Origin of the sequence: Desulfitobacterium sp. (assembly GCF_034927245.1) — a bacterium.
GTDB lineage: Bacteria > Bacillota > Desulfitobacteriia > Desulfitobacteriales > Desulfitobacteriaceae > Desulfitobacterium_A.
In genome coordinates, this window is sequence record NZ_JAYFQK010000022.1 from 1 (window position 1) to 57,671 (window position 57,671).

The 57,671-nt window shown below is 42.2% G+C and carries 62 protein-coding genes, 1 tRNA gene and 1 riboswitch (1 of these 64 running past the window's edge); of the genes, 12 read left to right on the plus strand and 51 right to left on the minus strand.

Annotated features, from left to right (window positions below; all coding sequences use genetic code 11):
* The 9 genes from VB077_RS06035 to VB077_RS06075 all read right to left on the minus strand — a co-directional run bounded on the left by VB077_RS06035 (position 1) and on the right by VB077_RS06075 (position 8,710).
* Positions 1-76: transfer RNA gene (locus VB077_RS06035), tRNA-Arg, on the minus strand.
* A 96-nt stretch (positions 77-172) separates the two neighbouring features.
* A complete protein-coding gene (locus VB077_RS06040) occupies positions 173-847 on the minus strand; it encodes a dTMP kinase (RefSeq protein WP_323414326.1) in 675 nt (224 codons plus the stop codon).
* Between the two features lie 131 nt (positions 848-978).
* Positions 979-2,616, minus strand: coding sequence for a peptide ABC transporter substrate-binding protein (locus VB077_RS06045; RefSeq protein ID WP_323414327.1), 1,638 nt, complete (start codon positions 2,614-2,616; stop codon positions 979-981).
* A 153-nt stretch (positions 2,617-2,769) separates the two neighbouring features.
* Positions 2,770-3,747, minus strand: coding sequence for an ABC transporter ATP-binding protein (locus tag VB077_RS06050; protein ID WP_323414421.1), 978 nt, complete (start codon positions 3,745-3,747; stop codon positions 2,770-2,772).
* On the minus strand, positions 3,747-4,751 hold the full coding sequence (locus VB077_RS06055; protein ID WP_323414328.1) for an ABC transporter ATP-binding protein: 1,005 nt from the start codon (positions 4,749-4,751) through the stop codon (positions 3,747-3,749). Before VB077_RS06055 ends, VB077_RS06050 begins: the two co-directional genes overlap by 1 nt.
* A 29-nt stretch (positions 4,752-4,780) precedes the next feature.
* On the minus strand, positions 4,781-5,824 hold the full coding sequence (locus tag VB077_RS06060; protein WP_323414329.1) for an ABC transporter permease: 1,044 nt from the start codon (positions 5,822-5,824) through the stop codon (positions 4,781-4,783).
* 13 nt (positions 5,825-5,837) lie between these two features.
* Positions 5,838-6,755: an ABC transporter permease gene (locus VB077_RS06065; protein ID WP_323414330.1), complete on the minus strand. Its 918-nt coding sequence runs from the start codon at positions 6,753-6,755 to the stop codon at positions 5,838-5,840.
* Between the two features lie 360 nt (positions 6,756-7,115).
* A complete protein-coding gene (spo0A, locus tag VB077_RS06070) occupies positions 7,116-7,910 on the minus strand; it encodes a sporulation transcription factor Spo0A (RefSeq protein ID WP_323414331.1) in 795 nt (264 codons plus the stop codon).
* Positions 7,911-8,206: 296 nt separating this feature from the next.
* Positions 8,207-8,710 (minus strand): GNAT family N-acetyltransferase, encoded by a 504-nt coding sequence (locus VB077_RS06075; RefSeq protein WP_323414332.1) that lies wholly within the window; start codon positions 8,708-8,710, stop codon positions 8,207-8,209.
* Positions 8,711-8,845: 135 nt separating this feature from the next.
* On the opposite strand from VB077_RS06075, the gene VB077_RS06080 reads away from it, so the two are divergent.
* Entirely contained in the window at positions 8,846-9,034 is a 189-nt protein-coding gene (locus VB077_RS06080; protein ID WP_323414333.1) for a ferredoxin, read from the plus strand.
* Between the two features lie 78 nt (positions 9,035-9,112).
* On the opposite strand, the gene VB077_RS06085 is transcribed toward VB077_RS06080, so the two are convergent.
* From VB077_RS06085 to VB077_RS06110, 6 genes are all read right to left on the minus strand, one after another.
* Complete coding sequence (locus tag VB077_RS06085) at positions 9,113-9,997, minus strand: DUF1858 domain-containing protein (RefSeq protein WP_323414334.1); 885 nt, start codon at positions 9,995-9,997, stop codon at positions 9,113-9,115.
* Positions 9,998-10,009: 12 nt separating this feature from the next.
* The gene (locus tag VB077_RS06090) at positions 10,010-10,156 is read right to left on the minus strand and encodes a hypothetical protein (protein WP_323414335.1); all 147 of its coding nucleotides are present in this window, start codon (positions 10,154-10,156) and stop codon (positions 10,010-10,012) included.
* Between the two features lie 206 nt (positions 10,157-10,362).
* Positions 10,363-10,827, minus strand: coding sequence for a hypothetical protein (locus VB077_RS06095; RefSeq protein ID WP_323414336.1), 465 nt, complete (start codon positions 10,825-10,827; stop codon positions 10,363-10,365).
* Between the two features lie 234 nt (positions 10,828-11,061).
* On the minus strand, positions 11,062-11,415 hold the full coding sequence (locus VB077_RS06100; RefSeq protein WP_323414337.1) for a recombinase: 354 nt from the start codon (positions 11,413-11,415) through the stop codon (positions 11,062-11,064).
* 144 nt (positions 11,416-11,559) lie between these two features.
* Positions 11,560-12,081 (minus strand): CDP-diacylglycerol--serine O-phosphatidyltransferase, encoded by a 522-nt coding sequence (pssA, locus tag VB077_RS06105; protein WP_323414338.1) that lies wholly within the window; start codon positions 12,079-12,081, stop codon positions 11,560-11,562.
* Between the two features lie 176 nt (positions 12,082-12,257).
* Positions 12,258-15,047 (minus strand): helicase C-terminal domain-containing protein, encoded by a 2,790-nt coding sequence (locus VB077_RS06110; RefSeq protein ID WP_323414339.1) that lies wholly within the window; start codon positions 15,045-15,047, stop codon positions 12,258-12,260.
* A 146-nt stretch (positions 15,048-15,193) separates the two neighbouring features.
* Here VB077_RS06110 and VB077_RS06115 point away from each other — a divergent pair, with 146 nt between their 5' ends.
* Positions 15,194-15,739, plus strand: coding sequence for a hypothetical protein (locus VB077_RS06115; protein WP_323414340.1), 546 nt, complete (start codon positions 15,194-15,196; stop codon positions 15,737-15,739).
* A gap of 42 nt (positions 15,740-15,781) precedes the next feature.
* Here VB077_RS06115 and VB077_RS06120 read toward each other — a convergent pair whose 3' ends face one another.
* Together VB077_RS06120 and VB077_RS06125 are read right to left on the minus strand one after the other, a co-directional pair.
* Positions 15,782-16,420: a hypothetical protein gene (locus VB077_RS06120; protein ID WP_323414341.1), complete on the minus strand. Its 639-nt coding sequence runs from the start codon at positions 16,418-16,420 to the stop codon at positions 15,782-15,784.
* A gap of 184 nt (positions 16,421-16,604) precedes the next feature.
* Positions 16,605-16,868 (minus strand): antibiotic biosynthesis monooxygenase, encoded by a 264-nt coding sequence (locus VB077_RS06125; protein ID WP_323414342.1) that lies wholly within the window; start codon positions 16,866-16,868, stop codon positions 16,605-16,607.
* Between the two features lie 208 nt (positions 16,869-17,076).
* Between VB077_RS06125 and VB077_RS06130 the strand changes: the two genes are divergently transcribed.
* Positions 17,077-17,394 carry a hypothetical protein gene (locus tag VB077_RS06130; RefSeq protein ID WP_323414343.1) on the plus strand — a complete coding sequence of 106 codons (318 nt, stop codon included), beginning with the start codon at positions 17,077-17,079 and terminating at the stop codon, positions 17,392-17,394.
* A gap of 194 nt (positions 17,395-17,588) precedes the next feature.
* Here the strand turns inward: VB077_RS06130 and VB077_RS06135 are convergent, their stop codons facing one another.
* The 3 genes from VB077_RS06135 to VB077_RS06145 form a co-directional block, all read right to left on the minus strand.
* Entirely contained in the window at positions 17,589-18,074 is a 486-nt protein-coding gene (locus tag VB077_RS06135) for a metallophosphoesterase (RefSeq protein WP_323414344.1), read from the minus strand.
* Positions 18,071-19,318 carry an MFS transporter gene (locus VB077_RS06140; protein WP_323414345.1) on the minus strand — a complete coding sequence of 416 codons (1,248 nt, stop codon included), beginning with the start codon at positions 19,316-19,318 and terminating at the stop codon, positions 18,071-18,073. The genes VB077_RS06135 and VB077_RS06140 overlap by 4 nt, the downstream gene beginning before the upstream one ends.
* Positions 19,319-19,541: 223 nt before the next feature.
* Positions 19,542-19,916: a hypothetical protein gene (locus VB077_RS06145; RefSeq protein ID WP_323414346.1), complete on the minus strand. Its 375-nt coding sequence runs from the start codon at positions 19,914-19,916 to the stop codon at positions 19,542-19,544.
* A 130-nt stretch (positions 19,917-20,046) separates the two neighbouring features.
* Between VB077_RS06145 and VB077_RS06150 the strand changes: the two genes are divergently transcribed.
* Entirely contained in the window at positions 20,047-20,490 is a 444-nt protein-coding gene (locus tag VB077_RS06150) for a DMT family transporter (protein ID WP_323414347.1), read from the plus strand.
* Here the strand turns inward: VB077_RS06150 and VB077_RS06155 are convergent, their stop codons facing one another.
* Positions 20,491-21,033: a hypothetical protein gene (locus VB077_RS06155; RefSeq protein ID WP_323414348.1), complete on the minus strand. Its 543-nt coding sequence runs from the start codon at positions 21,031-21,033 to the stop codon at positions 20,491-20,493. It abuts the gene before it with no gap.
* 85 nt (positions 21,034-21,118) lie between these two features.
* Here VB077_RS06155 and uvrC point away from each other — a divergent pair, with 85 nt between their 5' ends.
* Together uvrC and VB077_RS06165 are read left to right on the plus strand one after the other, a co-directional pair.
* Entirely contained in the window at positions 21,119-22,930 is a 1,812-nt protein-coding gene (gene uvrC, locus VB077_RS06160) for an excinuclease ABC subunit UvrC (protein WP_323414349.1), read from the plus strand.
* Positions 22,927-23,082 (plus strand): hypothetical protein, encoded by a 156-nt coding sequence (locus tag VB077_RS06165; protein WP_323414350.1) that lies wholly within the window; start codon positions 22,927-22,929, stop codon positions 23,080-23,082. The genes uvrC and VB077_RS06165 overlap by 4 nt, the downstream gene beginning before the upstream one ends.
* Positions 23,083-23,155: 73 nt before the next feature.
* Here VB077_RS06165 and VB077_RS06170 read toward each other — a convergent pair whose 3' ends face one another.
* The 7 genes from VB077_RS06170 to VB077_RS06200 form a co-directional block, all read right to left on the minus strand.
* Positions 23,156-23,893, minus strand: a complete 738-nt coding sequence (locus VB077_RS06170; protein ID WP_323414351.1) for a C40 family peptidase — start codon at positions 23,891-23,893, stop codon at positions 23,156-23,158.
* A 5-nt stretch (positions 23,894-23,898) separates the two neighbouring features.
* Positions 23,899-24,026: riboswitch (cyclic di-AMP (ydaO/yuaA leader) on the minus strand.
* A 934-nt stretch (positions 24,027-24,960) separates the two neighbouring features.
* On the minus strand, positions 24,961-25,287 hold the full coding sequence (locus VB077_RS06175) for an iron-sulfur cluster assembly accessory protein (RefSeq protein WP_323414422.1): 327 nt from the start codon (positions 25,285-25,287) through the stop codon (positions 24,961-24,963).
* A 120-nt stretch (positions 25,288-25,407) separates the two neighbouring features.
* Entirely contained in the window at positions 25,408-25,650 is a 243-nt protein-coding gene (locus VB077_RS06180; RefSeq protein WP_323414352.1) for a hypothetical protein, read from the minus strand.
* Positions 25,651-25,730: 80 nt separating this feature from the next.
* Complete coding sequence (locus VB077_RS06185; protein ID WP_323414353.1) at positions 25,731-26,993, minus strand: adenosylhomocysteinase; 1,263 nt, start codon at positions 26,991-26,993, stop codon at positions 25,731-25,733.
* 85 nt (positions 26,994-27,078) lie between these two features.
* Positions 27,079-27,957: an Mrp/NBP35 family ATP-binding protein gene (locus VB077_RS06190; protein ID WP_323414354.1), complete on the minus strand. Its 879-nt coding sequence runs from the start codon at positions 27,955-27,957 to the stop codon at positions 27,079-27,081.
* Positions 27,958-28,072: 115 nt separating this feature from the next.
* Positions 28,073-29,878 carry an oligoendopeptidase F gene (gene pepF / locus VB077_RS06195; protein ID WP_323414355.1) on the minus strand — a complete coding sequence of 602 codons (1,806 nt, stop codon included), beginning with the start codon at positions 29,876-29,878 and terminating at the stop codon, positions 28,073-28,075.
* Between the two features lie 63 nt (positions 29,879-29,941).
* Positions 29,942-30,427, minus strand: coding sequence for an adenylate cyclase (locus VB077_RS06200; RefSeq protein WP_323414356.1), 486 nt, complete (start codon positions 30,425-30,427; stop codon positions 29,942-29,944).
* Between the two features lie 407 nt (positions 30,428-30,834).
* On the opposite strand from VB077_RS06200, the gene pheA reads away from it, so the two are divergent.
* Entirely contained in the window at positions 30,835-31,707 is an 873-nt protein-coding gene (gene pheA, locus VB077_RS06205) for a prephenate dehydratase (RefSeq protein ID WP_323414357.1), read from the plus strand.
* A 63-nt stretch (positions 31,708-31,770) separates the two neighbouring features.
* Here pheA and thrC read toward each other — a convergent pair whose 3' ends face one another.
* On the minus strand, positions 31,771-33,243 hold the full coding sequence (thrC, locus tag VB077_RS06210) for a threonine synthase (protein ID WP_323414358.1): 1,473 nt from the start codon (positions 33,241-33,243) through the stop codon (positions 31,771-31,773).
* A 130-nt stretch (positions 33,244-33,373) separates the two neighbouring features.
* Here thrC and VB077_RS06215 point away from each other — a divergent pair, with 130 nt between their 5' ends.
* Positions 33,374-34,771, plus strand: coding sequence for a nucleoside kinase (locus VB077_RS06215; protein ID WP_323414359.1), 1,398 nt, complete (start codon positions 33,374-33,376; stop codon positions 34,769-34,771).
* Positions 34,772-34,782: 11 nt separating this feature from the next.
* On the opposite strand, the gene VB077_RS06220 is transcribed toward VB077_RS06215, so the two are convergent.
* Together VB077_RS06220 and VB077_RS06225 are read right to left on the minus strand one after the other, a co-directional pair.
* Positions 34,783-35,085 (minus strand): GIY-YIG nuclease family protein, encoded by a 303-nt coding sequence (locus tag VB077_RS06220; protein ID WP_323414360.1) that lies wholly within the window; start codon positions 35,083-35,085, stop codon positions 34,783-34,785.
* A gap of 28 nt (positions 35,086-35,113) precedes the next feature.
* Positions 35,114-35,869, minus strand: coding sequence for a fumarylacetoacetate hydrolase family protein (locus tag VB077_RS06225; RefSeq protein WP_323414361.1), 756 nt, complete (start codon positions 35,867-35,869; stop codon positions 35,114-35,116).
* Positions 35,870-35,966: 97 nt separating this feature from the next.
* On the opposite strand from VB077_RS06225, the gene nth reads away from it, so the two are divergent.
* Positions 35,967-36,620, plus strand: a complete 654-nt coding sequence (nth, locus tag VB077_RS06230) for an endonuclease III (RefSeq protein ID WP_323414362.1) — start codon at positions 35,967-35,969, stop codon at positions 36,618-36,620.
* Here nth and VB077_RS06235 read toward each other — a convergent pair.
* From VB077_RS06235 to VB077_RS06285, 11 genes are all read right to left on the minus strand, one after another.
* Complete coding sequence (locus tag VB077_RS06235) at positions 36,601-37,659, minus strand: HD-GYP domain-containing protein (protein ID WP_323414363.1); 1,059 nt, start codon at positions 37,657-37,659, stop codon at positions 36,601-36,603. The genes nth and VB077_RS06235 overlap by 20 nt on opposite strands.
* A gap of 131 nt (positions 37,660-37,790) precedes the next feature.
* Complete coding sequence (locus VB077_RS06240; protein WP_323414364.1) at positions 37,791-38,909, minus strand: VanW family protein; 1,119 nt, start codon at positions 38,907-38,909, stop codon at positions 37,791-37,793.
* Between the two features lie 5 nt (positions 38,910-38,914).
* Positions 38,915-39,685 (minus strand): PRC-barrel domain-containing protein, encoded by a 771-nt coding sequence (locus VB077_RS06245; protein WP_323414423.1) that lies wholly within the window; start codon positions 39,683-39,685, stop codon positions 38,915-38,917.
* 28 nt (positions 39,686-39,713) lie between these two features.
* Complete coding sequence (locus tag VB077_RS06250; protein WP_323414365.1) at positions 39,714-40,436, minus strand: hypothetical protein; 723 nt, start codon at positions 40,434-40,436, stop codon at positions 39,714-39,716.
* A gap of 686 nt (positions 40,437-41,122) precedes the next feature.
* Complete coding sequence (locus tag VB077_RS06255) at positions 41,123-41,761, minus strand: YigZ family protein (RefSeq protein ID WP_323414424.1); 639 nt, start codon at positions 41,759-41,761, stop codon at positions 41,123-41,125.
* The gene (locus VB077_RS06260; protein WP_323414366.1) at positions 41,761-42,147 is read right to left on the minus strand and encodes a thioesterase family protein; all 387 of its coding nucleotides are present in this window, start codon (positions 42,145-42,147) and stop codon (positions 41,761-41,763) included. The genes VB077_RS06255 and VB077_RS06260 overlap by 1 nt, the downstream gene beginning before the upstream one ends.
* Positions 42,148-42,205: 58 nt before the next feature.
* Positions 42,206-42,925: a demethylmenaquinone methyltransferase gene (locus VB077_RS06265; RefSeq protein WP_323414367.1), complete on the minus strand. Its 720-nt coding sequence runs from the start codon at positions 42,923-42,925 to the stop codon at positions 42,206-42,208.
* Between the two features lie 82 nt (positions 42,926-43,007).
* Entirely contained in the window at positions 43,008-43,301 is a 294-nt protein-coding gene (locus VB077_RS06270) for a FeoC-like transcriptional regulator (protein WP_323414368.1), read from the minus strand.
* Between the two features lie 30 nt (positions 43,302-43,331).
* Entirely contained in the window at positions 43,332-45,320 is a 1,989-nt protein-coding gene (gene feoB / locus VB077_RS06275) for a ferrous iron transport protein B (RefSeq protein WP_323414369.1), read from the minus strand.
* A gap of 95 nt (positions 45,321-45,415) precedes the next feature.
* Positions 45,416-45,646, minus strand: coding sequence for a FeoA family protein (locus tag VB077_RS06280; protein ID WP_323414370.1), 231 nt, complete (start codon positions 45,644-45,646; stop codon positions 45,416-45,418).
* A 269-nt stretch (positions 45,647-45,915) separates the two neighbouring features.
* Positions 45,916-46,221 (minus strand): zinc-ribbon domain containing protein, encoded by a 306-nt coding sequence (locus VB077_RS06285; protein ID WP_323414371.1) that lies wholly within the window; start codon positions 46,219-46,221, stop codon positions 45,916-45,918.
* Positions 46,222-46,496: 275 nt separating this feature from the next.
* On the opposite strand from VB077_RS06285, the gene VB077_RS06290 reads away from it, so the two are divergent.
* Both VB077_RS06290 and VB077_RS06295 read left to right on the plus strand, forming a co-directional pair.
* Entirely contained in the window at positions 46,497-46,766 is a 270-nt protein-coding gene (locus VB077_RS06290) for a late competence development ComFB family protein (protein ID WP_323414372.1), read from the plus strand.
* A 222-nt stretch (positions 46,767-46,988) separates the two neighbouring features.
* Positions 46,989-47,663: a Crp/Fnr family transcriptional regulator gene (locus VB077_RS06295; protein ID WP_323414373.1), complete on the plus strand. Its 675-nt coding sequence runs from the start codon at positions 46,989-46,991 to the stop codon at positions 47,661-47,663.
* A gap of 4 nt (positions 47,664-47,667) precedes the next feature.
* On the opposite strand, the gene VB077_RS06300 is transcribed toward VB077_RS06295, so the two are convergent.
* The gene (locus tag VB077_RS06300; protein WP_323414374.1) at positions 47,668-48,552 is read right to left on the minus strand and encodes a hypothetical protein; all 885 of its coding nucleotides are present in this window, start codon (positions 48,550-48,552) and stop codon (positions 47,668-47,670) included.
* Between the two features lie 130 nt (positions 48,553-48,682).
* On the opposite strand from VB077_RS06300, the gene VB077_RS06305 reads away from it, so the two are divergent.
* Complete coding sequence (locus VB077_RS06305) at positions 48,683-50,935, plus strand: DEAD/DEAH box helicase (protein ID WP_323414375.1); 2,253 nt, start codon at positions 48,683-48,685, stop codon at positions 50,933-50,935.
* Between the two features lie 89 nt (positions 50,936-51,024).
* On the opposite strand, the gene rd is transcribed toward VB077_RS06305, so the two are convergent.
* The 8 genes from rd to VB077_RS06345 all read right to left on the minus strand — a co-directional run.
* On the minus strand, positions 51,025-51,189 hold the full coding sequence (rd, locus tag VB077_RS06310; protein WP_323414376.1) for a rubredoxin: 165 nt from the start codon (positions 51,187-51,189) through the stop codon (positions 51,025-51,027).
* Positions 51,190-51,249: 60 nt separating this feature from the next.
* Positions 51,250-51,630 (minus strand): RidA family protein, encoded by a 381-nt coding sequence (locus VB077_RS06315; RefSeq protein WP_323414377.1) that lies wholly within the window; start codon positions 51,628-51,630, stop codon positions 51,250-51,252.
* A 28-nt stretch (positions 51,631-51,658) separates the two neighbouring features.
* Positions 51,659-52,102 (minus strand): hypothetical protein, encoded by a 444-nt coding sequence (locus VB077_RS06320; RefSeq protein WP_323414378.1) that lies wholly within the window; start codon positions 52,100-52,102, stop codon positions 51,659-51,661.
* A gap of 17 nt (positions 52,103-52,119) precedes the next feature.
* Entirely contained in the window at positions 52,120-52,815 is a 696-nt protein-coding gene (locus VB077_RS06325; protein ID WP_323414379.1) for an HAD family hydrolase, read from the minus strand.
* Between the two features lie 249 nt (positions 52,816-53,064).
* Positions 53,065-55,212 carry an L-lactate dehydrogenase (quinone) large subunit LdhH gene (gene ldhH, locus VB077_RS06330; protein ID WP_323414380.1) on the minus strand — a complete coding sequence of 716 codons (2,148 nt, stop codon included), beginning with the start codon at positions 55,210-55,212 and terminating at the stop codon, positions 53,065-53,067.
* A 1-nt stretch (position 55,213) separates the two neighbouring features.
* Positions 55,214-55,780 carry a lactate utilization protein gene (locus VB077_RS06335; protein WP_323414381.1) on the minus strand — a complete coding sequence of 189 codons (567 nt, stop codon included), beginning with the start codon at positions 55,778-55,780 and terminating at the stop codon, positions 55,214-55,216.
* 229 nt (positions 55,781-56,009) lie between these two features.
* The gene (locus tag VB077_RS06340; RefSeq protein WP_323414382.1) at positions 56,010-57,266 is read right to left on the minus strand and encodes an NAD(P)-dependent malic enzyme; all 1,257 of its coding nucleotides are present in this window, start codon (positions 57,264-57,266) and stop codon (positions 56,010-56,012) included.
* A 111-nt stretch (positions 57,267-57,377) separates the two neighbouring features.
* On the minus strand, positions 57,378-57,671 hold the 3' end of the coding sequence (locus VB077_RS06345) for a CoA ester lyase (RefSeq protein WP_323414383.1). 600 nt of this gene lie beyond the right edge of the window; only the last 294 of its 894 coding nucleotides appear in the window; the start codon falls outside the window, past its right edge; the stop codon is at positions 57,378-57,380.

Genomic DNA, 57,671 nt, shown 5'->3' on the forward strand with positions numbered 1-57,671 from the left:
TGGTGCGCCCGGCAGGATTTGAACCTGCGACCTCCGGCCTCGGAAACCGTCACTCTATCCACTGAGCTACGAGCGCTTAAATTTAAGCCGCTCTATTATCTTACTGAAATCATATAAGTTTGTCAAGTAGAAGCTAACAAGCTTTTGGGGTTAGCTAAAACTAAAAATGTGATTAAGAAATATGTCTTATAACCACCTGATAGATCTCCTCGTGGATCTCTTCAATGGTCTTCAGCTTCCCTTGATCGGCGACGCAGGGTATATTCACCCAATCCTCCCGAATACGTATACGCTGGGCATTTTCGTAAGATTGCTTCAAAAATTCCAGATCCTTCTCATGAATATCCCGGCTCGAGACGGAGGACTTACCAACCCGATTGGCTATAAAGCCAACGCTGTACTCCGGAGGCATATTGAGATAAAGAATTAGATCCGGCTCAGGTAAACCGATTTGTCGATATTCAAATTCCTTTAACCAATCCAGGTAATGCTCCCACTCCTGCTCATCTTTTAGCTTAACCGCCTGATGAATCATATTTGAGGTCACATAACGATCTGCCAGAACAATTCCACCCGCATCGTAAAAATCGCCCCATAAGGTTTTATAAGAAGCATAACGATCCACTGCATAAAATGTTGAGGCTGCATAGGGATTTACTGCGTTAGGGTCCTTGCCAAACTCTCCGCCCAAATACATTTTAACCAACGACGAAGAAGGACTGTCGTAATTTGGGAACTCAACCTTCATGGTCAGAAATCCTTCCTGAGTAAGCCGCTCCCACAGTTTTTTCGTCTGGGTCGCCTTCCCACTCCCGTCTCCACCCTCAATGATGATGAGCTTTCCCATACGCTTAATACCATCCTTTATATCTCTTTTCGTCTTGAAAACCCTAAAAACTATTTGTCAGATTATGTTCTGAGGCCGCCGAAAACTCGGCGGCCCCTGCTCTACGTTAAAATAAAAGTTTATATTAACTCTTATTGCGCAATGTCAGCAAACTGGAAGTACCAGTAGCCATATGGGGAGTGCCAAGAACCAGTGATTTTGCTGTTTTGCAGATAGAAGTCATTATAATAGGCGATAGGAATAGCAGCAGCATCTTTCATCATCTGATCTTCTGCTTGGTGCAGATAACCGGAGCGGGTTTTTGGATCAACCTCGGCAGCTGCTTTTTTCATCAGTTCATCATACTTTGGATTGCTGTACTTACCATCGTTGTTTCCATTGGTGCTGACCATCAGGTCGAGCATGTTGGAAGCATCGTTGTAGTCAAAGAGCCAACCGTTGCGGCTGGATTGATAGTTACCGGCGCGGCGCATCGGAGTGAAGGCAGCCCACTCTACGACTTCAACATTAACGTTGATGCCTAATTTAGACCATGCTTGTTGAAGGTATTGAGCAACTACTTTGTGGTAACCGGCATCATTGGTGGAATAAGTAATGGTTGGGAAGCCTTTACCATCCGGATAGCCGGCATCAGCCATGAGTTTTTTAGCTTTAGCCAAATTTGCGTCAAAGGTGTTTACATCGATATAAGGCTTGCCACCGTTAGCATTGTCCATAAAGTTGCTGCCATCCCAGTCAGAAACTCCGGTACCAATGAAGTTGCTGGCAGGAGTATAGGTACCTTGCATTAGTGTTTCGGCAACGTATTTACGGTCGATTGCTAAGCTCAATGCCTCACGCACACGGGGATCGGAGAATTGAGGCAGCTTGTCATTAAGACTGACATAGTAAGTACCAAGGTCAGGATCAACATGGAACTCTTTATTACCACGCAGAGAAGGAATCTCAGCAGTAGGTACATCTTTAATCATCATTGTTTCGCCGGTTTTATAAGCGGCATAAGCAGCATTGGGGTCTTCCATCAACAGAAGTTTGATGGAATCAAGTTTGATGGAGCTTGCATCGCGATAGTTAGGGTTTTTCTTGAAGAGGATATAAGAGCTAGGAACCCACTCTGCGACAAAGAAAGGTCCATTTGAAATGTAAGATTCCGGCTTAGTAGCCCAAGCGTCGCCGTTCTTTTCAATGGTAGCCTGATTAACAGGGCTCAATGTTGCAAAAGCTGCAAGCTTGTCAAAGTATGCGCAAGGGGTAGCCAGTTGCACAACAAAAGTGTTGTCATCCGGAGCGGAAACACCGAGTGCATCGAGGTTTCCTTTAGCGGCTTCACCAAAGCCTTTTACCATACCCAATACAGTTTCACCGTAAGGAGCAGCGGTCTTAGGATCTGCAACGCGCTTCCAACTGTAGACAAAGTCTTTAGCAGTAAGCGAAGAACCGTCAGACCACTTCAGACCTTTGCGCAAATGAAAGGTCCATGTCAGACCGTCTTTGCTGACATCATAGGTCTCTGCTGCGCCAGGGATAATTTTGTTATCCTTATCCACGTTGAGCAGTGTGTCAAAAGCGAACAGGATCATGTTACCGCCATCAACAGCACTGTTCAGGGCAGGGTCGATCGTCTCAGGATTGGGTCCGATTTCTGCAACAAGTTGCTTAGGAGCAGCACTTGTTCCAGCGCCCGGAGCTGGCGTTTTGCTACCGCAGGCTGTGACTGTCAAAGCCAAGATCAAGGTGATGACCAGCAGTAATGCACTTTTTCTTTTCATTCATTCTTTCCCCCTTATTTTTTGGTAGATATTTATCATTCACCGTGCATATTTACACGGCGGATAACACCTTTAAACCTATAAAGCGGAGCAGTCCGCTTTTACACGGCTGCCCGGCGTCATAAAACGACGTCGGGCGTTATAGATACTTTATCATTGCACCTTTTCCAGGTGGTGACAAGCGGCGAAATGACCGGATGAGACCTCTCTCCACTCCGGTTCTTCAGCAGCACAACGTTCGTCCGCATAAGCACAACGGGTGCGGAAGTGACAACCTGAAGGTGGATTCACAGGGCTTGGTACATCGCCTTCCAAAACTATGCGATTAGTACCGCGCGAAACCTTTGGATCGGCAATCGGGATAGCAGAAATCAAACTACGGGTGTAGGGATGAACGCTATTAAAGGTCAATTCATAACTGTCAGCCAGCTCTACTAGCTTACCCAGGTACATAACACCTATACGATTGGAAATATGCTTCACTACGCTTAAGTTATGAGCAATGAATAAATAAGTCAAGCCCATGCGTTCCTGAAGTTCTTCAAACATATTGACGACCTGAGCCTGAATCGAAACATCCAATGCCGAGATTGGCTCGTCGCAAACGATGAACTCCGGATTTACTGCCAAGGCCCGGGCAATACCGACGCGCTGACGTTGTCCACCTGAAAACTCGTGAGGATAACGGTTAGCGTGCTCTGTATTAAGTCCGACCAAGCTTAAAAGCTCAACGATACGTTCACGCCGTTCCCGAGCATTGGCGGCCAGATGATGAATGTCAATAGCCTCACCCACAATGTCACCCACCGTCATGCGGGGATCCAAGCTTGCATAAGGATCCTGAAACACGATTTGCATTTTTCGCCGGTAAGGTAGCATTTTCACATGGGTAATGTCTTTTCCGTCATAAATGATTTTACCACCGGTAGGCTCATGTAGACGCAGCAGGGTTCGTCCGGTAGTCGTTTTGCCGCAACCGGATTCGCCGACTAGACCCAAAGTCTCACCCTTATTGATATAGAACGAAACATCATCTACTGCCTTAACTACTTTTTTCTCAAACATTTTATCACTTTTGACAGGAAAATATTGTTTAAGATGCTGTACCTCTACTAATTTATTATTTTTCATTATGCCTGCCCCTCCGCCTGACGTTCGAATTTTTCCTTGTCCAGCAGCCAGCACGCACTGCTATGATGATCACTGACCTGAGTATAGTTCGGCATACTAGATAGGCAGATTTTCATGCAGGAACGGCAACGGGGCGCAAAAGGACACCCTGCCGGTGGATTAAGCATATCTACCGGAAGACCTTCAATCGGCACCAACCGCTTGTGTTCTCTCTCATTTAAGTTCGGAATACTCCGCAGCAAGCCTTTGGTGTATTCATGTGAGGGTTGATAAAAAATCTCATCCGTGGTGCCATACTCCACCACTTTACCGGCGTACATAACTGCAATATGGTCACACATACCGGCCACGACACCCAGGTCGTGAGTGATAAGAATAATTGACATGCCTAACTTTTCTTTCAGATCCCTCATCAATTCCAGAATTTGAGCCTGAATCGTCACATCCAGAGCGGTAGTTGGTTCATCTGCAATCAATAGCTTAGGTTCGCAAGCTAAAGCAATTGCAATCATGACCCGCTGGCGCATACCTCCGGACAATTCATGGGGATATTGTTTTAAGCGTTTATCAGGCTCGTTGATGCCTACCAACTGTAAAAGCTCCCGAGCCCGATCATTGGCTTCTTTACGGGTTTTATTGGTATGCAGGAGGATAACTTCCCGAATTTGATTACCTATGGTAAATACCGGGTTAAGACTGGTCATGGGATCCTGGAAGATGATCGAGACCTCATTCCCCCTTATCTTCTGCATTTCCCGCTCGGACATTTCATTGATATAGTGACCATTGAAATAGAGGTCACCACCAACCAAACGACCAGGATGAGCAGTCAAACCCATGAGACTATAAGAAGTAACGGACTTTCCAGAGCCACTCTCACCCACGATGCCCAATACCTCTCCCTCACGGACATGCAGTGATACATCATTAAGCGCCTTCACTTCACCTGCGGGGGTGAAGAAGGAGAGCCTTTCGTTACGGATATCAACCAAATACTCTTTCATTATGATTTCTCCTTCCTCAACTCTTCATCTTAGCTCTTCATCTTAGGATCAAATGCATCCCGCAAGCCATCACCGAACAGGTTAAAGCTGAGGATGATAAGGCTGATGAGCAAAGCCGGTGCCAACAGCAAGTAGGGATATGTGTTTAAGCCGTTAAGAGCATCGCTCGCTAGAGAACCCAGAGAAGGTAATGGAATAGCAACACCGAGACCAAGGAAGCTCAAGAAACTCTCTGTAAAGATTGCAGACGGAATCTGCAGTGTGGTCATAACAATTAGAGTACCAATACTGTTTGTCAGCAAGTGCTTGCGAATGATGCGACCGCTTCCGGCACCTAAAGCCCTTGCTGCTGTAACATATTCATTCTGCTTAAGCGTAAGAACCTGACTACGGACAATCCGAGCCATACCCACCCAATACAGCAAAGCAAATACTAAAAAGATACTAATAAGATTGACGCCTATTGTCTGAATCCAAGCAAATCCTGGCTTCTCGGCCAACGTTTGCATTGGATCTTTGAGCGCGAAGGAAATTAAGACGATCAACAAAATGTCAGGGACAGTGTAAATGATATCGACAATCCGCATCATGATTAAATCTACCCATCCGCCGAAGAAACCGGACACTGCACCGTAAATGGAACCGATAACCAAAATAATTCCGGCGGCAATTAAGCCGACCGACAGTGAAATGCGACTCCCTACCATCACTCGAACAGCATAATCACGGCCTAAGTTGTCCGTTCCTAAAATATGCGGGAATACTTTTTCCCCGGCATCAATGCGAACCTGCTCCTGCGGTGAATACGTCATCGGTCCGAGGTACTCAGAGCCCTGAATTTGTTGCCCATAGTGATATGGATAGTAACTCGGAAGAATAAAGGAAAAAATCATAATGATTAAAATGACACAAAGACTTATCATTGCCACTTTATTCTTTTTCATGCGTCGCATGGCATCCTTCCAGAAGCTGACGCCAGGACGCATCTGCGTGAGGCTTTGTTTTTCTGCGTCAGTTGCGGGCAGAAAGTCTTCGACCTTTAATTGAAAGCTAACTAAGTTTTTTTCAGCCATTATTCTGCCCTCCTTACTTAAGCTGGATGCGTGGATCAACGAACTTGTAGACAATGTCAACCAACGCATTCATCATAATTACAAGCGTAGCCAGAAAAATTGTAGTACCCATGATAACAGTGTAGTCGCGGGTCATGATGGAGCTGACAAATTGACCGCCCAAGCCGGGTATTACAAAGATTTTCTCCACAACCATGCTCCCGGTCAGTGTGTAGGCCAGCATAGGACCTACATAAGTAATTACAGGCAGGATTGCGTTACGCAGAGCATGCTTAAAAAGGCTAACGTGCTGTGAAAGGCCCTTAGCACGAGCCGTTCGCATATAATCCTGTCCAATTACGTCAAGCATTGAGGAACGCATCAGTCGTGTAATATAAGCTGTCGGATAGAAAGCAAGCGCAAATACCGGAAGAATATAGTGCAACGGTGTAGTAAGGCCCATTGTCGGCAGCCATCCCAAGTAGACGCCGAATATATATAGACCCACGGTGCAGATTACAAAACTCGGAAACGCGATGCCACAGGTCGCGATAACAATTATTAAATCGTCAACCCACCTGCCGCGATTGAGTGCGGCAATGCTTCCTAAGGGAATTCCGATAAGCAGTGATAAAACAACAGAGATTCCACCTAAGCGGGCGGAAACAGGGAATTTACTGGTGATGATTTCTGCTACGGTACGGCCCCGTTGTTTTAAACTTAGGCCAAAATCACCGTGAGCAGCGCTAAGCATGTAGTTTTTGTATTGTACAATTAGGGGTTTGTCCATTCCGAATTTCTCATTAAGCGCGGCCTGAGCTTGTTCACTAATGGACTTCTCTGCAACGAATGGACCGCCAGGAACCATATTCATCAGGAAAAATGTGATGGACGCAACCACAAAGACCGTTAGCGCCGCAAGCATAAACCGCTTTAAAATGTACTTCGCCATACGTTAATACTCCTTACTTTTATCGAAAAACTATCAAAAAAAAACTGTTCTCGACATAAAAAGACATTTGGGCGTTATCAGCGCACCCCAAATCTCGTGTCACCGTTTTTATGCGATTATAGAACAGACATGTGTGATAATTTTAGCAACTAGAATAGGCTTTGTCAATTTAGCAAATTGAGACAAATATTTCCACTTCATTCTATAAAATTTGTAATTTCAGCAGGCAAAGGCTTTACAGCCCGAAATTCGGATTAAATAATAAAACGGGCCTGCTCGACCCGTTTCTATTTTATCAATAATATAATTTTGATTTCAACTTGAATCAACATGTTTATGTAGAAGTAAAGAAAGTTCAATTTAGCTTACTTTAGTCATTACCCTTAGCTTATCAGCAAGCAACGCCACAAACTCAGAGTTCGTTGGTTTTTGGCGCTCAATATTCATTGAATAGCCAAAAATACGTTTTAAGGTTTCTGTATGGCCGCGTTCCCAAGCAAGCTCAATGGCATGGCGAATTCCACGTTCTACTCTGCTTGGGGCTGTATCATATTTTTTGGCAATCGCCGGATAAAGCTCTTTTGTAACTGCACCAAGCAGCGAAACATCATCGACAACCATCAGAATCGCATCTCTAATATATTGATACCCTTTGACATGTGCCGGTATACCAATTTGGTGCATCATCGAAGTCACTTCAGCCCCGAGATTAACTCGGCTCCCTGCACTTGTAACTGAAGATACTGAAGAAGGAATAGGAGCTTGATTAACAGCAACTTCTTGTGTTAAACTCCGAATACGCTTACTCAGAATTTCCAAATCAAAGGGTTTAAGGATAAAATAATCAACGCCGAGCGTCATCGCCTGATGTGTTAAAGATTCTTGGCCAAAAGCCGTCAGCATGATAACTTTCGGTCGCGGTGCGGTGGTTCTTGAATTTATTCTTTCAAGAACACCTAGCCCATCCAAACTTGGCATAACCAAATCTAAAATCACTAAATCTGGCTCCTGGGCCTGGATCATTTCCCAAGCTTCAACTCCATTATAGGCAAGACCAACGACTTGTATATCTTCTTGGCTTTGAAGATGATCTTGTAATAACTGACATAAACTCCGATTATCATCCGCGACAACGATCTTAATCTTGTTACCCATTTACCCATCATCCCGTCTTATTTTATTTACCGGATCAATATGTCTGAATTATCGTCATGTCTTTCTGTCTTACCGGCGACTTTATTATACGTTACCCTTAATGTCGAAATCGTAAAAAAATAGTAAAACATAAATCAATTGACGTATAATCAATTTCTCTAGGGAAATGCGCGTTATTGGTATTTATTGTAAAATAAATTCTACCGTATTTTTATTCCATTTTTATCCATAAAATTTATGGGTACTCTTATTTTTTAGAATTAGCATGAATCATCATATTTTCAGGGAGTAAAAAGTCAGAAAATCCTCTGTACCACTACCACATCGAGAATTTGTCCGAACTTCTTTCCAACTTCCCGATACCGCCCTGTTTCTTGAAAACCGCATTTAGCTGCAAGTGTTAAGCTTTCCGTATTTATCCCCGTGATAAGGCCTAAAAGGGTATGATATCCTATTTCTTCGGCAATTTGGCACAACATACCGAGAAGCTTTGTTCCAATTCCCAAGCCTTGATATTCCGGTGCAATATAGATCGAAAATTCGCCGCTTAACTTATATGCCGGGCGCGGATGAAAAGGGGAAATACTTGCCCAGCCCAAAACTTTCCCGTTATATTCCGCTACTATAAGAGGATAATAAGGGTCTTGATGCAAAAGGAACCATTGATTTGCCTTATCCTCCGTGCGATTTTCCAAATCAAAGGTTGCCACTGTATTTTGTACGGCCCAATTATAGATTTCTGTGAGTGCTTTCAAATCTGCCTCTTTTGCCCTACGGATATCAACACTTAAATCTTGCATAAATCTACTTTATCTCCCTTAACTAATAATCAATTTATTTAAGTACTTTTATCCTAACATATTTGAGCGTCCAGGTATAACCTTTCCTGACTCGGATAGAATAATCGTGATTATGAATTAAGGAGGTTCCAAAGTATGAATGCTGCAGTTGATAAAGATACCTGTATAGGATGCGGAGCATGTCCCTCAATTTGTCCGGAAGTTTTTAAGATGGAAGACGATGGATTAGCAGTTGCCTATGTGAAACCTGTACCGAGTGATATCGAGGCCTCTGCTCAAGAAGCGGCCGATAGCTGTCCCGTCGATGCTATCCATGTCGAATAAATTCCTCATGATTCGCAAAAAGCATAGTCAAAACAAGCAGGTAGAAATCTACCTGCTTGTTTTGATTGAATTCATCCTTTATTTTTCCAATGTTTGATTGACCCGCTCCCGCAGTTCATCAAGACCGATGCGATCGATGAGGCGTCCCAATCTTTCATTTTGTTTAGCAGTATTCTTGTAATAATCAATGACACAGTCAATGACAGGAAGCAACTGATCGTGCTGAAGATTTTCGAGCAAAAGATTTCCTTGGCGTGGTTTTACCCCGCCGTTGCCTCCGATATACAAGTGATATCCTTTACTTGTCCCCATTAATCCCAGATCGACATTCGCCGAATCAGTACATTTATTGGGACAACCCGCTACCCCAATCTTGAATTTTGAAGGCAGCGCCATTCCATGATAACGTTTATCTAACTCTGTCCCAATGCCCAAAGTCTCCTGCAAGCCGCGTTTACAGAAATCCGAACCCGGGCAAACTTTGACACTGCGTACGCAAAGTCCTATGGCATAACCGGGATCCATTCCCAAGTCTTCCCACGCTTTCGGGACATCTTCCGGTTTCAGCCCGACTATTGCTATCCTTTGAGCAGAAGTGACCTTAATAGCCGGAGCGTTGTATTTTTCCGCGACATCCGCTATTTTGCGTAATATCTCCGGTGTCGCCACCCCGGCGGGGATATGAGGCGCGATAGCATACGTTTCCTTGTCAGCCTGCAAAATTGCGCCGACCGGTTGAGCGTTTGCGGCGGCTTGAGCCGACATCTCGCCCTGTTCTACGGTATTTATTTTCGCTAGAAGCTTTTCCGGATCTAGGTTATGCATCTGTGCCGCATTTTGAAGGCTTTCATTAACGGAAAACGGACAGCCAAGACAATGAAGCCCCATTTCCTGCATTGCATCCACTGTCTTCGGATTTGCTGCCATTATATCTTTGAGTTTCATATCTAAAGTAAATTTCATAGATTACACCTCTCAACCGTGAATAAGCATAGGCAGACAATGAGTACAGATGTGCTTCTCTTCCCCTTGGTAAACGTAGGTTAAAATAGGTGTAAGCTCACTCGTCGTTCCACATTGTTCACATTCTAATTCAAGATTATCTTGTTTGTTTTCAGTCATTAGGATAACCCCCTTTTTCAAATTCGAGCTCAGTTTAACATAGATAGACAGTTAAAGGTGTGACATGTAACACATGATTAGTGTGTTTTTCAAAACATATTTGGCATGACTAACCTCAATCTGTGTTCATTGTGAGCGATTCATCACTCAAATATACACACATAAAAGAAAAACGCGCCCAGCGCGTTGAACAACGTATAGCTTATCTAGTTTGATTGGGCTGTCATAGATTGCGGCGTAATCTTTTTGATTTGGGATATTTTCCACCCTTCGGATGTAGCTTTAGTTTCTATAGCATAGGAAGCCGACAAATCCTCTTTTAGAGGAGAAGTCCAAAAAACACGGATCATCATCTCTTGCCCTGATGAAGAACTTAAAAACTCAAGCTTCTTTAATGAGAGAAATGGATTTTTCTCAACCTGCTCCTTCCAAATCTCAACCTCCTGCTTGCCAAAAGAAGACAGATCTTGACTAAGAAGGAACTGTTCGGCTAACTCCAATTGTCGTTTATCCAGGCAATCCCAAAAGCGCTGAACTGCAACACGCGGAGAATCTGCGAACTGGGGCTGGGCTATCGCACTTACCACTGTTTGGGGTGTTTTCCAAGCCATCATAACCATCATACAGCCCAGGATAATGACCGAAAACCAGAGATATCGACTATGACGCATACTCACCCTCCTTGCTTGTCTTTATTATATTTATAGGAGGGAAAGTTAATTTCATGTCACCTCTTAAGTAAAAAATTTTACGACTCCGGAAAGAAGATCGGTTTAATTAAAAACCTTACGCAGGAAATTTAGAACAAATTCGGGTAACCTGACATAATAAACTTTCATTATAGTACTCACCTCTTTTCCATCCCTCTCATCCTAGTTTATGCTTAACCAAGCCACGATGCGTTATTATATAATTTGGTAATTCTTTACTGCTTCTTCAAGTTGAGCAACTAATTGTTTCTCTTCTTCCGTGCTTGCCATAAAATAGAGACGCCCAATAATTGAGCTGATAATTTTCAATACATCTTCAACAACGAGAACTTCCTTCATCGCTAACTGTGCACTTGTCTCAACCAAGGCAATGCCAAATTGATGTCCTACTCCGTCTTTCATCATTTTTGTACAAGTTTTGCCCAATAAACGCATCACTAAAGATGCCTCCTGAGCATCTAATTGACGGATTGCATCAATTGTGGTTGTTAAACCTTGTACCATCCGCAGGCCAACATTCGGCCAATTGACTTGTTGATTATTTTCCATTGAACAATCCCCCTATGCATTAACTCCTTTGTGCCTTACTATATGCCCTGAGAAGCAAAGGGGTGAAAGAAATAAGATTAATATATAGAAAACTCCGAACCACTATAGTGATTCGGAGAATCGTTCTTAAAATAACTTTTCTTTTTACATCTTAGGAACTTTAAACGTCGATACCATTAAAAAGGCAAGAACAGGGATTAGAACCGCATAGATCAACCATGGAAGCATACCGTGGAATAAAAGAATTAAGGCCATGAACCCACCTGCAAACGTTATCGGTACACCCACAAAATAATCGCTGATATGAAGCACATTAAAACGTGCTAAGCGGATCGCCCCGCAGAGTGCAAATATCGCTGCAAAAACCAGTCCCCAGTATCCGAGTTGGTCTTGCAATATGGATCTATAAGTTAAAATAGCCGGTGCTACTCCAAATGAAACAAGATCACTTAAAGAATCGAGTTCATAGCCAAAATCGGAGCTCACTGAAAGTTTACGGGCCACCTTACCATCCATGCCATCCATTAACGTAGATAATAAAATCAGACCTGCCGCCAGCTGGTATTTACCTTCCATGGTTAAAGCTAAAGCCAGAAAACCAAAAAGGAGGTTGGCTAAAGTAAACAAACTAGGTATTACACGAATATTGATAGGATTATTATTCACAAAAAATCACTCTCCCAACATTAGTTTCTCCGCCCAAGACCTTATTCGTAGAACTTGTTAGCAGAGCGAGAACAACCATATATAACTGCCCATCACAAGAAATGGGGTACTGTTTCTACCGAAAATATGACCTCCCTCACTACATTTCTTTTAGTTTATCATCTTTCTGTAATTTATTAAAGCTCTTCGTAAGGATATTCAACTTCTGCCCATTTTTCGATTCGTTTCAGAATTTGCTCGTGACCCTCCCTCACATGGGTCTGAACAGGTAACGAGCGGAGAAAAACTTTACCGTAACGCTTATTTATTACCCGCGAATCTATGAGTATCACGAGCCCCTTATCCGTTTTAGAGCGAATGAGACGCCCAAAACCTTGTTTAAATCGCAAAACTGCCTCCGGAAGCAAAAAATCCTGGAAGGCGTTCTTCCCTTTTTGTTCCAGATATTCGGAACGAGCTGCAATAAGCGGCATACTTGGAGGCCAAAAAGGAAGTTTAAGCAAAATAACACAAGATAGTCCGTCGCCGGGAATGTCAATCCCCTCCCAGAAACTATTCGCACCCAGCAAGATTGATTTAGGATTTTCGATAAACTCAGCCAGAATCGAAGCTCTGCTCCGTTTTTTACCCTGGGCTAGGACCTGTATTCCTGTTGGTGCCAGTATATTCGATAAAGAGGGCTCAATTTGCCGCAATAATTGATATGAAGTGGCTAATACTAAAGTGCGTCCCTTCATTCTAATTCCGACATCCGCGACGAACTGGGATAATTCCCCGATATTAAACAAGTTAGTAGCCTGGGTATTGATAAGATCGTTTACGATAAAAAATTGCAGCTGTTGGTCATAATTAAAAGGAGAAAGAACATCTAAGGCAACTGTCTTAGGGGGCAGTCCTACCTCGGTAAGATAGTGTGTAAAAGATCCTGCAATACTGAGAGTAGCAGAAGTTAATACCGCTGAATCCAATTTTTCAAATAGTTTTTCGCGAAGAAGATCGCTTACGTCCACAGGAGAAGTTTTGAGGTATACTCTTTGTCCATTCGCCTCAATCCAACTCACACGCGCAGGATTATCAATTTGAAGAAGGAGTTCAAAGCACTCTTGAATTTCTTCAATTGATCGTATATGTACCGAAATCTCATGACCTAGTTCCGCTAATTCGTCAATTTCCAATCCGCCTATTGTCAGCATCATTGAATTAAGAACTTGTTTTAACCGATTCAATCGCCCTGTCATATTTTCGATTTGGGCTGCAAAATAGGTCCACCAGACTTCCTGACGCGATTGGGGTATCAAACGCAGTGACTGTCCCTGTTCTAAAATACTCTTTAACCAAGGAAAAAGCTCGTCAGCTTGTTCGATAATCAAATTACAGACTTCGGGTAACTCCGCCCATTTCGTCTGAAAATTTTCCCAAACGTCAGAAGGCATGAGCTGAATCCAGTACCCTTGTTTCGATTTTATCCCGCTATAAAGGCTTGAACCCATAGGACGGAAGACCTGATCCAAGGTTCTGTTTAACTGTTCCCAGCTCACTTCCTGTCCTAATTGTTCCAAAGCGGTTTGATGAAGATGGTGGGCTTCATCAATAACCAACTCGTGATATTCGGGAAGAACATTATGGTCGGCTTTAACATCGGCAAGTAATAAAGAGTGATTAACAACAACAACATCCGCCTCTTCGGATTTCCGACGTGCTCTCAGCATAAAACAATCCCCTGATTCCGGGCATTTCTGAGGAACACAGCTCTCATTTTCAGCACTGATATATGTCCATACCCTAGAAAGAGCATGGACCTGTGCTATTTCTTGCCAATCACCCGTATGCGTTTCACTCAACCAAACAAGAACACTGGCTAAAACAAGGCGTTCTTGATGCGGTAATTCTGCGGGATAGGATTTAAGTATCCGCCATTTTTTCAGGCAAAGGTAATTACTCTTCCCTTTAAGTAAAGCTCCCCGAAAATCAAAAGGCAGCATGCTTTTTAATACAGGTAAATCTTTTTGGTAGAGTTGTTCTTGCAAAGGGATAGTATGAGTTGCTACAATAACCTTTTTACCTGTCTTCCGAGCCCACCACAAAGCAGGTATTAAGTAAGCATAAGATTTACCCGTCCCGGTGCCGGCCTCGACAACGAGATGATGGGCAGCTTGTAAAGCCTCACTGACAGCCTGAGCCATTTTCAATTGACCGGGGCGGCTCTCATAACCGGGAAGCTTCTTTTCGAGAAGCCCTTTAGGCGCAAAACACGATTGAATCCAACCTTCTGAATCGGGAACACCCTCAAAGGTCTGTTCTTGAGAAAAAAGTCCCTCGCCTTCCGTTGCTAAAGCCAACCCGCTGCGGATAGATCGGCTCGGAAATTTCCGGCTGATCTCTTGTTCAAGTGCTTTAAAAAAGTGTTGTTCATCAAGTCCTTGTAAAAGGGGAAGAGCTTGGGCATAAAAACCGAGATCGAATTGCAGCCCCTTCTGCCAGCATTTTTCAAGAAGTTTCCAAGCAGCCCACGCATCGGTTTCAGCACGATGAAACGATTCATCGACACCCAATTGAAGTTTCTTCGCTAAATCGGAGAGTCGAAAATGTTGCATGCCCGGAAATAGAATTTGAGCTAGTTTACATGTATCCCATACGGTTTGGTGGAACACTATTCCAAGCTGCCGCTCCAAAAAATCAAGATCAAAACGAATATTATGTCCTACCAGGACGGCATCCTGTAAAAATTGCAGGATACTGTCCCTCTGATCATGCAGACTTATTCCCTGTTGTAAATCCAATTCGGAAATTCCGGTTAATTTTAAGATTTTAGGAGGCACGGCACATGAAGGCTTAATATAATAATGTTGAAGCACAGGATCTTTGCCCTCTTCAATACACCAGGCTGCATATTCAATGATTTCATCCTGTTCAGAATTTAACCCGGTCGTTTCCAAATCTAAGACGACAATTTTTCCTGTGTACATAAATCTGCCCCTTTCCCCTGTCATTGTACACAGTTTCCCTTATAGAATCAACGCGCGGAAAATTAATGATAAAAGAGGATTCCGCGAAGATATCGCGAATTAATGGCTTTGTGTATCATATACGATTAAGGAAGAAGGTAACTTCATTGAGCGGCACTCGTAAATTTTATCGTTGGTTAGCTCTTTTACTGCTTCTTCTCCTCCTAATTCCGGGCTGTAAAGGTAAATCTGGATTAAGTCAAGATGATAATTACTCGATTACTACTGTTTCACCCCAAGGTCAATCCCAAAGTTTTCCGGTTGAACTGAGTTGGAATTCGAATATGGTTGTTGTCCAAAAGTTCCTCATGGAAGCGACCTTTACTCTTAGTGATTTGCATACGATTGATCAGCCTTTTGATAAGTCCCCTGAAACTAAGACTCCGAGCAAAAGTATCATCTTGATCAAAGCGAAATTCCCTGAAAGCCGTGTCTTTAACTTAACTATCAACGGAAAAGCTCAAGATCTGACACTTGACTCCATTGAAATTGAAGTTGACGGACCTCAGCCCGGACGTGTTACTCTTAATGATACTTATATTTTGCAGGGGATTCCTAACCCCAACCTAAAGAACACCTTTGATGAATTGCTCAAGATGCTTCGTGCTTCAGCGGCAAAGTCTTCTCCCATAAATTCTATACCTGCAAATTAAAATCAGCCGGAGTGAATCTCCGGCTGAATCAAATACTTTCCTTTATGAGTTGGGCAAAGATTCCTTAAGCGGGCTTGGATAGTTTGAACAATAACGATTAAACCCAAACACATAGGCCGCCAACTTTTCAGGCCGCAGGTGATCCCAATCCTTTAACTCGAGAACTTCCCCAAAACGATTTTTCGCGGTTCCATCACTATAAATCCATCCGCGGGGACCCTGTTCAGATAAACGCAGCTCCCATGTAGTCCTTCCCTCCGAATTCTCCAGTGTAACAATTTTCAGCCCGCAACGAGCATGGTAAATTTCAACGAGTTTTATCAGTAAACTATAAAGTTTATCCTCTGATGTTGGATTTCCTTCCGGTAAGGCAAGATTATCCTGAATATCAGCCACTATCTCTGCTAATCTCTTACCGGATGCATAATGTTGCTGCAAGGAAATACTAAGTGATTGATAACTGAGTTGTCCGGATTGCAGATTGATCGTTAACGATCCTTCCAAGGAACTTAAGTTAATAACTAAAGTGTTAGGATCCATTGTCATTGTACCCGAATAGTTTCTGATAAGCTGATTCGCAACTTGATATGCTAAAATATATGCCGAAACTTCTTTCTCCTCCTGCTGTACACAGGAATTACATTCCTTTACATGATTATAGGCCGGTAACGGAACTCTCATCTTGCAGACACCCCCCAATTATTAACTTCCCTTTTCTATATTATAAACGATCAGATTAGAAAAATCTCCCTGTTTTTATAATTTTCTAATAATTTACTATATTCTATCTTATATTATTAATTATTTATTTCCTAATAATTTTAAATAAGGGAGATTCGCCAAATTGCGAAATTCTCCCTTATTTTTAATACTTTTCTTCAACTACTTCAAACATTTGCGGCGTTGCCTGCTTAAAGGCATTATTTTCACCTATTGTATTGGCCCAGTTTTCAAAGACATGTCTGTTTTCCCATTTTGAAAAAAGCATAATATCATGAGTATTAGTTTGTTCGTTAATGGATGCAAATTTAAATCCATCAACACCGTCGATCTTATTTATACCTGATCGAATATCGGCTAAAAGTCGGTCATGGTCCGGGTTATTAAACGTATGGATAACAGTAAGCATCATTAACCCCCTTATTCAGCTTTGGCTGTGTTTTATTTATTTTATCCCGGCAATTCATCTTCCATACGTTATTACTATAACCTCCTAAAATCATTAAGCATAAGATAAGGTGAAGATAATCCCGGTATTTTCAAGAATCGTTTTTTTACCCTTTACATGCTATACTAGAACTGATTAAACTCACGAGCATACTTAAAGGAGGATCGTGATGAAGCTGATTTACAATCGAACGGATTTTCCAAATGGCCGTTCCCATATCCTTATGCGCGATGTAGACTCACCCAGTCCCGAACTTGTTCATTTTGTTCTGGTCCTAAGTAATAAAGGTACAATGTGGGTCGATGTATTTTGGCCTTATGATGAAGAATCCGAGCGATTAACCCGCCGCATTTCAGAACAGCAATATTGGCAGATTTTTCGCGAGTGGCGATTAAACGGAGTAAAGCTTGGCAATAGCGAGCGGGTAGCTGAGATCTTGGCTCGTAAACAACTTTCTCTTAAAAGTCAGATGATAGCGAAATCCTAAATCTCGTTTTTAATAACATAAATAATACTTAGATGTTAAAGAAAACCCGGCTTTCGCCGAGCTTAGCGAGAGCGAAAGCCGCTGGTTGCACTTAGAGTTTATCTGCAGAAATATTTATACTTTCTGTTAGTACAAAACAGGGCTGTTGCGCATGCAACAGCCCTTACCATTATGTGTCCACCGTAATATTTTCTCTAAAAATAAAGATGTCTGGCTTTAATTCCGTGGTTATCAATTTTCAATAACCCCATAGAATATTTTAATTGACGACGTTTATCCGTAGGCGAACCCGGATTGAATAACAAAATATCCTCTTGCCACTGGGAATAAGGAATATGGCTATGCCCAAAAATAATTATATCAACTTCGTTTTTATCAAACGCTCGAAAAGCGCGTTCAGGCGTCGTTTTTCCCGGACCATAAGCACCGTGAATCAAACCTATTCTTTTTCCTTCGCAGATCACAATCTTCTGTTCGGGGAGTTTATCCAATTCCCAGCCGTCACAGTTCCCTCGAACGGCTTCAACCGGAGCTAAAGCAGACAAATCTGTCAATAGATCGGGTCTAATAATATCACCTGCGTGTATTATTAGATCCACTTTGGATAATTCCTCCCATACTCGCACCGGAAGAAACTGACCCGCCCGAAGATGCGTATCCGAAATGACTCCAATAATCACCTTAATGCCCCCTTATGACGGTGCAATATATAACCGATGAAAGCCAGAAAGCATAAAGATAAGATTCCGCTGATTACAAATGTGATTCCTGCTCCCAAAATATGGGCCAAACTTCCCGCATAAATACTTCCAATTGGGGTAATCCCTCCAAAGACAAGGGAATAAACGCTCATCACCCGCCCCCGGAATTCATCCGCAACAGTTAGCTGTATCATCGAATTAACAGAAGCTGAAAATGTAATCATCGACCAACCCATAAAAACAAGCATGATCGCCGCAGCCGCATAATCAGTCTGTAAACCGAGTAAAATTGAAAAAACGGCCAATCCAACAGCTCCTGTAAATATAGTTCTCCATTGCGTCTTCGTCCCGCTTCTTACAGCAACAGTCAGCGCTCCAACTAGTGCACCGACACCCATTGCACTCATCAAAAATCCATATCCTAATGCTTGCTGATTCAACTCCATTTTGGCAAAAGTAGGCACTAATACGCTCATATTCATAGCAATTGCACTTATAAAACCCATTACGGAAATACAAAGTAAAATTGTCGATGTCTTACGAATATAGGACAATCCTTCCTTGATTTCCGGCCATACTCTTCCTTTTTTGGGGGCAGTCTTATTATCCTGTGGAATAGATGGCAGAAACATCAAAATAGAAATAACTCCTATAAAGCTTATACCATTAATGAGGAAACACCACATCGGACCCCATAACCCCATGATAATTCCCGCAATAGCGGGGCCAACGATTCGACCGGCGTTAAACACCGCAGAATTTAAAGCAATAGCATTGGTTAAGTCTTCGCGACTTGCCAGTTCAATAACAAAGGATTGGCGTGCCGGCACATCAGCGGTATTTGCTATTCCCAGAATAAGAGCTAAAATAAGCAGCATCCAATATTGAATCAGACCTGTTCCAACCAAAAGGGCCAAGGTAAAAGCCAGAATCATTAAAGTGGATTGTGTCATAATGATAATACGTCGTTTTGAGACTCTATCAATCCATGCCCCCGCATGTAAAGAAAGCAGCATCATCGGCAGAAATTGTACCGCGGAAACCAGACCAAGCAGAAAAGGTGAATTTGTCAGTTGAAGAACAAGCCACGCTTGCCCGATATTCTGAGTCCACGTTCCGATAACCGATATAATTTGTCCGCCCCAAAACCATCGAAATGGCTTATGAGAAAGTGCCGGAAAGGCACGAAAAAAATGGCTCTTAAAATCAGTTGAATTATTCATTATCTATTACCTTTCCATACTTCGACTCTATGTACAAATATTACTCTATTAGCCTTTTAGCGGGCAGTAAAAAGGCATGAACTTTATTATAACATAATTTATATGTTGGACGAGAATAATATATCATAACTTATGGCTTTAAGAAAACTATCAACCGATAAAAGATTTATACTTTGTCTGATAGTAAAAAGGCGTTGACTTTAGTCAAACGCCTTAACTGATCTCAGTGGAGATATCCCCCATAACTTGTTCTCTGCATTCTAATGGCCTTTCTTACTTCGTTGGCTACTCGCCATGTCTCCTGATACTGCGGAGTCAACAGGCTTAACTTCCCGGTAACCTTATCAAGGAGAATATCTACGGAAGGTTTTCGATCCTGAACTTTCTCGCCGGGGTGAAGAATGTCAATTCCAACTTTATTTTCATCATATTCCGGGGGAACTAAGTAATTGAGAACTTCCTCTGTCGCCTCAATAAGTTCCTGAACTTGATCACTGGGATAGCCCTCACGGAGAAGAATATCTTTAACCTGAGTTAGCGGATGTTCGAGAGTAAGCAGCATCTGGGCCCTTTGTACAAGATTATAATCGATATCCACGACGCCACCTCTTTTTCTAAAGTTTTTACATTTACATTTTCCCCTTTCATCCGAAAACGAATACAAGCTAGTTCTTAACGAAGCTGGAGAACTTGTCCATCGGTTCAAAAAATTAAGCAGGAGGTTTTCCATGACAAAATTATTATCTTTTCCCTTTCTTATTGCAGCTGCATCAGGAATTGCGATGGCAATTCAAGGTTCATTAAATTCTTTACTTCAGCAAAAAACACATCTTTTGGCAGCAACCTTTGTGGTTCATCTTATTGGTTTAATCGTGGCTTTACTTACTGTACTTGTTTATCGTGTGCCAATTACCCAATATCCTTGGGCTTCTATACCATGGTATCTTTATCTTGGAGGAGTTTTAAGCGTTCTAATTATTGGTCTAGTCGCTTTCAGCATTCCTAAAATTGGCGTATGCAATGCTACGACTGCAATTATCATCGGTCAAGTCGCAGCAGCCCTTATCATCGATCATTTTGGTTGGCTTGGAATTGAGCGTCTACCCTGGAATCCATGGCAGATTTTAGGTTTAATTCTTTTTGCTGCAGGTGCAAAACTCCTTTTTGATTGATCATTTAGTCTTTGTTCGACTATCGATTAAAGCCATATTGGTGATTATTGTATAGACTTCCTCACTGACTGTAAACTTAAAAATCTGTCCATTGGCGGCAAGGATCACCGTATTTTTTAGATCTGCCTTTGTATCCCTGCCGATTAAATTTGTCAGAAAAGTATAGGTCTCATTCGTTATCGAAAGCTGGTTGAATCCCCCATCAGCCACGAAGATAACCCAATACCCTGTTGATACTTCGTTATTATTTCCATAAAGCCCTGTGATTACATTAGAAGAGTATCCCGAACCCAGATAGTTTGATGTATCCTGAGTAGTATTGCCGGAGTCGAGATTTAAACCGTAATCCGCTAAGTTGCCTTGCGTTTTACCCGTGCCTGTGGTAACCGCCGTCGTTGGTTCAGTTAAGCGGGAGTAAACATCCTTAAAAACGTTTGGAAAGATAAAAAACACGGCCAATCCGATAATCAATACCCAAAATGCCAAAGCCTGCAAATCCTGCCCCATATTATTGTGCGGGGGATGTCCCCAGGAATTCGGCATGATCATCCCTCCTTTGTAAATTTGATTACTCTCTCAACAGTATACGAATCAAACGACACGGTTATGATATGGCGTAAGTTAAAACTTGCATCCGTTCACTTCACCCACTAGAATGGTAGAGAGGTGTATGGAAAACATGGAAATTATACGTCAAAAATTAAATTTATTACCGGAGAAGCCCGGTGTTTATATAATGAGGGATCTGAACGATCAGATTATCTATGTTGGAAAAGCAAAAATTCTGCGGAACCGGGTCCGATCTTATTTTACGGGTTCACATAATGGCAAAACACAACTGATGATTAGCCAAATCGCTGATTTTGAAACGATCCTTACTGAATCAGAAGTTGAAGCCCTTGTTCTTGAATGTAATTTAATCAAAAAATACAATCCAAAATATAATATTCTTTTAAGGGATGATAAATCATATCCCTTTATTACCATAACCGATGAATTGCATCCTCGAATTTTGGTGACTCGAAAAGTGAAAAAAGGTTCCGGCCGATACTTCGGTCCCTATCCCAACGCGACGGCTGCCAAAGAAGCTTCACGCCTGCTGAACAGAATTTTCCCTTTTCGCAAATGTCGCCATATACCGTCAAAGCCCTGCCTTTATTATCATCTTCATCAATGTCTTGGTCCTTGCATTGACAATGTGGAAACTAGCGCTTATGAACAAATGCGCAAAGAAGTCACATCCTTTTTAAAAGGCGATCAGCATAAAATTCTTGTTCAGCTTGAAGAAAAGATGAAGGAAGCGGCAGAGTCCTTAGAATTTGAAAGGGCAAAAGAATACCGTGATTTAATTGCTGATTTACGCAAAGTGGGTGAAAAACAAAATATTACCCTCAATGATTTTGTCGATCGGGATGTCCTAGGGTATGCCGTTACAAAAGATCAAATCTGTATTCAGGTATTCTATCTTCGTCAAGGCAAATTACTTTCCCGCGACAACTTTATTTTTCCATACTTTGAGGACCCCGAAGAAGCCTTCATTTCCTTTATTGCTCAAATATATACGAATAAACTTACCCTTCCTCAGGAAATCCTTGTCCCGCCAATTGACATCTCACTTCTATCACTGCTCTTCCCCGTCTTTGTGCCTCAAAAGGGACAAAAACGGGATTTAGTAAAAATGGCGATGGAAAACGCTAAAAAAACCTTGCATGACCAAATTACACTTGAAGTCCGCCATCTGGAAGAAAACCTTCAGGCGCTAGACGATCTGGGAAAGCTTTTAAATCTTTCAGCTCCCCGGCTCATTGAATCTTTCGACATCTCAAATACTTCGGGGACAAATATTGTTGCCGGTATGGTTCAGTTCTTAGACGGTAAACCCAATCGTCATAATTACCGCAAGTTCAAAATTCAACCGATGGATACTATGGACGACACCGCTGCGATGCGACAGGTTATAACCCGCCGTTACGCTCGGCTTAAACAGGAAAACTCACCCCTGCCGGATCTAATTCTGCTTGATGGCGGCAAAGGACAAATCAGTGCCGCACTTGTTGCTCTTCATTCCCTTGAGTTAAATATCCCAATCGCAGGCATGGTAAAAAATGACCGTCACCAAACAGCAGGTTTGCTCAATGAAAATGGTCTTCCTGTTTTAATTGAGAGGAATTCGCCGATCTTTCATTTATTAGAACGAATTCAAAATGAAGTTCACCGTTTTGCGATCACTTTCCATCGTCAGCAGCGTGCCAAGAATATGATTCTATCCGAACTTGATGGAATACCGGGCGTAGGTCCGAAACGGCGCCAGGCTCTTCTTCGTTACTTTAAATCGACGGCTAAAGTTCGTACAGCCACTCTGCAGGAGCTGCAAGAGGCCGGCTTGCCTGCTCCGGTCGCCGAAAACGTCTATAACCATTTTCAGGAGGACAAACAATGATCCTTAATTATCGAGTAGTCCTATGCCGCGAGTGCTATTTTAAAAGAACACATCAATGCGCTAAAACCGATCTTTATATTCATAACTTAACTTTAGCCGAACCCGGGGGAGAGTGCTCAAAGTATAAGCCTGTTCCCTGGCTTCCCAGTTAGTATTATCCCAGTATTCCTTATGCGCACCAAAAAAGGGACTGTTTTGCAACAGCCCCCTTTTATGTCCGATGTCCTAGTTTGAGACTCTTCTTGCTCCCACATAGCGGGAAGCATAGTAACTGTCCGATAGACTAGTAGTTCTCACACCACTATTGGAAGCATGAACAAAGCTTCCTCCACCAATATAGATTCCAACATGGGAAGCGCCCTTATCGTATGTCGAGAAAAACACCAAATCGCCGGGTTGTAATTCATCACGGGATACAGCAGACCCAACCCCATATTGAGCGTAAGATGTACGCGGCAAACTCACTCCTGAGCCTTGAAAAACATACTGGGTATAACCGGAACAATCAAAACCACTTCGGCTTGTCCCACCAAATACGTAAGGAACACCTATAAGGCTCATAGCATTGCTGACTAATTTAGAAGAGTTAGTACTGCTGCTCCGTGATACTTCTGTCTGCTGTTTAGCAGTACTTGCAACTTGTTTTGTCTTGCTCGTTTCCGTCTGTGCAGCCGTTTTTGCTTCCGGCTTACTGGCCTCAGCCACAACAGCTTTAGTCTCTGAAGTAGAATTGGTCTGTTTGATCTGTTTGGTCTGAGTTTTTCCTGCATAAGTAATAATTTGGTTACGCGTTTCTGAAGCTGAAAACCTAGCTACTGTGTTCGAGGATAGTACTATAGTCTTCAAACTAGTCGCAGGTTCAGCAGCCTGGACAGGATTATGTACACCCATCAAACTACTGAGGAGCAGTACGCCGGACAAAGTCATACTGCCCACCCACACTTTCCGTGAGGATGAAATCATTAACGAAATCCACCTTTCTTTGCTTACGAGGTTAGTTGACGGATTCGGGCATCAAGGTGTAAAGCCCTACGCAAACTCTTGCGATTCACCCCAAAAGAAATCCCCCGCTCTGTAGTTTCAGCTCACAAGTGATCCAATCCTACAGAATTCAGCATGTCTGTTTACCTTTATTTTATTCGATAAAAATTTTCAAATTCCTCCCTCAAGAAACGGCAAATTTTAGGATAAAAATCAAAAACACCTCTCATAAAGAGAGGTGTCCTTTGGGCTTTAGGACACTAGTAAAGAAATATTGCGGCTTAGGTCAAGTAGGTTTTCCCGTTAAGATCCTCCGGTTTCCCTTGAGGCGGTTTCCCTTTTCTCTTAACCTGAGGTGTCGCCAACACTCAGAACTTGATCGCCACTGAGACCGCACTTTAATCCTCACTAATTATCGTTCTAGAAGTTTTCCTTAACACTATTTAACAGTCTAGCCTCTTTTGCAGAAAAGAATTTCCGGTAGATTGAACCATATCGGCCAACATGATCCAATCCTTCTCACCTTCCCAACTTTTCCACCTCAAGGCAGGCTACGCTGCACTAAGTTCCTTCCTAATGCAGGTTCATACCCTAAGCCGTAACCCTAAAAAAAGAGCCACGCACTTAGGCCTCCACGATTAAGGGTAGCGCCCGCATGCCATTGCAGATCCCCCTTAATCTTAACTCCCAGCAGCAACCCTCGACTGGGCGTCGAAAGCCACCACCAGGAACTTCATCGGTATGCCCTCGGCGGATTCTTAGGCCCGCCTTCGACTGCCATTCGTGCACTAGAATAACGCACCATTGCCCAAAGGAATACTGACAATAACTATTTTACACGGTAATCCAATACTTTTAAAGCATCCTCTAACTATTCATACTCAAGAGAAACCTTAAAAATGAATGCAATGATCACTAAACGTTAAAAAACTTTAGACCAAGATTAAATACCTGTTAATCTTAATATTCCTCTGAAAATAAAACAAAACCCATAAATTATTAAAAGTTTAAAAAATAAAGAGCTTAAATAAAGCTCTTTATTTTTTAAGTTAGCTTCCGCAGCTACTGCAACCTGAATCACAACCGCTGCCTGACTTATTCGTTTTAATTTCAAAGCCGCCGCCATACTGGGATTCTACATAATCGACAACTGCACCTTCAAGGTATTCAGAAAGTCTATCCTCAGTTAAAATCGTGACTCCAAAACCTTCATCAACGATATCATTTTCATTCTTTGACTCATCCAGAGCCATTCCGAAATTTGGACCCCCTCAGCCAAACCCAGCGACATAGAGCCGCAAGTAAGAATTATCTTTATTCTGACTTGCAAGAACCTCTTTCACTTTCTGGGCTGCGATTTCGGTAATACTTACCATACTCAATCGCGCTCCTTCTTTAGAATTATTTTAAATTTTTAGGAATACGTGTTCATAATACCTTGAATTTCAACTAATGTCAAACTGAATCTTTATAATTAGCTTAATTCTTCAGGGTATTCAAACAAGTTTTGCCCCATTGCTCGGTTTTACGTCCTTCCACAAGCGCATCAGTTCAATTTCGAGGTTGGCCGGTAAATCCTGTGCATTTCTTTGGATTTTATCCATTTGAAACTTTACCCGTTCTACAAAATTAGGATTTTCCGGCCAAACAATATATGCTTGCGTTTGAGGTGCAAAGTTTGTTCGAAGGAGTAAAAGCAAAACAATGACAACAAATATTCGCCAAAGGGTTTTAAACAAGGGTTTATCCAACCTTTCTGTTGCTGATAATCCTAGTATTACCCATCGGCGTAATGTTTAAGCTTAAAACCCAAATAATTTTACCCATGAACCCAATTGGATAAGTAAGCCTTCTGTTCCTCGCTTAATTCATCAATCTTAAGATTTAAAGCTTCTAACTTAAGCCGAGCAACGCGTTGATCCATTTCATATGGAACAGGATAAACCTTTGGAGGCAACGGTTCTGTTTGAGTTGCCAACGAGGCCAAAGAAAGCGCTTGAAGAGCAAAAGTCATATCCATAACTTCGGCAGGATGACCATCTCCGGCAGCAAGATTAACAAGCCGCCCCTCGGCAAGCAGGAAAAGTTTTCTTCCATCCTTCATTTTAAATTCTTCAATATTGGGTCGAACAATTCGTTTTTCCTTTGCTAAAGCATTTAGTTCAACTTTATTCACTTCAACGTCAAAATGCCCTGCATTCGCCAGAATAGCGCCATTCTTCATGACATTAAAGTGTTCACCCCGAATAACGTCTTTATCTCCGGTTACGGTTACAAAGAAATCACCCTGTGCAGCTGCTTGAAGCATGGGCATTACTAAAAATCCATCCATCCAGGCCTCATTCGCCTTTACGGCGTCTACTTCACATACGATAACACGAGCCCCTAATCCTTTAGCCCGCATTGCCACGCCCTTGCCACACCAGCCGTAACCGGCAACGACAACCGTTTTCCCCGAAACAACGAGGTTGGTCGTTCTCATTATTCCGTCCCAAACGGACTGACCTGTTCCATAACGATTGTCAAAGAGGAATTTCATTTGCGCATCGTTAACTGCAATCATTGGAAATCCGAGTTCTCCCTTGTTTTCCATCGCTTTGAGCCGAAGAATCCCTGTCGTGGTTTCCTCAGCGCCACCCTTGACATGAGCAATAAGTTCTCTTCTTTCCTGATGGATCGTGGATACCAGATCTCCACCGTCATCGATAATATAATCCGGGTTAAAATCAAGGGCTTGATGAATATGTTGCTGATATTCCTCCGCTGTTGCTCCATGCCATGCATGAGCACGGATTCCTCCTGCTACCAGAGCGGCAACGACATCATCTTGAGTAGAAAGCGGGTTGCTCGCAACTACTGTAACCTCCGCACCCCCTGCTTGAATGACCTTTGCCAAATAGGCAGTTTTAGCCTCTAGATGGAGGCATACCACAACTCTTTTCCCTTTAAAGGGTAACCCCTGTTCAAACTCCTTACGCAATTGGTTTAAAACCGGCATATGCTCTTGAACCCAGTCAATTTTCAGTTGACCTTGCGGCGCCAATTCAATATTTCTTATGGTTGATTCCGTTAATACTGACAAAGCCAGTTCACCTCACCTTTTAATTATTGATTTTGGAGAAAGGGCCTGCGTTAAACGCAAGCCCTAACGGATCAATCGTGTTGTTTTACTTCGCTGCATCTTCTGACTTTGCTTGATTGTCTTTCGCTGCTTCTTTCGCCGCTTCTACGATCATTTTCTTAACAATTTCCTCAAAGTCAGCGGTTTGATAATCCTCAATTTTACCTAAGTCAGACATGCTGGATAGTACGGGATCAAGAGGCAATTGACCTAAATACGGAATTTCATTTTTACTAGCCTCTTCTTCTCCCTTAGGTGTGCCAAAAACTTCAATTTTCTTATTGCAGTCCGGACAAGTTACATAAGCCATATTTTCAATCAGACCATAGAAAGTCAGATCATATTTCTTGACCATTTTTATAGCTTTCCGAACAATCATCCCGGCCAATTGTTGAGGGCTGGTAACCATAACCACTCCATTTATCGGTAAACTTTGGAAGATAGTGATTGGCACATCTCCGGTCCCGGGCGGCATATCGATGAGCAGATAATCCAGTTCTCCCCATACAACATCGGTCCAAAATTGTTGAACCAGCTGAGTAATAATTGCACCTCTCCAGACAACCGGATCATCTTCATTCTCAAGCATTAGGTTCAGCGACATGACTTTAATGCCGTCCTTGCTCTCGGGAGCGGTCACGCCAATTTTATTAACATTCGCTTTTTCCTTGATTCCAAAAATTTTAGGAATACTGGGTCCTGTGATGTCAGCATCTAAAATTCCCACTTTATAGCCTTGCCGCTTTAAACTAACAGCCAACATACTTGTCACTGATGATTTTCCGACTCCGCCTTTACCACTCATAACCGCAATTATTTTACCAATCTTGCTGGCTTTTTGAGCTTCAGTTAATTGATGTTCTGCTGAACAGCTTTCGCCTGAACAACTTCCGGCAGCCGAGCATGAACTACATGCTTCACTCATTGTCAACTCATCCCTTTCTCCTGTGTACCTATTCCCCCATGGGGTAACTGTATTTATCTTCGTTCATCTTTTGAACTTTGTCAAGGTTGTCCCAGACATTATCCTATTACTCCATTTAGCCTTCTAAAACTTGTTCAAGACGATCCAATAGCCCCTTAAACACATTTAAGGCGTCCTTAACCGGGATTGGGGTTTCCATATCGACTCCTGCTTGGCGAAGAAGCTCAATCGGATAATCCGAACTTCCGCTTGAAAGGAACGTAAGATAGCGATTCACAGCCGATTCGCCTTCCTCAAGAATCTTCCGTGCAAGAGCAGTCGCCGCAGAAAAACCTGTCGCATATTTATAAACATAAAACGAAGAATAAAAATGCGGAATTCGTGCCCATTCTATGGCAATCTCAGGATCGGAAACCACTTCCGGTCCATAATACTTTTGATTGAGTTTTAGATATTCTCGCGATAATAAGTCCGCTGTTAATGCTTCACCTTGTTCAACCCAATCATGGGTATTTTTCTCGAACTCAGCAAACATCGTTTGCCTAAAGATAGTCCCTCTGAATTGTTCTAAGTAATGATTCAGTAAATACGCAAGAACCTTAGGATCCTCCGTCTTCTGCAAAAGATGCTCCATAACCAAAGCTTCATTTAAAGTCGAAGCAACCTCTGCTACAAATATTTTGTATCCTGCGTAAAGATGCGGCTGATTTTTATTCGAAAAATAGGTATGCAGAGAATGTCCCATCTCATGCGCAATTGTAAACATTGAATCCAGTGTATCTTGGTGATTGAGCAAAACATAAGGGTGTGAACGATAAGTTCCCCAGGAATAGGCCCCGCTTGTTTTGCCTTGATTCTCATAAATGTCAATCCAGTGGGACTCAAACCCTTCGTTGAGAATCTTAAGGTAGTTTTGACCCAAAGGCTGAAGCCCTTCGCGAACCATTTGCAGGGCTTCCTGATAAGGGATTTCCATTTTTACCTCAGGTACAATCGGTACGTAGATGTCATACATGTGGAGCTCTTCGACCCCGAGCATTTTCTTACGAAGCCGCATATAACGATACATTTCCGGCAGATATTCATGAACTGTCTCAATTAAAGCATTATATACAGTGAGAGGGACTCGATCATCATCTAAAGAAGCTTCAATTGCCGAAGGATATTTACGCACTTTGGCATAAAAAACATCTGCTTTGACATTGGCATTTGTAGTCGCCGCCCAGGTATTTATTTGCTTTTCATAGGTATGATAGAGTGTGTCAAAAGCATCCTTACGAACCCTTCGGTCAGAGCTTTCCATGAATTGTGTGTAATTTCCCTTTGTTAATTCGACATCTTGTCCCTTTTCATCATTAATGGATGGAAATTTGAGATCTGCATTATTGGCCATTCCGAAAATTGCACTTGGCGCTTCAGCAATTTCACCCACTTCGGCTAATATTTTTTCTTCAGCCGTACTTAAAACATGCTCCCGTTTACGTAAAATATCTTCCAAAGCATGATCATATATTTCTAATTTAGGGTTAGTTTTGCGGAAGTCCGCCAACCTTTCCTCCGGCATTGCCAATAGTTCGGGAACCACAAAAGCCAATGCACTGCCTAACTTTACAGAAAGCGCTCCCGCGCGGTCGGTCATTCCCTGATAAAGAGCTTCTCGGTTATCTTCATCTCGTCTCATGCGGGCATATGTATAAATCTCCTCTAACTCCATTCCTACTCCGTCCATCCACTCAAGACAAGCGAGCAGGTGCTCCGCACTCTTTCCTAATTCTCCCTGAAACTTTGACGCTTGTTCCAGGCTTTTCTCCGGCCTTGCGAATTCCTCTTCCCATGCTTGATCACTGGGGAAAATATCTTCGAGATGCCATTTGTATTTATTCGGAATTTCAGACCTGGGTTTTAATTTTGCCTGTTCCACGGATAACCCTCCTTAAGATGTACTCCTCATTTATTATACACAAATGCAGAAAAATTTAGCAATTTATTCGCTGGAATTTACCCATTGAGTATAGGGTTTTTGTCCGAGATTAATATTAAAGTATCGGGCATCCTGTGTGATCTCTTGTTGGGAATTTATCCAGCTGGGAAATTCCAGCGCATAATCAAGGCTGGGAATCTCCACATCAGCCGTAATCAAACCCGAATTCTTTCCTTGGTAGACATCAATTTCCCATACTAATCCCGAATAGGGAAGCCGATATCTAACTTTTTCAATACAGGGAAACAAGGTCAGCTTCATAAGCTGCTCCTGTTCCTCCGTGCCGGCTTGATGTTTAATCGTTTCCAATTCAAAGCGGCTGCCATCACTTCGCAAATCCTTTACAGTGATAATTACATCCTGCCCAATTATGCGAAAGCGAATTGACGGCTGCATTGCTAAATATCCCTGAATCATTTGCTGTCCGTCTTTCAATGACGGTAAAAGCCCCTTATGCACTAAATATTTGCGTTCGATTTCAATAGCCATTCGCATCCTCCTTACATTGGTGGTGTTAGTATAAAAAAACCCGGTTATCACCGAGTCCTTGTGTCAAAAAGTCGAATAAAAATGAAACAGACAGCGTACGTTCCACTGCCTGTTTCTGCCACCTCGTCCACCTATCTCCCAGGAAGGTTCCCCAACCTTCCAATATGTATTTTAGCGTGCGAATCTCATTTCTGCAAGTTCATTCTATTGATTCATTGAAAATAAATATAAACATCTTTCTTATTCAGAATTTTCCTGTTATAATCATTTAAAATACTTAACCCAGCCCCATAGGGAACCAGGGTGATATAATGAGGCTTAGCTCGTCCCTTTTGGGAGCTAAGCTTTTTTATTTTATTTTTAATTTTATATTTCTATTTTCTACAAGCATCTAAGGAGGTCTAAACGTGAGCAGTATTGGTTACCTCGGTCCCAAGGGTAGTTTTTCGGAGGAAGCCCTTCAACTCTTCTTATCCCAACCAAACGAGTGGAAGGATGAGTGTCCTCATCCGATTCCTTTCAGTACAATACCTAAACTTCTATTAGCGTGTGATCGCCATGAAATAGATTATGGCTTTGTTCCCCTGGAAAATTCAACTGAAGGACAAGTGGGGGCTACGCTGGATACTTTGGGGCAAACCGAGAATATCTATGTTTTTAAAGAATTTATTCATCCCATAGAGCAATGTTTACTCACTCCACAGCCATTGGAATTGACTGAAATTGAACGGGTCTATTCCCATCAACAAGCCCTAGGTCAATGCCGAGATTTCCTCGAAACCCATCTTCCGCAGGCTGATCAAATCGTATGTCTTAGTAGTGCCGAAGCTGCACAAAAAGTCTCCTCAGCCCATGAAAAATGGGCGGCCATTGGTACACACCGGGCTGCCGGGCTTTATTCTTTACATTGTCAAATGGAAGGAATTCAGGATGCCATGCTGAATGCAACCCGTTTTATTTTGGTCAGTCACTCTTTGGCCGAGATGAGCATGGAATCAAGTGCCGAAGATAAGACATCTTTACTTATCATCGCTCCCAATATTCCGGGTTCCCTCTCCCAAATTCTTCAGGAATTTGCGATTCGCAATATCAATATGAGTCGAATTGAATCCCGACCGTCGAAAAAGAAATTAGGAGAATATGTATTCTATATTGACATCGATGGCTACGTCTTTTCCCCCATTATCCAAGAAGCGCTCTGGGCACTCCGTGAAAAGCATGTTTCAACTAAACTATTAGGTTCCTATCCTAAGGCTGTTTCGCAAATTTCCACTCCTTGAAGGTATAAAAATAACGGGATGTTGTATATGAGCTTAAAGTTCATTGTACAACATCCCGTTGGCTTAGAGAAACATTTTTCTCAATAATTGGGGTATCTCAGAAGGACTTGTTTTTTCCACTTTTTGAACGGTCTTTTTGTCCAGTCCACGAAGGCCCTTCGGAATCTCCCAACCTGTTAGAGCGCTGAGCTGTGTAAGATTTTCCCATTCATTCTCGATGATTAATTCTGGTTTGATACTTTGGAGTACCGTCCCTGCAAATTTAAAAGGATTTGCCGTTGAAGCAACTATCGTATAGGTTGAATCCCCGGAAAGCTTCACATAGTCTTGATATACCTTAACCGCAACAGCTGTGTGAGGATCCAAAACATACGATTGTTCATTATAGACCGTATGAATCGTTTCTTTAACAGCATCTTCGTTCGCCCATCCTGCCTTGACAAAATCTTTAGCCTTGGTCAAGGTCTGTTGATCCACTTCAAATTTACCTTTTGACCTAAGATCTTCATACCAAGTTTTAATTTTTTCTTCGTCCCGGTCACTCATTTCATAGAGGAATCGCTCAAAGTTACTGGAAATTAAAATATCCATAGAAGGCGAAGTTGTCAAATAGAATGGGCGTTGGCGATTATACACTCCGGTTTGGAAAAACTCGGTGAGCACATTATTTTGATTAGAGGCACAAATTAGTTCTTTAATTGGCAGGCCCATTTTTTTAGCATAATATGCGGCTAAGATATTACCGAAATTACCGGTTGGAACAACAACATTCATTAATTCTCCGGCTTTGATTTGTGCCTTGGCCACGGCTTGTAAATATGCCCAGAAATAATAAACGATTTGCGGTAAAAGCCTTCCCCAGTTAATCGAGTTTGCTGAAGAAAATGCATATTTACCGTTTTGGAAATCCTCTTTCATCTCTTTTGATCCGAAAATTTCCTTTACCTTAGACTGACATTCATCAAAATTGCCATTAACTGCGATAACATAAGTATTATTACCCTCTGTCGTCGTCATCTGGCGCTCTTGAACTGCGCTCACACCGTTTTCCGGATAGAAAACCGCGATCTCAATTCCCGGAATATTACGGAAGCCTTCTAATGCCGCCTTACCTGTATCCCCTGAGGTTGCCACTAAAATTAGGACCTTGTCAACCTTAACCAAAGACTGAATACTTTCTTTCAATAAATGAGGAAGTACCTGTAACGCCATATCTTTAAACGCCGAAGTCGGGCCATGCCATAACTCTAAAATGCCCATTTTCCCAACCTGAACCAGAGGTGCCGGATTTTCCGAACAGAAAAGTTCGGGACGATAAACAGATACGGCTTGATCCAAAGTACTATCAGGAAATTCAGGAAGATAAAGTTTAAGTAAAGTTCGAGCTAAATCGGGGTATGATAAAGTTATAAGTTCTCTCCAATTTATTTCAGGAATAACCTTCGGAACAAATAATCCCCCGGCAGGGACCATTCCTAAAGCAATAACTTCTTTGCCGGTTCGTTCCGGAGAATTTCCTCTCGTACTTATATACACGTTTTTCCCTCCTAGATATAATAATCTCATATTATTCGCTCTCTAGAGACATTTATCCTTCTATAGGATACAATTATATAGTATAAAGAGTGAATTCATTAAATCTAATCTTCTGAAAGGAGGAATTTTCTTGAACCTTCTTGAAAGTTCTCACCGCCAATATCGTCAAACACTTATACTCGGGCTTATCAATAGTTGTGGAAAATTATATCCCCAAGAACAGTTGAAAATTTCTTACTCAATTTTGGATGGTATCTATTGCGAATTTGAAAATTCCCTCGTTTCAGTTCGAGAGGTTAATCGGATTGAGGAAGAATTGAAGGCTTGGGTCAATGCTGATCAGCCCATAACCTTCCAATCCGGTGAAGAAGATGGATTTTTCCACTGCGTAGCGAATGGGAAAACGATAAAATCTCTTTTTCCTCCATTTCAACAAAGCGGCCCGATCTATCCTTTCCGTCTCATTCACTATCCACCCGGATTTATTCTTCTTTTTTCTAATCCCAATAATCCCGAAGAGCTTGCCCCCTTCGTCCCCCCCGAAAAATTAACAGCCACTTTCCGTGAAACTCAACGTTGGGGAGAGAATCTTCATCTCTCTGAAGTTAAGGATATTAACCAAATCATTCAAGAACACCGCTCCCAAGAACTAATCTGTCTAGCTGAAGCACTTCATGAAAAAAAGGTATCCCTTGTTGCCGACCGGATTCTTGAACAACGCAAAAATGTAAAAGTCATCTTGATCTCGGGTCCATCTTCGTCCGGGAAAACGACCTTTGCCCAACGTCTTGCGACTCAGCTGCGGGTTAACGGCTTACGCCCGGTAGCCTTATCCCTTGATAATTATTTTTGTAATCGAGAAGATACTCCTAAGGATGCGGAAGGTCACCCTGATTTTGAAGCTTTAGACGCGCTTGATCTTCCCCTCCTTAATCTCCATCTTCAAGCATTGATTCAAGGCAAAGAAATCGAATGCCCAATTTACGACTTTGAAACCGGGCAAAGAAAATCTAAGGGCCTGAAAATGCAACTCTCAGATGATGATATTTTAGTAATGGAAGGAATCCACGGTCTCAATCCCCGACTTCTTTCCTCCCTTGACCGTAATCATATCTTTCGAATCTACGTTAGTGCCCTTTTTCAACTTAATATTGATCCCTATAATCGGATCCCTACGACAGAAGTCCGCTTAATTCGAAGGCTGGTTCGCGATGATAAATTTCGCGGTATTTCATCCTCAAATACACTCATCCAGTGGGCAAGCGTTCGTCGCGGAGAAAACACCAATATTTTCCCTTATCAAGAAGAAGCGGATATCATGTTTAATTCAAGCCTGCTTTATGAATTAAATGCACTTCGCTCCTATGCGGAACCCTTGCTTGTTTCTATCCCTAAAGAACATCCTTATTACTCAACCGCATCCCATTTGTTAAGACTGCTTGCTCATTTTGACCCGTTGGATACGACTAAGATACCCTTTAATTCTATTCTGCGTGAATTTATCGGCGGGGGAATCTATTCTTATTAAGTCATTAAATTTTAATTGACTTCAATAGGAAAGTCATATCCTTTCCGCTTTGCCCATACTTGAATCGCTTCAGGGTCTTTAATCAGCTCTTCTTTAAACAACCGCGGACATTTTTTTAACCCTGATTCGAGACGCAGCGCTTGACTCCAAGAAGCTACCTTCCATGCCTGCATCAGTTCAACCGGTTTGCGGCTTCGCGTGTATTTTGCACCTTTACCCTCATTATGTTCCAATAGACGACGCTTGAGATCCGTCGTTGAACCCGAATAGAGGGTCTGATCAGCGCATTTAAGGATATAAACCCAGCAATTCATCCTATTCCCTCAACTGATTAATTTCTTCTTAACGTATACGATTTCGCAATTCCCCAATGCCTTCAATCCGCACCACAATTTCGTCTCCTGATTTCATCGGGCTTACCCCTTCCGGAGTACCCGTCATTATAACATCACCCGGCAACAGTGTCATGATGTGGGAGATATAACTCACGAGCTTTGCAACAGGATTTAAGAAATATTTCGTGTTCGATGATTGCATCACTTTACCATTAAGCAGGGCCTGAATGTCTAAGTGGCTGGGATCAAGATCGGTAACGACCCAAGGCCCGAGTGGGCAAAACGTATCAAAGCTTTTTCCTCTCGTCCATTGTCCGTCTATACGCTGAAGATCGCGTGCCGTAACATCATTTCCGCATGTATACCCGAAAATATAATCATAAGCTTCCGCTGCCATGACATCTTTTGCAGATTTACCAATAATAACAGCCAATTCAGCTTCATGATCGATATGTTGACTCATTTTCGGGGCAACAATTTCAGCCTCCGGCCCAATTACGGAGGTACTCGGCTTTATGAAGATAATCGGGTCTTCCGGATTGTTGCCTCCAAATTCCGCGATATGTTTTGCATAATTTAACCCTATGCAGACTACTTTGCTCGCTTGAACAGGGGCCAAAAGCCGAACCTCGTTAAGATTTAGGGTTATGCCTGTTGATTGATGCTCTTTTTCTAAGAATGAACGGTCTAAAACTGTGATTATTCCCTCATTTAACATTCCGTACTGAACTGCACCTGCATAGAAAAATCGTACGTATTTCATTGATTTTCCTCCTTTTGATGTCTATTATGTCAATTAACGATAAATTTGTGTTAAAATATTATTTTATACGGAATGAATAAAAAGGAGGAGCCAACCTTTGAAAAACCATCGTCTAACCCCACCCCAAACCCTCTTTAATCTGCTAGAACAAATGTATCCGGATGCTCATTGTGAGCTTAATTTTACAAATCCCTTTCAGCTGCTGATTGCCACAATTTTAAGTGCTCAGGCTACAGACCGTAAAGTAAATCAAATCACTGATCGGATGTTTCAAAAATACAAAACTCCTCAAGAGTTTCTTCAGCTTACACAAGCGGAGCTTGAAACGGAAATCAAAGAAATCGGGCTCTTTCGCAATAAAGCAAAAAATATTCTTGCCACCTGCCGAATCTTGGTTGAGAATCATCAAGGTGAGGTTCCCAACACTTTTGAAGCCTTAACCGAACTCCCGGGTGTAGGTCGAAAAACGGCTAATGTTGTCCTAAGCAATGCCTTTGGTATCCCTGCATTAGCTGTCGATACCCATGTATTGCGCGTTTCAAACCGCTTAGGTCTAGCTGTGGGTAAGAACCCGGATCTTGTCGAGGAACAATTAAAAGCTTTGATTCCCCCTGAAAAATGGAGCCTTGCCCATCATCTTCTGATTTGGCATGGCCGAAGAATGTGCTATGCCAAACATCCTCAATGTCAGCTTTGTCCGCTGCTTTCCTATTGCCAGGACGCACAAACAGCTAACTCAAAACCTCAGTAATAAAGATTGTACGCCGTTCTATCATGTTGTATTCTTTGCCTTTGCTTGAATTGTAATCAGCATCGTCAAATACGCGAACTATTGGACGCACCGGCATACTTAAGTTTTGATCTACGACAACCCCTATTTCTCCTGTATTGAGACGAACTGTTACACCCGTAGGATAAGCAGCGATGTTTTTTAAAAAGAGGCGCACTAACTCCAGCGGAAAGACCTTTCCTACAAGCCCCATTAAAATTTCACACGCCTCATGGGGCATGACCCTTTGCAAACCACTATTGTCGGTCGTTAACTTATCATACATATCAGTTAGCGCCACGATTTGAGCCAGCGGATGGATTTCACCATCTTTTAGTTGGCGCGGGTAACCTGTGCCATTGATATTTTCATGGTGCTGAAAAGCAATATGAGGAACAACCAGACTGAATTCTTTCCGTTTTCTCAGCTCTTCAAAACCCAAAGTCGTATGGAGTTTGAGACGTTCCATTTCATCTGTCGTTAGCTTTTCCGTTTTACAGACGAGTTCCGGTTCAAGCTGCATTTTACCAATATCATGCAGCAAAGCTCCAATCGCCAGCGTTTCTAACTTTTCCCGGTCTAAAAGCATGGCCTTACCCAGAACAGTGGAAAGCACACAAACATTGACTGCATGAGCAAACATCTGATTATCTCTGCTTCGGATATCCATGAGGCTGACTAATATATCTTTTTTAAACATGATCTCTTCAACAATTTTACTGACAATGTTTTTTAACTCGAAACCGTTCATATCCTTGCCAAGCCGAACAGCCTGGGAGCTCTTTTCAATAAGTTCCATTGCCTCCCACCGTTGTTGCTCGCTGATCACATCTTCAAGCACAACATCATCGAAACGCTCATCTTCGATATAAACGATGGATATCCCCATATCCTTTAACTTTCCAATATATAATGGAGTGAGTTTAACATCCTTACCGAGCAGGACTCTCCCTTTGCTTGAGTAAATCGTTTTGCCTAAGACGTCACCAATTTTAAGTGAATTTACACTGACTTGTCTCACTCGGGTAACCCCTTCCTAATATCTTTCCATTACTTCTATCCTACATCATTTCCCTTAGGAATAAAACTTCTCGACAAGAATCTTTTAACTTAAATTATAGTTTAATATGAAATGAGCCGCCATATGGCGGCTCATTTCATATTAGGATCAGGTTTTATCGGATAGCCATCAGGTTCTGCAAGAACGGGATGGTTTTCATCAGCAACCCCATAAATACGTATTCTGATCCAATTGTTCCCCGTGCGAGCGTTAATATAAATGTATCCCTGGGTAGTATTTCGGAAACGGAAATCGAGTAACCCATACGCCACAGTGGCATCCTGTCCTTTAGGAACATACGTCACCGGCAAAGAATGAGTATTTCTTTCCAGAACTTGAAGCTGTGATTGTTTCACCGCATGATAAAGAGTACTTGAATCCTGGCAAATTCCGCCGCCATCATCCAAAACAACCGTTTGATCAACAAAAGTATATGCGGGTAAATAACCTGTTTCCTTATCACGCTTGCCAACAACCTGGTTAAAGGAAAATTCTCCACCCGGCTCAATCAGCTTTCCATCTATTGCATTCGCTGCTAAACGAACGTTATTTGTCCTTGCGGTATTTATAGGATCGAAATAGGTCGTATAATCTCCTATAACGTCTTTAATTTTCCGCAAGTCTGATTCTGTAGGAGTAAGTTCCAGTGAGTTGACAACCAAGGGCACAGAATTTAAACCTTTGCTTTCGTTAAGATGCTCCCAAGATGCAGGAATATCCATCACAACACTCGGTAATCCTGATTGAATAGCAAACTTGCCGTTATGCAACTGCATACTTGCCGGCTTACCCCCTTTATTGATTTGCTGCGCAATATTCTCCAATTGGGGATATATTTCATTCTCATCCAAAAGTTCTGGAGAAAGTTGTTCAGGCCCCATCCGTTTTAAATGGTTGACCGCATTCATCCACCAAGAATCACCCTCAGGTATCAGTTGCGTGTTTAACCAAGACTGCAAATTATTTTGGGATTGTGTGATCGTAAGCGGATATGTCGAATCTTGATAAAAAACCCCACGCGGTATTTCCCTTTCGAGATATTGATAGGCCTCATTATTAGTTCGCCCCGACAAATCAATCCCCCAAACCTGAAACCCTTCAGGGGCTTTGGCATAGTCCATATCATAAGTAACAGAGGTAGCCAAGGTAATTGATACCGCAACCTGTAAGAATAACAATCCAGAAATCAGGAACAGCTTTGGATTCTTCATAAGCCTTAATTTTTATGGAGATAAGATGTAATTTCCATTAGTTTATTGCGCGAAGTTATTTTACGAATGATCTCATCGCTAATCGGTTCACCCGCTTTAAGCATTTCCCCATTATCCAAGACAACATCCTTATCTACTGTTTTTCCCAGAAAGTATTGTAACTGACGTTGTTCAAAGAGATTAAATTCGGTACTGGTCTCATTCACATCTAAAGGAGCCTCAGGACTTGGAGGGTTAACCCTTTCCGTATCTTCAGAAATCGGCTGAACTTCATTATTAACCGCTTCCGCCGGGGTGATCGGTTCCTCGGTATAAGCAGCATCAATAATAAGCAGTTCTTTGCCGAACGTGATAATATCTTGAGCACTGACTTCTTTGCTTTGACCGTCAGGGGTATCAAAAATACATGAAGAAATCTTGCCCTTTTCCTCATCAACAAGAAACTCTTGGACCTCTCCAATCAAACTTCCCTTATTAGTCAGAACTTTTGTCCCTATAACATTTACATCCTGTTTCAATAGTTCTTGGGCGGCTAGATTCTGGGAAACATCTTGAATAACTTGAGGATCAGGAATAGTAACCGCAAACTCACCTAAACCAATAACATCATCAAAAGGAATAATCTTAGCCCCGAAATAGTCAGCCGGTTGATCAATGATAAAAAAATCCATACTCCCTGTTTTAGGATTTAGAATAAAATCCTTGATAATCCCAATTTGTGTCCCATCAGCTATACTAATGATCCTTAACCCCTTAATTTCTTTGCTCGCTTTCATTATAATCATTTCCTTCCCTCTCTATTTTCTAAAGTTTAATTTCATTATCAAGAAGCCATGCGTCAAAACGTTTCCGCCAAACGGCAGTGGCAGCATGTTGGAATTCCATCATAAAAGGCTCAAGCTTTGAAAACGCCATCTCTGCAAGATCTGTCGATTGCCATAGGGTATAACAATCCGTAATTAAGTAATAGGCCAGATCTGGTTCGGGTTTTGTTTTTAGGGCGGAATAAAAATATTCTGCTGCTTTTTGATAAGTACCCTGTTCTTTTTCCTTAAACCCTTCCTCTAATAGCTCCTCAAAACTTAACACCGGAATTTCTTGCACGGTGCTAACTATTTGTTCAACAGGATAAGGATCAATTATAAGCTTAGGTTTAATTACCGTTTTAAACTCTGGCTCTGGCTCTGGCTCTGGCTCAGGCTCTGCCTCCCCCTCCTCATGTATTGCTTCGGTTTCGGGTTCTCCTTCATCTTCTGCCACGTCCTCGGGCACTGCTTCGGTTTCGGGTTCTCCTTCATCCTCTGCCTCGTCCTTGGGCACTGCTTCGGTTTCGGGCCCTTCTTCATCCTCTGCCTCTGGCTCTGTCTCGACTTTAGGTGCTGATGTTTTATTCTCTGTAGTTGAAGAATTAAGTTCTAAATGGGGCAAAGTTTTATCTATTTTTTCGTTTTCATGAGGGGGCTTAACCCCCGTCTGTTTATGTAAATTCCGGAACAAAAACGGAATAAATAGACAAACGCCAGTCATAATTACCCAGCCTATCATATGGCCTGTTTTTAAAACGAATGGAAATATAAGTGCATCTAACCATACTAAAGTGGAAATAATAAACCCTTCAAAGCCCTTAAGTCCCCATACTGAGGATTTGAAACTAAAGATAAGGATAAATGGAAGGCTGACAATAGTAACTACTAATCCATACAGGAAAATCCTGCTCGCCTCCTTGTCGTGAATAACTTTGCATGTATTCGACAGAACTTTTGATTTTTCCTCCTATAAATATTCTAAGATCGCTAAATCCTGAATATTGTCCAGAAAAAGGCATAAAAAAGCACCACCCTTTGGTGATGCTTTTGAAAATTCTATTTTATGAAATAGACAATCGCAATCAGGTTCTAATAGCTTTCATTACCGGCTTTGGTTTTCTTGGCGTTCTACGGATAACATTTACAATCTGATAACAAGAAGCGCCAATGACTACTCCACACGCCCCCAGGAAAACGATAATCATAAGAAGTGCAACCCATGCTAACATATAATCATCTCATTTCTGTTTATATTTTTATTCAATACTTGCTATGTATTCATTTTTTTAATAACTACTTTCTAAAACTATTATACGTGAAATCAATCACTTAATGCAAGTGAAAGTTTTATTTTTCATAAAGTTTTAATAGTCTAATTATTTAGATTTAGGTATTAAATAAGCCTCGTTAAAAACGAGGCCTTGCTGGCTCAGCGCGCATTATATTTCCTTTTTCTTGAAAAGTCACTTCTCGTTGTGTAAAATCTGTTAACCACTCTTCAAATTTCTGTCGTTCTTCCTCACGGATAAATACTTCGACCTTAACTGTTGCTGAAAACTCTTCATTCCCAGTCACCCAGTTCTTAAGCCGATACTGATACTTCAAAGTCTCGTACCAATTATACCCGGATTCTACTTCGTAAATCGTATGAGGAACTAGACGACTAACTTCGAGTTGATCTAAGAGTTGACGTGCTGTTCCCCCATAGGCTCGAGTCAACCCTCCTGTCCCTAGAAGGATTCCTCCGAAGTAACGGATAACAACGACTAACACATCCCAAAGCTCACGAAACTGCAGAACATCTAAAACGGGTCTACCCCCTGTACCCTGCGGCTCTCCGTCATCTGTTGATCTTTCCAGTTTGCCTTTATAGAGACGATAAGCATACACATAATGACGAGCATTAGGATAAAGCTGCCGTGCTTGCTCTAAAGCTTGATTGATTTCATCCGGTGTTTTTACAGGAAACACTAAGGCGATGAATCGTGATTTCTCAATGACCTGTTCCCAGTTGCCCTTTTCTAAAACCGTTAAATAACTCACAATTATACTCCCGATTTTTGATAGGCCTTGCTTAGGAAGCGTTCAGTCTGAATAATAAACCTTTCATGCCGTCCCGATCCAATTTTTTCGACTTCATCATAGGCATTGATCGCAAAGACCAAACGCCGCCGGTCTATTTCTACGAGCTCAGCCTCAGCCCACACTTTCATGCCAATAGGTGTAGCCGCTGCATGCTTAATCTCAAGGGCAGTTCCCACGCTGGATTCACCTGCCTCCAAATTCAAAGCATTAACCGCCGCTGCCTCCATAAGTGCTACTAAAGCAGGAGTTGCGTACACTTCTAAAGAGCCGCTCCCCATACTTTTTGCGGTATTCCCTTCATTAACCACGTTTTCCGCTCGTCCCTTTAAGCCAATTTTAAGTTCCATCGGTATATTCCTCTCCCTTCCTTTTCTGACACTATTCAACCTTGGTAAGAGAACTCGATTATTCAGGTTTTCTGCCGCTGACAATCGCAACAACGCCACCCAATAAATTATGATACCGTGTTTCTACTAAGCCGCAGCGGGCAAAAATTCGAGCGAGTTCTTGCTGGGGTGGAAATTCTACAGCTGAATCATGAAGGTATTGGTAAGCCTTTGCCCTACCGGCCCATATTTTTCCCATCAGAGGTACCAATTTATTAAAGTAAAGCCAATACACCTGCTTAAAAACCGGAAGCGTCGGTTTAGCCATATCTAACGAAACAACCATTGAGCCCGGTTTTACCACGCGCAGCATTTCCTTGACACCTTGTTCAAGATTTGGCAGATTTCGGAGTCCCCAACCGACGGTTGCACCATCAAACGTGTTATCCGCAAATGGAAGCTGCATCGCATCCCCTTGCATCAATTCAATTCGAGACTGATATGGGAAAGATTGAAGGTTATCCCGAGCCTTTCCTAACATGTTCTCTGAAAAATCCAAGCCCGTGACCTTCCCTGTTTCGCCAATTGTTTCCGCAAGTTCGATTGAGAGTTGTCCGGTCCCACAGCAGACGTCTAAGATGTGCATTCCCGGCTTTGCTTCTACCGTTATTACTGCCTTCCGACGCCACCCCTTATCCAGTCCAAAACTCATCAGTGTATTCATTAGATCATAGCGTTTAGCAATTGAATTAAATGTATCTTGTACATAGGTTGCTTTATCTTTCCCAGAAAAGTCCATCTTGTTAGAGCCTCGCTTTCATCTTGTCACCTAGAGTTGATTGTAAAGGATTGGGGATTTATTGTCCATGATATCTCGGAAATTAGTGAAGAGCATTTTTACCGCGGTCCGTGATTACCCATGAATATAGTATTTTCGTTGGGTTTGGGCTGCTCTGACAAAACGATTCTTTACCAAAGGAACAGCCCGGACAGCCCGAACACCCGCCCGCTTTGCAAGAAGAAGAAACGATTTCTCTCTTGCGGATATAACCCATACTTTCGAGTTGCTCTATCGTATTTTCTACGCGTTGGAGCGTCCATCCCAGCTTCTTGGCAATTTCCGTAACCGCAAGCGATTGTTCCAGATCCATTATTTTTAATACTTCACTCAGCATATTATTCACCTCCGGGTATGAAATACTTCTCTAAAACCCTAAAGCGTGTCCTATCTGTAAAAACAGCCAACCGACTCCAAAGCTGAAGAGCAAATTATAAACGACACCAAATCCTGTCCACCGCCAGCTCCCTATTTCCTTATGCATGGTTACTACAGTAGCCAGACAAGGAATATATATCATATATACGACCAAGAAAATATAGGCCACCAATGGTGTCATTGCCCCTGTCATAGCATAAGCAATCGATTGGGGAGTATCCGCAGCAACACCATATAAAATTCCTAAGGTAGACAGCGTCGTTTCTTTTGCCGTAAAACCAAAGAGCAGCGCGACCATGATCCGCCAATCAAACTCCAAGGGATTACCTATAACAGATAATGCACTTCCAAGTTGTCCTGCCCATGTTTCTTCTATTGGAACCCCTGCCGGATAATTGCTCAATACCCAAATAATAATGGAAGCAACTAAGATAAACGTCCATGCTCTTTTGATAAAGGAGTATGTTTTCTCCCAAGCCGGAAGGAAGATGTTGCGAAGCGTGGGCAAGTGATAAAGGGGGAGCTCCATGACAAAAGGTGACTTTTCGGTTTTGAGCACTGTTTTTCTAAAGAAAAAAGATGAAAAAATAATGAGTAACAGGCTTAAGACCAATAAACTGATCATAACTATGGCCCCGCGTCCTCCGGGGAAAAATACTGCCACTACTGCGCTCATCACCCCTAAGCGGGGCACACAGGGAATCAAAGGATTAAGGAAAATGGTTATCATGCGATCTTTAGGGTTTTCCAACGTACGGGTTGCCATGATTCCCGGAACATTACAGCCATAGCTAGAAACAAAAGAAAAGAAAGACTTTCCATGCAGCCCCATAGCCTGCATAAATCGGTCTCCAAGAAAAGCCGCTCTCGCGAGATAACCACTTTCCTGAAGGATAGAATAAAAGATAAAAAACAATCCAATTTGGGGAACAAAGGCGAACACCGCCCCTACACCGGCAAATATTCCATCCTGAATTAAGCCTTGCAGCCATTGAGGCCCACCCATAATCTGCAAAAGAGCAACAAGATCTCGCGCCGCCCAGGCCATAAACTTCGAAATAAGATCACCGATGGGAGCACTTCCGACGAATGAGCTCCAAAAAACGATAATCAATATTCCCAAAAGAATCGGATAACCCCAAATGGGTGACAAGGCCCAACGATCTAACCTTTCTGTCCAGCTTGCACCCTTTTGTTTATTGACTTGAACAAATTTAGGCAGAAGCGACTCAATAAATTGATATTTTGAATCGGTGATCGCCATTTCCAGTTTAGCCTCATTCCAACCGGATTGGCTCCACTCCAACAATAATTTGCGTATTGATTCCGGAGGCTCTACTTCAAGAGCCTGATCTCCTTCCATATATTTTAGAGCAAGCCAACGACGAGGAAATTGACCTTCTTTTAAATCATTCTCAATTTCCGTAATCTTTTTTTCAAGCTCTTCAGGATACTTAATTTTAATAGGCTGCGGGGCTTCATCCCGCCGGCTTGTCTTAATAGCCTCCTGTAAAAGTTCATTAATTCCCTTGCCTTTAGTCGCAATTACCTCAATTACCGGAAGCTTTAGTGTTTGGCTCAATTTCGAAGCAGAAATAACTATTCCTGAGGCCGAAGCAATATCCATCATATTAAGACCAATCACAACATTAGGCGTTAACTCTAATATTTGTAAGAGCAAGTATAAGTTGCGTTCAATATTTGAAGCATCAAGCATTGCCACCACGACATCCGGCTTTTCATTAAGGATGTATTCCCGTGTTACAATTTCCTCTTGGGAATAAGCCGTTAAACTATAGGTCCCTGGGAGATCCACCAATTCAATTGCTAGATCATTTACCTTAAAATAGCCTGCTTTATGTTCAACCGTTTTACCTGTCCAATTGCCTACCTGTTGTTTTAAACCGGTTAGAAAATTAAAAACTGTACTTTTGCCGACATTGGGATTACCGACAAGAGCGATTCTCAGATTTTTCATCGAATTTTTCCTCCCTACGTCAGCAAGAAATTTTGCAAAATATCTTAAACACTCTTTGAACAAATATTTTGGATTCTAAGCTATGCAAATTATTCTCATTTAGAATCAACGAGTATTTTAGCACACTCGGAAAGACGCATGGCTAAAGAATATCCCTTTATACGTATTTGCATGGGCCCCCCCCAAGGAGCCAATCGAATTACTTCTACTTCAGCACCTGGCACAAGCCCCATATCCATCATTCGACGCCGTAATGCTCCATTATCCAAAACAGTGCGGATATGTGCCTTTTCACCGGGATGCAGTAAGTCTAATGAATATTCCATATAAACCTCCTATCTGTATAAACCCCTTAATTGATATTCATTCTCAATACATGAGTGCAGTTTTAATTGATAACTCTTCTCATCCATACTTTACAATGTGTGCAGAAACATGTCAACCTTTAATTTTTAACAAAGCTGCAAAACGCACCATAAAGAAAACCCGGCTTCGCAAAGCCATTGGTTGCACTTATACTTTCCGACAGTACAAAAAAAAAGGATCAGAAAAACTCTGATCCTTCTTGCTTTAACCTATTTTATTAAACCTAGGATTAGTAGCGGCGCATTGCTTGGAAGCAATCACGGCAATAGACTGGCTTTTCGCCGGAAGGTTGGAATGGAACTTCTGTTTCAACTCCGCAATTGGAGCAAACTGCCGGATACATTTGACGTTGAGGACGAGCACCAAAGCCTCCGCTTCTTCTTCCGCCATTAGCAGCTTTACGGGCTTGACGGCATGAAGGGCAACGTCCAGGTTCGTTTTCGAACCCTTTTTCAGCATAGAATTCTTGTTCACTAGCAGAGAAAGTAAATTCTTGGCCACAATCGCGGCAGGTTAAAATTTTGTCTTGAAACACTTAATGTTTCCTCCTTATTTTGGGTAGTTTTTTCTCTTTGATCTCTGCGCAAACTCCCGATCCATGACAACCCAAATTAAGGGTAAACAGAGATTTCAAGATTTTTGCAAAGTAACCTCGAGTTGCTTCTAGTATAACAAAACTATTTTGATAAAGCAAACAAATGTTACCTTTAAGCATAAATTATAGTAACCGCCGTATAATATCGAAAAGCCTTGTACAAGAAGGTCTTAACAATTATTATAAAGTTAGGAAGAAAAAATGGAGGGAAAGTTATGTACGAATTAAAAAATCATATGGAAGCAGTTTCTCGTCAAGCTCTCAAAGAATACATGACCCAAGTCACCCTTCCCTGTACATGCGAACGTTGCGTTGCTGATATCCTTGCACTTACGTTAAACCAACTGCCTGCTAAATATTACGTCTCCTTAAAAGGCGAGATTCTCACCCAATGGGAGAGTCAAACACGCCCTGACCAAGCTAAAGTTATGTCAGCTATAGTCAGGGCCGCCAAACAAGTAGAGAAGACCCCTTCTCATTCTTAAGATGCTGCTTAATCAGCGTTTATGGCAATAATCGCGGCCAGCAAAACAAGCATCACAATAAAAAGTACCCGAAAAGGTGTGGTAATTGTTGACTTTATTGAGATCGGTTCAATCACAAGATTTTGCACAATTGATCACCCTAACTAACGGAATAACCTTGTTGCAGTTTTCTATGCTCTAATTAATATATGTTATCCTAAGATTTAAGTGAGGTTTTTCAAAGTGTTTGATCCTCAAATATTAAAGCGCTTTCCCCTTTTTTCCAATCTATCTGATGAGGATCTCAAACCTCTCCTTTCTCAATTTAAACCTCGGCATTTTCGTAAAGGTCAAATTCTTTTTGTAGAAGGAGAAATCGGTTCTCACGTTTATTTTGTGTTATCCGGACAAATTAAAATGAGTAAGACCTTGCCGGATGGCAATGAGCAAATTCTCGACTGGTGCGGGCCCTATGACAGCTTTGCTGAAATTTTATTGATTGAGGATGGCCCCTATCCCGCTACGGCTGAAGCCATTCAAGAAAGTCAGGTCCTTGTTCTTTCAAACCAAAGAATCCCCGAACTCTTAGTTAAACATCCCGAGCTTGGAATTGCTCTCGTTCGTACCCTGAGTAAACGCCTTCGCCTTAATCAAGAGTTTATTCGAATTTTAACCAGCCGCTCAACAGCAGGGATACTTGCCGCCCTTCTTCTTCGTTTGGCACGTCCCGCCCCCAATCCCGGCGAATGGATTTATGTTGACGGAACCCTCACGAACAAAGATTTAGCGAGTATGATTGGAACCTCCCGTGAATTGGTTAATCGATCCATTAACAATTGGAAAAGGCAAGGTATTGTTCAACTTCATGAAGGACGACTGGAGATTCTCAAACCACAAGAACTCGCCGATTGGCCTTAAGTCATCAATTATAAAACTTATGATCGCGCATACCTCCTGAAAATCGATAATCTGAAAACCCTTCGGAATCCAGCAACTTTACTTTTTCCCAGACTTCTTCCCACGTCAAGTTTGTTCCGCGCCGCCAAAAAATCATGGCGGCGCGTATTTTTTCGCTGCTGTTCTGCTGGGGAAAAGCTTCTAACAGGCCCGTCCCTCCCCAAGACTTTACCCATTCACTATAGCAGTGAACAACCTCTTCGGACTGACCCTTGATTTGGCGAAGGGTAAAATAACAGGTTAATTTCGACAGTACTTTTTCGTCATTATTACGTTTACATCCTTGACCATCAAAATCCAGTCCCTCCATTAAAAGTAAAAAGACCAGATAATGAAGGCGAACCGCAGATCGAAGATGCTCAGGATTAAGCTGCAGAATTTCCGCTAAGCGCCCTAAAGGCCTTAAATAAAGCTTTACCGCAGGTTCCTGAAAACCGATTTGAGCGAAAGCACCCACAGGAATTGGGAATAAATCCTGTATTCCGCTGTCCTCCAGCTTAATAAGCAGTTCCTTTTCCATCTGCCGCAAACGTTGATCCTGCCGGTGCAATTGTTCCGAAGTATCTTTTATATATGTTTCGGCTTCTCTCGGTTGCTCGGGAAGCTGATCAACCCATTCTCTAAAGCGTGACCGCCGCGGCAAAAGAATTTCCAGTAAATTTGCTGTCTCCTGTTGTAACGTTTGAAAACCGTGCTTAACCTCCTCGGGATTTTGGTACATTCCTTTCATTAAGTGTTCTGCACCGCGGGGAATTTCCATAGACTCTTCAAATCGAATCATGGCTTCACCATTTTTTACAGGAAACTTAAGTCCAATAGCTTGTTCAACCTCAAGGCGCAAGGAGCACACCTGAATTCCCCCTTTTAGGGTATTTCCTTGATTAAATCATATGGCTGAAAAATAGGGTTCAGACCACCGATTTGCGTCTTCCCGCGTAGTTTGCTAAAATTAAGCAATCATAATAGAAATGAGTGATCCTATGTCAGAACGGACTTATCGGGGGTTAACCTTAGATCGCTTTCAGATAGAGGCTTTAGATGCCATTGATGAAGGGCGTTCAGTTATCGTAGCTGCCCCAACCGGAACCGGGAAAACATTGGTTGCCGACTATCTGGTTGACAAAGCCATTGAGGCAAAGCAGCAGGTTATTTATACTGCACCGATTAAGGCCTTAAGCAACCAAAAGTTTAAAGACTATAAAGCGCTTTTTGGATCAGAAAAAGTGGGCATTATGACCGGAGATGTCGTGATAAACCCGGATGCCCCTTTACTCATCATGACAACTGAAATCTTTCGTAATCAAGTCATCACCGAAGATCCTGCGTTGCGGCACGTCACTCATATCATCTTCGATGAAATTCATTGGCTCAATGATGAAGAACGGGGAACCGTCTGGGAAGAATCCATTATTTTAGCTCCTAAACATATGAAAATTCTCGGGCTCAGTGCGACTATAGCCAACGCCGGCCAACTTGTACAATGGATTGAATCGATCCGCGAGGAAAAAGTCACACTCATTGAAGAACAACGTCGCATCGTCCCCTTAGATTATTATTTCTATACCAAGGATACAGGTCTTGTAACCTATGAACAATTATGGCGCTATTACCATCACAAAATAAAGGAACATAAAAACCCCGAAAGCTCCCCCTTTTCTTCCACAACTCACCTTGACTTAATCCGGACAATACAGCGTAAATATTTACCAACCCTTTATTTCGTTTTTAGCCGCAAACAATGTGCGGATAAAGCCAGGGAACTTGCCGGCTTTGCTAATTATCTGAAACCCAGTGAGAGCGCTCAGGTTGAGGCTTTATTTATTCAGCAATTCGGCTCTGAAGAAGAGTGGTCTGCTTCAACACGACAGCTAAAACGCTTATGTTCTAAGGGCATTTCCTTCCATCATGCCGGTCTCTTACCGGCTCAAAAAGCAATTGTCGAAGAATTGTTCTTAAAACGTCTTATCCATGTTCTATACTGTACCGAAACCTTTAGCGTTGGCATCAATTATCCCGTTAAAGCCGTTTGTTTTGACTCTCTCAATAAATTCGACGGGCGGAATTTTCGCCCCTTGGCCAATCACGAATTTTTTCAGATGTCCGGACGGGCAGGACGCCGCGGAATCGATGAGCAAGGTTACTCCTTTGCTTTAATCGATTTGAACTATATGGAAAAGAGTCCGCCCCCTCGGTTCAATATAAAACGCTTGGAACCTTTAACCAGCCAATTTAAGCTATCTTATAATACCGTATTAAATCTTCAAGCGACATTGACTTCTGAGCAGATTGAATTATATTTTCAAAAAAGTTTTGCCGCGTTTAGCTATGTTCGAACCAACGAAGATTTAAAAAATGAACTTGCTCAGGTTGAAGAAAAAACTAAGGGGGTCCAAGAAATCGTTTGTGAAAATGCCGGAACGTTTTCTTGCTGCTTAAAATATTACCCGAAGAAGAAAGAACTTGACCGATTAAATCGTTCTTACCAAGCCTTAGGTCCCCGTCGCCAAAATCGAGCTTACGGCCGGGAAATGGCTCGGAAAATACGGACCTGGCAAAAACTCCTTAAAGTAAAACCTAAAAATTGCCCCGCTTCCAAACTTTCCGTCTGTGAGAAAGAGACCAAGAATTTAGCTAAACTTCAACAACAAGCCGCCGAATTAAAAAAAGAACTGAGTGTTCTCCCTGATCAGCACTCCTTTCTTCATGAATTTCAGTTTAAGTTAAACCAACTTCGTCAAATGGGTTATATTCGCGGTGATGATCTGCTTCCACGCGGAGAGTGTGCGCGGCATATTTATGTTCAGGAGCTTCTGGTGACCGAACTGATATACTCTGATACATTTGATTCTCTGGACGATGATCAGCTCAATGCTTTGCTATCGGCTATCGACTTCGAATCCAGGAAAAACGACTTCTTCCAAAAGCTCCCTATTCTTGACTGGATACCTATCGTGAAATTTGAGCGCTATATTCAATCCGTCTGCGGCCCGGATACAGTGCGTTATGACCCACGTGTGTCAATTATTACATATTTTTGGAGCAAAGGGCATTCCTTCGCCGAAATTCAAAAGCTTTGTAATCTTGACGAGGGTGATATTATCTCAGTCTTTCGCAGAACCATCGATCTTTTACGACAGATGCGCGATGCCGTAACCGATCCGAAATTAAATCAGCGGTTAAAAACGTGCATGGAAAAACTTGATCGTGATGAAGCTGCTGTTCTGGGGCTTTAAGCGGATTACGATTATATAAAAATACAAATAAGGCAGCTGTACTTTCGAACGAAGTGCAGCTGCCCATTTTTATGTCGTAAGTTCATTAACTAGTCTTCGGAGACTTCAAAGGAATCTTTGTCCACTCCACATTCCGGACAAACCCAATCGTCCGGAATATCCTCAAAAGCGGTTCCCGGGGCAATACCTGAGTCAGGATCACCGATTGCAGGGTCATATACATACCCGCAGACTGAACAAACATATTTTTTCAATAGATAACCCCCTTTTCTTAAAACATTTTTTAATGCCTTTATGGTATCAACCTTTGTACTTTAACCCTTAAAGGCAATCATTTCGACTTCAATTTTAACATCTTTAGGAAGACGTGCAACTTGTACAGCCGAACGTGCAGGGGGTCGCGCATCAAAGAACTCATCATAAATACTGTTCATCACTTGAAAATCGTTCATATCAGCCAGAAAAACAGTCGTCTTCACAACATTATCCAACGAAGTACCTGCTGCAAGCAAAATTTGTTCTGCGTTTTTCAAAGCTTGTCGAACTTGTTCTTCAATATTGGGGCCCACAAGATTACCCTCAGGCGTTAACGGGATCTGACCTGAAGTAAATACAAAATTTCCAATCTCAATTCCCTGTGAATAGGGTCCGATTGCCGCCGGGGCTTTGGTTGTGGAAATAACCGTTTGTTTCATTTAGCCTACCTCTTTATCCATAGTTTAGTTATAGTTTATCCTCATAGAAGGAGATCCGATAATGTTCCCAAACATACTTTTTGAATTGCTCTGCACATTGGCAATTGCCCGGATGCTCGCAAAAACCGACTTCCAACTTTCCTAAAAAATGAAGATATAAAATATGTACATTAATATAAAGATGAGTAACTTTCTGTTTGATACTGAGATAATAATGCAGCACCCCAAGGAAGAGCAAAAAAAGCAAAATATTTATTGCCCATGCCGAAGGAATACTCGCCCATGTTGCAAGATTCGTTAACCCCATAAGCATCGTTGCTGTTAACCAAGCAATTTCGCGTTTTTGGTAAGACCTCCACTCATGGTAGCGCGAAAGGAACTCTTTAAATAAACGTTCCATCCGCGGTGAAATGGTCGGCATGCAATCTTGCTTAATGTTTTGCACAGAGAGAGGATGGATTATCACACCCATAGCAATTCTCCTTGAGCCTATATATTTCCACGAAGAACCAGTTTATTCAGCTCCGGTAAATCTCCATAATAATCTGTCTGAACTTCATCCGGGGGTGTCCCCACTAAGAAGGTTTTCATTCCTATTTGCCGTGCTGCCAAGTCCTCAATCGGATGATTGCCAACCATCATACATTCCCTTGGAGATAAGCCTAAACCCTGGGCAATCTCTTCGTAAAAACCTAATTGGGGTTTGCAAAAATGAAAGTTTTCCATTGCCGGAATCAGCGCAAATTGTTCAGGCGATAACCCTGTCCAGCGGATACGCTCTTCAATGGCAAGCGTCGGCATAACCGGATTGGCTGCAACCGCCACTGTATATCCTTGTTGAATCGCGGACTCGACCGTACGCTTCCCCTCTGCATCAGCCTTAACTAAGCAGCTTAATGCCGGAAAGTCATTTTGATAAAATTCTTCAAAAATAGGCCAAAGTGTTGTATAAGTAAGCCCGGTAACCCGTGTAAAATCTTCGAAGAAGGTTTGGAGGTTGGTTTTAGCGTCCTTTGGTTCTTTAATCATTGTTTCGGTTGAATGCATCACATATTTCCCGAATTTCTCCGGAGAAATAAGATGGCTAAAACGAGGAGCCAAAAGGCCAATATAATTGCGCATGAACTCCTCTTGATCCATCTGCGTCAGTGTCCCATCTAAGTCGAAAAGGATTGCTTTAATCATCGTTCCACCTAATTCTTATCGTTATACTTTAGATATTTCTCTCTAAATTTCTGAAATCCTGCTGGAATCCTTAACTTTACCTAGTTTCCCCATTTTTAAATAAAGAAAACCCGGCTTCGCCGAGAGGCAAAGCCGCTGGTTGCACTTAGAGTTTATCAACCGATAAAGACTTATACATTCTGATATGTATGAAGAAAACCTGCCTGCATGATTGCAGACAGATTTTCTTCAATAAATAGGCCGTGCGCTTTATTTTGTCCACTTTTCAAGTACAAGCTCTGCCGTATGCATAACCTTTACGGGGGAGTTTTCTTTATCTAATCCTCCGGTAATTTGCATAAGGCATCCTGGGCAATCCACAGCGACAACTTCTGCCCCTGTATTGTTAATATTCTTTAATTTTTTCTCAAGCATCGGACCCGCCATCTCTGGGAACTTAATGGAATATGATCCTCCAAAACCACAGCAACGGTCGGAGTCTTTCATTTCTACAAGTTCAATTCCGTTAATATTCTTTAAAATCTCGCGTTGTTCCTTATAAACACCTAGACTCCGCTTTAAGTGGCAAGAATCATGATAGGTAATTTTTAATGGTTTACCATCTCCGCCCGGTTCCAAGCCACCAAGATCGTAGAGAAGTTTCGAGAAGTCAAACGTCTTACGGTTGAGCTCCTCTGCCCTCTTCAACATTGCGGGATCGTCTGCAACTAAGTCCCTGAAGCTATCTTTTAGAGCATGGGTACAAGTCGGGCAAGCCGATACGACATAATCCACGTCTTCAGCGTTCATCGCTTCAATGTTAATAACTGCCGATTTACGAGCATTCAGACGATCACCCATATAGCTGGCAGGAGCGCCGCAGCAGGATTGTCCTTCAGGGAAAGTGACCTTATACCCTTTTTCATTTAAGCCCCTGACAACACCTTCACCAATATGAGGATAAACAAAATCGATAAGGCATCCGCCAAAGAACGCAATCGTTCCCTTTGGATTTTTAACATCTTGCTTAATTGTCTTAATGACATCACGAAATGGAACATCAGCAACTGTCGGTAAGCTCCCATTCTTAGTTAATCCTGAGAGGAACATGGGAAGATGACGAATCATCGGTTGTCCTTTGGAAAAAGGTAATTGAGCTTTCGATGCGATCTTCAAGAGAGAATGGAACAAGCGACGATTGGAAACCACGTCCAGCGCAAATTTTTGGACAAACGGCAAGCCCTTTTGCTCCCCAATTCTATTGCGGACTTCTAGGATCATTTCCGAGATGTTAAGCCTTCCTGCGCAAACTTCATTGCATCTTCCGCACTGAATACAAAGGTTTTGAGGATTAGCCGTATCATCGGGAGAATTGAGGAAATTAGTGAGGATGATTCCTATCCCGCCGGTATAGATATGCCCATAAACATGCCCTCCGACAAGTTGGAAGGCCGGGCAGACATTCAGACAGGCAGCGCAACGGATGCATTGGAAGGTTTTCTTAAATTTTTCGTCCTCATACATTTTTCGGCGTCCATTATCCATAAGGACAATATGAAAATCTTTATCTTTTATTGTGCCATCCGGATAATAAGCCGGTGTTGGGCCCGTAACCATCGTAACATAACTTGTAATCTGTTGACACGTGCCATTGCGGGGGAGCATCTGAAGGATTGAACTCGCATCCTCAAAATTGTTGACAAACTTTTCAATTCCCACGAGGAAAACATGCGTTTTGGGCCAAGTGGAGGTTAAGCACGCATTACCTTCATTGGTAACCATCATTAAAGTTCCTGTTTCGGCAACGGCTATATTTGCACCGGAAATACCCATATCAGCTTCCATGAATTTTTTACGCATTTCTGCCCGTGCTGTTTTAACTAATTTAGATATTTCAGGGTCGTTATGATAATGCAAGTTCTTTGTAAATTCATCCGCAACTTCTTCTTTGGTCAAATGAATAGCCGGCATAACCATGTGGGATGGACGTTGACCGGCCATCTGAATGATCCATTCCCCTAGGTCTGTTTCTTGTACATCCATTCCGGCATCAATCAGAGTCTGGTTCAGGTGAATTTCTTCCGAAGCCATTGATTTAGATTTTACAATATGCTGGACGTTTTGTTTTTTAGCCAGTTCGAGAATGTAGCGTTTGGCATCTTCACCCGTTTTCGCACGATAGACTTTAGCACCGCGCGCCGTAGCCGCTTTCTCAAACTTATCGATCATTTCATCAAGATGTTCGGCCGCATAGGCCTTAACTTCAACAACTTGATCACGAAGTGCCTCAACATCATACCCTTCGTAAGCCTTTTCCCGTGCATCTGAGTACGTATCTACAAAACGTCCTAATGCCCCTCTTAGTGTTTTATTTTCTAAGGCATTTTCGATTTGCTGTTTAAATTGTGCATCTGCCATTTTATTTCCCCTCCTCGGTCGAATCATCCACAAAGATCGCAATCAGCTCTCCGGGTCCATGTACGCCAATGGTTAGTACCCTCTCAATATCGGAGGTTCGGCTTGGACCTGTAATAAACCGTACGTATCCCGGAATTTGAGGTTCCTTGTTGATTATAGCCAAGGCCTCTGGCAGAGTTGGGATTAAAGAAGATGTCCGCACAAGCGCAAAATGAATGGGTGTAAAAGAAGAACATAAACGTTCATTCACATCTACAGCATATTCAACCAAAGTTCCTAATTCGGCGATCGCCCATTTAATTTCCGTTATTCCGGCATCTACAGTAGGGGTAACTTCTTGATAATGATCCATGTGCAGGGTTATACCGTTTTCAGGAATATAATGAGCTAAATCACAGCTTCTCGCCAGAGGTGAATCCACCATTGCCGCACTTTTAATTCCTTTTTTCTGAAAGAGCTCACCCACCAACTTTTGAGCTTCCTCTATCGTGTTTGCACGATAACACTCACCGGATACAGACTCCAACTTACTTTTGAAACGCTCATATAAGAGATTAACATCTCTCACATTACTCAACTCCTGTCTCTCTTCAATCTCTTTATAATACCTCCAGGTGGTCAGGCCACTCTACTACATTAATTCTAATCCAGAATATTTAAAATATCAAGATTAAATATTCTCCATTTAACAAATAATTTATCCTTTCTGTTAGTTAATCGCCGTGCGTGGCGTAAACAAAAAACTGCTTCCAGATTACCGGAAGCAGCCCTTATTACAAATTATCTAACTTTTGTATTTACTTATATTGATTTGCTAATCTCTTTCTTAAATTCCCAGCAACAATTTCGGGATCAATCGGGTTCCTTGCAATGCCGCTGTCAATCGCTGCTTTAGCCACCGCTTTTGCTACTGCGGGAGCAACTTCCGGATTAAATGCATTCGGAATGATATAATCCTTACGAAGCTCTTCCGGTTTAATAAGGTTGGCAATTGCGTATGCTGCCGCCACTTTCATCGCATCATTGATGTCTGTAGCCCTCACATCAATTGCTCCGCGGAATACACCGGGGAAAGCTAAGATGTTATTAATTTGGTTTTGAACATCGGAGCGGCCTGTAGAAATTACGGCGGCACCTGCATCAAAAGCTCTCTCTATTGGCCAAATTTCTGGAACCGGGTTGGCTTGACAGAATACAATCGGATCTTTGGCCATTGCACGAATCATATCTTCATTCAATACATTTGCTGCCGAAACACCGAGAAATACATCGGCCCCAACTAAAGCGCCGGCGAGATCCCCATCGAATCTTTCAGGATTAGTTGCTTCAGCAATTTCGTCTTTATATTTGTTCATGCCATAGGGGCGGCCTTTATAAATAGCTCCCTTGGTATCACACATAATGACATTTTTGAGTCCCATGCTCATCAGCAGTTTAACGATCGCAATACCCGCAGAACCTGCTCCATTAGCAACAAGTTTGATATCCTCAATCTTCTTGCCGACAACTTTAAGGGCATTGACTAAACCTGCCAGAGTTACAATAGCAGTTCCATGCTGATCATCATGGAAAATCGGTCCTTTGAAAATGCCGTGCTCTTTCAGTTTACTTTCAATTTCAAAGCACTCAGGTGCTTTGATATCTTCTAGGTTAACACCGCCGAAGGTAGGAGCCATAAGTTCAACTAATTCTACAATTTTATCCGGATCTGTGGTGTTAACACAAATCGGATAAGCATCTACATCTCCAAAGGTTTTGAAGAGCAGTGATTTACCTTCCATAACAGGCATGGCGGCAGGTGCGCCTAAATTACCTAAACCGAGAATTGCTGTTCCGTTCGATACAATACAGACAGCATTGGCATGATTGGTATATACATCGAGATCATCTGCATGTGCCGCAATCTCTTTAACAGGTTCAGCAACTCCGGGGGAGTATGCTAATGTTAAGTCATCAACGTCATTAGCGGGTACGGTTACTCTAACTTCGAGCTTCCCAGGCTGTACCTTATGAAACTCTAAGGCTTCCTCACGGAGGTTTTTAATACGTGTCATTGGCTTCGCCATCCTCTCTTTTCAGTAATTTCGGGAAAATGCTTTAGAATATGACGCCTGGTTACAAATTAGCAACCAGGCGTTAATAACTAACAATTTTTCAAAAGCTAATTATTTTTTCATTGTTGCATTTTTAGCTTCGATTTCTTCGTAAGCTGCTAAGATGTCTTTTGCATTGAGATATACCGGTGTATCAACCATTTTTCCGTTAAGGGAAACAGAAGCTTTACCTTTGGCAAGACCTTCTTCTTCAAAGACTTTAACAACATCTTTAGCCCATTGTACATCTGCAGGATCCGGAGCATATAACTCATTGGAAGGTTCAACTTGTCCTGGATGGATGATCATGCGGCCTTCATAGCCCATTTGACGACCATCGGCAACATTTTTCTTAAAGCCTTCAAG

Excerpts from the sequence above, each read along its gene's own strand:
- VB077_RS06040 (WP_323414326.1), bottom strand. The coding sequence starts at position 847 with ATGGGAAAGCTCATCATCATTGAGGGTGGAGACGGGAGTGGGAAGGCG.
- VB077_RS06045 (WP_323414327.1), bottom strand. The coding sequence starts at position 2,616 with ATGAAAAGAAAAAGTGCATTACTGCTGGTCATCACCTTGATCTTGGCT.
- VB077_RS06050 (WP_323414421.1), bottom strand. The coding sequence starts at position 3,747 with ATGAAAAATAATAAATTAGTAGAGGTACAGCATCTTAAACAATATTTT.
- VB077_RS06055 (WP_323414328.1), bottom strand. The coding sequence starts at position 4,751 with ATGAAAGAGTATTTGGTTGATATCCGTAACGAAAGGCTCTCCTTCTTC.
- VB077_RS06060 (WP_323414329.1), bottom strand. The coding sequence starts at position 5,824 with ATGGCTGAAAAAAACTTAGTTAGCTTTCAATTAAAGGTCGAAGACTTT.
- VB077_RS06065 (WP_323414330.1), bottom strand. The coding sequence starts at position 6,755 with ATGGCGAAGTACATTTTAAAGCGGTTTATGCTTGCGGCGCTAACGGTC.
- spo0A (WP_323414331.1), bottom strand. The coding sequence starts at position 7,910 with ATGGGTAACAAGATTAAGATCGTTGTCGCGGATGATAATCGGAGTTTA.
- VB077_RS06075 (WP_323414332.1), bottom strand. The coding sequence starts at position 8,710 with ATGCAAGATTTAAGTGTTGATATCCGTAGGGCAAAAGAGGCAGATTTG.
- VB077_RS06080 (WP_323414333.1), top strand. The coding sequence starts at position 8,846 with ATGAATGCTGCAGTTGATAAAGATACCTGTATAGGATGCGGAGCATGT.
- VB077_RS06085 (WP_323414334.1), bottom strand. The coding sequence starts at position 9,997 with ATGAAATTTACTTTAGATATGAAACTCAAAGATATAATGGCAGCAAAT.
- VB077_RS06090 (WP_323414335.1), bottom strand. The coding sequence starts at position 10,156 with ATGACTGAAAACAAACAAGATAATCTTGAATTAGAATGTGAACAATGT.
- VB077_RS06095 (WP_323414336.1), bottom strand. The coding sequence starts at position 10,827 with ATGCGTCATAGTCGATATCTCTGGTTTTCGGTCATTATCCTGGGCTGT.
- VB077_RS06100 (WP_323414337.1), bottom strand. The coding sequence starts at position 11,415 with ATGGAAAATAATCAACAAGTCAATTGGCCGAATGTTGGCCTGCGGATG.
- VB077_RS06110 (WP_323414339.1), bottom strand. The coding sequence starts at position 15,047 with ATGTACACAGGAAAAATTGTCGTCTTAGATTTGGAAACGACCGGGTTA.
- VB077_RS06120 (WP_323414341.1), bottom strand. The coding sequence starts at position 16,420 with ATGAGAGTTCCGTTACCGGCCTATAATCATGTAAAGGAATGTAATTCC.
- VB077_RS06125 (WP_323414342.1), bottom strand. The coding sequence starts at position 16,868 with ATGCTTACTGTTATCCATACGTTTAATAACCCGGACCATGACCGACTT.
- VB077_RS06130 (WP_323414343.1), top strand. The coding sequence starts at position 17,077 with ATGAAGCTGATTTACAATCGAACGGATTTTCCAAATGGCCGTTCCCAT.
- VB077_RS06140 (WP_323414345.1), bottom strand. The coding sequence starts at position 19,318 with ATGAATAATTCAACTGATTTTAAGAGCCATTTTTTTCGTGCCTTTCCG.
- VB077_RS06150 (WP_323414347.1), top strand. The coding sequence starts at position 20,047 with ATGACAAAATTATTATCTTTTCCCTTTCTTATTGCAGCTGCATCAGGA.
- VB077_RS06155 (WP_323414348.1), bottom strand. The coding sequence starts at position 21,033 with ATGCCGAATTCCTGGGGACATCCCCCGCACAATAATATGGGGCAGGAT.
- VB077_RS06165 (WP_323414350.1), top strand. The coding sequence starts at position 22,927 with ATGATCCTTAATTATCGAGTAGTCCTATGCCGCGAGTGCTATTTTAAA.
- VB077_RS06170 (WP_323414351.1), bottom strand. The coding sequence starts at position 23,893 with ATGATTTCATCCTCACGGAAAGTGTGGGTGGGCAGTATGACTTTGTCC.
- VB077_RS06190 (WP_323414354.1), bottom strand. The coding sequence starts at position 27,957 with ATGAGTGAAGCATGTAGTTCATGCTCGGCTGCCGGAAGTTGTTCAGGC.
- VB077_RS06200 (WP_323414356.1), bottom strand. The coding sequence starts at position 30,427 with ATGGCTATTGAAATCGAACGCAAATATTTAGTGCATAAGGGGCTTTTA.
- VB077_RS06220 (WP_323414360.1), bottom strand. The coding sequence starts at position 35,085 with ATGAATTGCTGGGTTTATATCCTTAAATGCGCTGATCAGACCCTCTAT.
- VB077_RS06225 (WP_323414361.1), bottom strand. The coding sequence starts at position 35,869 with ATGAAATACGTACGATTTTTCTATGCAGGTGCAGTTCAGTACGGAATG.
- VB077_RS06240 (WP_323414364.1), bottom strand. The coding sequence starts at position 38,909 with ATGAAGAATCCAAAGCTGTTCCTGATTTCTGGATTGTTATTCTTACAG.
- VB077_RS06245 (WP_323414423.1), bottom strand. The coding sequence starts at position 39,685 with ATGAAAGCGAGCAAAGAAATTAAGGGGTTAAGGATCATTAGTATAGCT.
- VB077_RS06250 (WP_323414365.1), bottom strand. The coding sequence starts at position 40,436 with ATGACTGGCGTTTGTCTATTTATTCCGTTTTTGTTCCGGAATTTACAT.
- VB077_RS06260 (WP_323414366.1), bottom strand. The coding sequence starts at position 42,147 with ATGGAACTTAAAATTGGCTTAAAGGGACGAGCGGAAAACGTGGTTAAT.
- VB077_RS06265 (WP_323414367.1), bottom strand. The coding sequence starts at position 42,925 with ATGGACTTTTCTGGGAAAGATAAAGCAACCTATGTACAAGATACATTT.
- VB077_RS06270 (WP_323414368.1), bottom strand. The coding sequence starts at position 43,301 with ATGCTGAGTGAAGTATTAAAAATAATGGATCTGGAACAATCGCTTGCG.
- feoB (WP_323414369.1), bottom strand. The coding sequence starts at position 45,320 with ATGAAAAATCTGAGAATCGCTCTTGTCGGTAATCCCAATGTCGGCAAA.
- VB077_RS06280 (WP_323414370.1), bottom strand. The coding sequence starts at position 45,646 with ATGGAATATTCATTAGACTTACTGCATCCCGGTGAAAAGGCACATATC.
- VB077_RS06290 (WP_323414372.1), top strand. The coding sequence starts at position 46,497 with ATGTACGAATTAAAAAATCATATGGAAGCAGTTTCTCGTCAAGCTCTC.
- VB077_RS06305 (WP_323414375.1), top strand. The coding sequence starts at position 48,683 with ATGTCAGAACGGACTTATCGGGGGTTAACCTTAGATCGCTTTCAGATA.
- VB077_RS06315 (WP_323414377.1), bottom strand. The coding sequence starts at position 51,630 with ATGAAACAAACGGTTATTTCCACAACCAAAGCCCCGGCGGCAATCGGA.
- VB077_RS06320 (WP_323414378.1), bottom strand. The coding sequence starts at position 52,102 with ATGGGTGTGATAATCCATCCTCTCTCTGTGCAAAACATTAAGCAAGAT.
- VB077_RS06325 (WP_323414379.1), bottom strand. The coding sequence starts at position 52,815 with ATGATTAAAGCAATCCTTTTCGACTTAGATGGGACACTGACGCAGATG.
- ldhH (WP_323414380.1), bottom strand. The coding sequence starts at position 55,212 with ATGGCAGATGCACAATTTAAACAGCAAATCGAAAATGCCTTAGAAAAT.
- VB077_RS06340 (WP_323414382.1), bottom strand. The coding sequence starts at position 57,266 with ATGACACGTATTAAAAACCTCCGTGAGGAAGCCTTAGAGTTTCATAAG.